The organism is Hyphomicrobiales bacterium (assembly GCA_030688605.1).
GTDB lineage: Bacteria > Pseudomonadota > Alphaproteobacteria > Rhizobiales > NORP267 > JAUYJB01.
Map to the genome: position 1 here is coordinate 56427 of JAUYJB010000122.1, position 55809 is coordinate 112235.

General features: G+C 65.0%; 56 protein-coding genes, 1 tRNA gene and 1 other RNA gene (2 of these 58 running past the window's edge). 42 read left to right on the top strand and 16 right to left on the bottom strand.

From position 1 onward, the window contains the following. The 4 genes from Q8P46_12930 to ssrA form a co-directional block, all read right to left on the bottom strand. Positions 1–130: the 5' portion of a ribbon-helix-helix domain-containing protein gene (locus tag Q8P46_12930; GenBank protein ID MDP2621053.1), read on the bottom strand. It extends 98 nt beyond the left edge of the window; only the first 130 of its 228 coding nucleotides appear in the window; its start codon is at positions 128–130; its stop codon lies off the left edge, out of view. Between the two features lie 15 nt (positions 131–145). Next, the gene (fumC, locus tag Q8P46_12935; GenBank protein ID MDP2621054.1) at positions 146–1537 is read right to left on the bottom strand and encodes a class II fumarate hydratase; all 1392 of its coding nucleotides are present in this window, start codon (positions 1535–1537) and stop codon (positions 146–148) included. A gap of 372 nt (positions 1538–1909) precedes the next feature. After that, on the bottom strand, positions 1910–2458 hold the full coding sequence (locus tag Q8P46_12940) for a ClpXP protease specificity-enhancing factor SspB (GenBank protein ID MDP2621055.1): 549 nt from the start codon (positions 2456–2458) through the stop codon (positions 1910–1912). Between the two features lie 58 nt (positions 2459–2516). Next, positions 2517–2899: a transfer-messenger RNA gene (ssrA, locus tag Q8P46_12945) on the bottom strand. 59 nt (positions 2900–2958) lie between these two features. Here ssrA and Q8P46_12950 point away from each other — a divergent pair. From Q8P46_12950 to Q8P46_12990, 9 genes are all read left to right on the top strand, one after another. Then, positions 2959–3786 (top strand): type II CAAX endopeptidase family protein, encoded by an 828-nt coding sequence (locus Q8P46_12950; GenBank protein MDP2621056.1) that lies wholly within the window; start codon positions 2959–2961, stop codon positions 3784–3786. A 142-nt stretch (positions 3787–3928) separates the two neighbouring features. Beyond that, complete coding sequence (locus Q8P46_12955) at positions 3929–4594, top strand: DUF3299 domain-containing protein (protein ID MDP2621057.1); 666 nt, start codon at positions 3929–3931, stop codon at positions 4592–4594. Between the two features lie 203 nt (positions 4595–4797). Continuing rightward, positions 4798–5382 (top strand): DUF2796 domain-containing protein, encoded by a 585-nt coding sequence (locus tag Q8P46_12960; GenBank protein MDP2621058.1) that lies wholly within the window; start codon positions 4798–4800, stop codon positions 5380–5382. A 58-nt stretch (positions 5383–5440) separates the two neighbouring features. Further along, a complete protein-coding gene (locus Q8P46_12965; GenBank protein ID MDP2621059.1) occupies positions 5441–6127 on the top strand; it encodes an ABC transporter ATP-binding protein in 687 nt (228 codons plus the stop codon). Between the two features lie 8 nt (positions 6128–6135). Next, on the top strand, positions 6136–7395 hold the full coding sequence (locus Q8P46_12970) for an ABC transporter permease (protein ID MDP2621060.1): 1260 nt from the start codon (positions 6136–6138) through the stop codon (positions 7393–7395). Positions 7396–7487: 92 nt separating this feature from the next. Further along, on the top strand, positions 7488–7832 hold the full coding sequence (locus Q8P46_12975; protein MDP2621061.1) for a metalloregulator ArsR/SmtB family transcription factor: 345 nt from the start codon (positions 7488–7490) through the stop codon (positions 7830–7832). Continuing rightward, positions 7829–8032 (top strand): DUF2892 domain-containing protein, encoded by a 204-nt coding sequence (locus Q8P46_12980; protein MDP2621062.1) that lies wholly within the window; start codon positions 7829–7831, stop codon positions 8030–8032. Before Q8P46_12975 ends, Q8P46_12980 begins: the two co-directional genes overlap by 4 nt. A gap of 59 nt (positions 8033–8091) precedes the next feature. After that, positions 8092–9093, top strand: coding sequence for an efflux RND transporter periplasmic adaptor subunit (locus tag Q8P46_12985; protein ID MDP2621063.1), 1002 nt, complete (start codon positions 8092–8094; stop codon positions 9091–9093). Then, positions 9090–12302 carry an efflux RND transporter permease subunit gene (locus tag Q8P46_12990; GenBank protein ID MDP2621064.1) on the top strand — a complete coding sequence of 1071 codons (3213 nt, stop codon included), beginning with the start codon at positions 9090–9092 and terminating at the stop codon, positions 12300–12302. Before Q8P46_12985 ends, Q8P46_12990 begins: the two co-directional genes overlap by 4 nt. Here the strand turns inward: Q8P46_12990 and Q8P46_12995 are convergent. Beyond that, positions 12283–13515: a benzoate/H(+) symporter BenE family transporter gene (locus Q8P46_12995; protein MDP2621065.1), complete on the bottom strand. Its 1233-nt coding sequence runs from the start codon at positions 13513–13515 to the stop codon at positions 12283–12285. The genes Q8P46_12990 and Q8P46_12995 overlap by 20 nt on opposite strands. Before the next feature lie 127 nt (positions 13516–13642). Between Q8P46_12995 and Q8P46_13000 the strand changes: the two genes are divergently transcribed. From Q8P46_13000 to Q8P46_13055, 12 genes are all read left to right on the top strand, one after another. Continuing rightward, positions 13643–14878 (top strand): acyl-CoA dehydrogenase family protein, encoded by a 1236-nt coding sequence (locus tag Q8P46_13000; protein MDP2621066.1) that lies wholly within the window; start codon positions 13643–13645, stop codon positions 14876–14878. Between the two features lie 63 nt (positions 14879–14941). Beyond that, the gene (locus Q8P46_13005; protein ID MDP2621067.1) at positions 14942–15985 is read left to right on the top strand and encodes an MBL fold metallo-hydrolase; all 1044 of its coding nucleotides are present in this window, start codon (positions 14942–14944) and stop codon (positions 15983–15985) included. A 57-nt stretch (positions 15986–16042) separates the two neighbouring features. Continuing rightward, positions 16043–16837 (top strand): thymidylate synthase, encoded by a 795-nt coding sequence (locus tag Q8P46_13010; protein ID MDP2621068.1) that lies wholly within the window; start codon positions 16043–16045, stop codon positions 16835–16837. A 115-nt stretch (positions 16838–16952) separates the two neighbouring features. Continuing rightward, positions 16953–17210, top strand: a complete 258-nt coding sequence (locus Q8P46_13015) for a hypothetical protein (GenBank protein ID MDP2621069.1) — start codon at positions 16953–16955, stop codon at positions 17208–17210. Further along, positions 17207–17725 (top strand): dihydrofolate reductase, encoded by a 519-nt coding sequence (locus Q8P46_13020; protein MDP2621070.1) that lies wholly within the window; start codon positions 17207–17209, stop codon positions 17723–17725. Before Q8P46_13015 ends, Q8P46_13020 begins: the two co-directional genes overlap by 4 nt. A gap of 128 nt (positions 17726–17853) precedes the next feature. Beyond that, positions 17854–18414 carry a GNAT family N-acetyltransferase gene (locus tag Q8P46_13025; GenBank protein ID MDP2621071.1) on the top strand — a complete coding sequence of 187 codons (561 nt, stop codon included), beginning with the start codon at positions 17854–17856 and terminating at the stop codon, positions 18412–18414. Further along, positions 18411–19874: a RimK family protein gene (locus tag Q8P46_13030; GenBank protein ID MDP2621072.1), complete on the top strand. Its 1464-nt coding sequence runs from the start codon at positions 18411–18413 to the stop codon at positions 19872–19874. The genes Q8P46_13025 and Q8P46_13030 overlap by 4 nt, the downstream gene beginning before the upstream one ends. A gap of 99 nt (positions 19875–19973) precedes the next feature. Continuing rightward, positions 19974–21083, top strand: coding sequence for an S-(hydroxymethyl)glutathione dehydrogenase/class III alcohol dehydrogenase (locus Q8P46_13035; GenBank protein ID MDP2621073.1), 1110 nt, complete (start codon positions 19974–19976; stop codon positions 21081–21083). Between the two features lie 224 nt (positions 21084–21307). Further along, complete coding sequence (hflK, locus tag Q8P46_13040; GenBank protein MDP2621074.1) at positions 21308–22378, top strand: FtsH protease activity modulator HflK; 1071 nt, start codon at positions 21308–21310, stop codon at positions 22376–22378. Continuing rightward, positions 22378–23313, top strand: a complete 936-nt coding sequence (locus tag Q8P46_13045; protein MDP2621075.1) for a protease modulator HflC — start codon at positions 22378–22380, stop codon at positions 23311–23313. Before hflK ends, Q8P46_13045 begins: the two co-directional genes overlap by 1 nt. Next, positions 23310–23495, top strand: a complete 186-nt coding sequence (locus Q8P46_13050) for a DUF2065 domain-containing protein (protein MDP2621076.1) — start codon at positions 23310–23312, stop codon at positions 23493–23495. Before Q8P46_13045 ends, Q8P46_13050 begins: the two co-directional genes overlap by 4 nt. A 261-nt stretch (positions 23496–23756) precedes the next feature. Beyond that, a complete protein-coding gene (locus Q8P46_13055) occupies positions 23757–25163 on the top strand; it encodes a Do family serine endopeptidase (protein ID MDP2621077.1) in 1407 nt (468 codons plus the stop codon). A 34-nt stretch (positions 25164–25197) separates the two neighbouring features. Here the strand turns inward: Q8P46_13055 and Q8P46_13060 are convergent, their stop codons facing one another. Continuing rightward, a complete protein-coding gene (locus tag Q8P46_13060; GenBank protein MDP2621078.1) occupies positions 25198–26433 on the bottom strand; it encodes a DUF1015 domain-containing protein in 1236 nt (411 codons plus the stop codon). On the opposite strand from Q8P46_13060, the gene miaA reads away from it, so the two are divergent. From miaA to Q8P46_13100, 8 genes are all read left to right on the top strand, one after another. Beyond that, positions 26427–27368: a tRNA (adenosine(37)-N6)-dimethylallyltransferase MiaA gene (gene miaA / locus Q8P46_13065; protein ID MDP2621079.1), complete on the top strand. Its 942-nt coding sequence runs from the start codon at positions 26427–26429 to the stop codon at positions 27366–27368. The genes Q8P46_13060 and miaA overlap by 7 nt on opposite strands. 33 nt (positions 27369–27401) lie before the next feature. Beyond that, positions 27402–27770, top strand: coding sequence for a metalloregulator ArsR/SmtB family transcription factor (locus Q8P46_13070; protein ID MDP2621080.1), 369 nt, complete (start codon positions 27402–27404; stop codon positions 27768–27770). A 7-nt stretch (positions 27771–27777) separates the two neighbouring features. Next, positions 27778–28857 (top strand): ACR3 family arsenite efflux transporter, encoded by a 1080-nt coding sequence (gene arsB, locus Q8P46_13075; protein MDP2621081.1) that lies wholly within the window; start codon positions 27778–27780, stop codon positions 28855–28857. Continuing rightward, a complete protein-coding gene (locus tag Q8P46_13080) occupies positions 28854–29297 on the top strand; it encodes an arsenate reductase ArsC (GenBank protein ID MDP2621082.1) in 444 nt (147 codons plus the stop codon). The genes arsB and Q8P46_13080 overlap by 4 nt, the downstream gene beginning before the upstream one ends. Positions 29298–29419: 122 nt before the next feature. Continuing rightward, a complete protein-coding gene (locus Q8P46_13085) occupies positions 29420–30562 on the top strand; it encodes a PQQ-dependent sugar dehydrogenase (GenBank protein ID MDP2621083.1) in 1143 nt (380 codons plus the stop codon). Between the two features lie 296 nt (positions 30563–30858). Continuing rightward, complete coding sequence (locus Q8P46_13090) at positions 30859–32634, top strand: acetolactate synthase 3 large subunit (protein MDP2621084.1); 1776 nt, start codon at positions 30859–30861, stop codon at positions 32632–32634. Then, complete coding sequence (ilvN, locus tag Q8P46_13095) at positions 32631–33203, top strand: acetolactate synthase small subunit (GenBank protein ID MDP2621085.1); 573 nt, start codon at positions 32631–32633, stop codon at positions 33201–33203. Before Q8P46_13090 ends, ilvN begins: the two co-directional genes overlap by 4 nt. 109 nt (positions 33204–33312) lie before the next feature. Next, the gene (locus Q8P46_13100) at positions 33313–34065 is read left to right on the top strand and encodes a pyridoxine 5'-phosphate synthase (protein MDP2621086.1); all 753 of its coding nucleotides are present in this window, start codon (positions 33313–33315) and stop codon (positions 34063–34065) included. Here Q8P46_13100 and Q8P46_13105 read toward each other — a convergent pair. Next, positions 34062–34436, bottom strand: a complete 375-nt coding sequence (locus Q8P46_13105; protein MDP2621087.1) for a hypothetical protein — start codon at positions 34434–34436, stop codon at positions 34062–34064. The genes Q8P46_13100 and Q8P46_13105 overlap by 4 nt on opposite strands. Before the next feature lie 183 nt (positions 34437–34619). Here Q8P46_13105 and ilvC point away from each other — a divergent pair, with 183 nt between their 5' ends. Continuing rightward, positions 34620–35639, top strand: a complete 1020-nt coding sequence (gene ilvC, locus Q8P46_13110; GenBank protein ID MDP2621088.1) for a ketol-acid reductoisomerase — start codon at positions 34620–34622, stop codon at positions 35637–35639. Positions 35640–35727: 88 nt separating this feature from the next. Here the strand turns inward: ilvC and Q8P46_13115 are convergent, their stop codons facing one another. Beyond that, complete coding sequence (locus Q8P46_13115; GenBank protein ID MDP2621089.1) at positions 35728–36012, bottom strand: PilZ domain-containing protein; 285 nt, start codon at positions 36010–36012, stop codon at positions 35728–35730. A 166-nt stretch (positions 36013–36178) separates the two neighbouring features. Here Q8P46_13115 and Q8P46_13120 point away from each other — a divergent pair, with 166 nt between their 5' ends. Continuing rightward, positions 36179–37099 carry a PhzF family phenazine biosynthesis protein gene (locus tag Q8P46_13120; GenBank protein ID MDP2621090.1) on the top strand — a complete coding sequence of 307 codons (921 nt, stop codon included), beginning with the start codon at positions 36179–36181 and terminating at the stop codon, positions 37097–37099. A gap of 38 nt (positions 37100–37137) precedes the next feature. On the opposite strand, the gene Q8P46_13125 is transcribed toward Q8P46_13120, so the two are convergent. Further along, positions 37138–37383 (bottom strand): hypothetical protein, encoded by a 246-nt coding sequence (locus Q8P46_13125; GenBank protein MDP2621091.1) that lies wholly within the window; start codon positions 37381–37383, stop codon positions 37138–37140. A 234-nt stretch (positions 37384–37617) separates the two neighbouring features. Then, positions 37618–37863, bottom strand: coding sequence for a hypothetical protein (locus tag Q8P46_13130; GenBank protein MDP2621092.1), 246 nt, complete (start codon positions 37861–37863; stop codon positions 37618–37620). Positions 37864–38364: 501 nt separating this feature from the next. Here Q8P46_13130 and Q8P46_13135 point away from each other — a divergent pair. Continuing rightward, positions 38365–39954, top strand: a complete 1590-nt coding sequence (locus Q8P46_13135) for a 2-isopropylmalate synthase (protein MDP2621093.1) — start codon at positions 38365–38367, stop codon at positions 39952–39954. Positions 39955–40017: 63 nt separating this feature from the next. Here the strand turns inward: Q8P46_13135 and Q8P46_13140 are convergent, their stop codons facing one another. After that, positions 40018–40470, bottom strand: a complete 453-nt coding sequence (locus Q8P46_13140) for a GIY-YIG nuclease family protein (protein ID MDP2621094.1) — start codon at positions 40468–40470, stop codon at positions 40018–40020. A gap of 179 nt (positions 40471–40649) precedes the next feature. On the opposite strand from Q8P46_13140, the gene Q8P46_13145 reads away from it, so the two are divergent. From Q8P46_13145 to Q8P46_13155, 3 genes are all read left to right on the top strand, one after another. Further along, a tRNA-Lys gene (locus tag Q8P46_13145) sits at positions 40650–40725 on the top strand. 162 nt (positions 40726–40887) lie between these two features. After that, the gene (locus tag Q8P46_13150; GenBank protein MDP2621095.1) at positions 40888–41049 is read left to right on the top strand and encodes a hypothetical protein; all 162 of its coding nucleotides are present in this window, start codon (positions 40888–40890) and stop codon (positions 41047–41049) included. After that, positions 41046–41690: a hypothetical protein gene (locus tag Q8P46_13155; GenBank protein MDP2621096.1), complete on the top strand. Its 645-nt coding sequence runs from the start codon at positions 41046–41048 to the stop codon at positions 41688–41690. The genes Q8P46_13150 and Q8P46_13155 overlap by 4 nt, the downstream gene beginning before the upstream one ends. Before the next feature lie 43 nt (positions 41691–41733). On the opposite strand, the gene clpS is transcribed toward Q8P46_13155, so the two are convergent. Continuing rightward, entirely contained in the window at positions 41734–42039 is a 306-nt protein-coding gene (gene clpS, locus Q8P46_13160) for an ATP-dependent Clp protease adapter ClpS (GenBank protein ID MDP2621097.1), read from the bottom strand. 123 nt (positions 42040–42162) lie between these two features. After that, positions 42163–43422: a hypothetical protein gene (locus tag Q8P46_13165; GenBank protein MDP2621098.1), complete on the bottom strand. Its 1260-nt coding sequence runs from the start codon at positions 43420–43422 to the stop codon at positions 42163–42165. A gap of 173 nt (positions 43423–43595) precedes the next feature. Here Q8P46_13165 and Q8P46_13170 point away from each other — a divergent pair, with 173 nt between their 5' ends. The 6 genes from Q8P46_13170 (at position 43596) to glgC (ending at position 51689) form a co-directional block, all read left to right on the top strand. Next, positions 43596–44519, top strand: coding sequence for a MurR/RpiR family transcriptional regulator (locus Q8P46_13170; GenBank protein MDP2621099.1), 924 nt, complete (start codon positions 43596–43598; stop codon positions 44517–44519). Between the two features lie 25 nt (positions 44520–44544). Beyond that, complete coding sequence (locus Q8P46_13175) at positions 44545–45546, top strand: TAXI family TRAP transporter solute-binding subunit (GenBank protein ID MDP2621100.1); 1002 nt, start codon at positions 44545–44547, stop codon at positions 45544–45546. Between the two features lie 73 nt (positions 45547–45619). Continuing rightward, positions 45620–47980: a TRAP transporter fused permease subunit gene (locus Q8P46_13180; GenBank protein ID MDP2621101.1), complete on the top strand. Its 2361-nt coding sequence runs from the start codon at positions 45620–45622 to the stop codon at positions 47978–47980. Then, positions 47977–49323 carry an aspartate aminotransferase family protein gene (locus Q8P46_13185; protein MDP2621102.1) on the top strand — a complete coding sequence of 449 codons (1347 nt, stop codon included), beginning with the start codon at positions 47977–47979 and terminating at the stop codon, positions 49321–49323. The genes Q8P46_13180 and Q8P46_13185 overlap by 4 nt, the downstream gene beginning before the upstream one ends. Continuing rightward, positions 49320–50147 carry a 3-keto-5-aminohexanoate cleavage protein gene (locus Q8P46_13190; GenBank protein ID MDP2621103.1) on the top strand — a complete coding sequence of 276 codons (828 nt, stop codon included), beginning with the start codon at positions 49320–49322 and terminating at the stop codon, positions 50145–50147. Before Q8P46_13185 ends, Q8P46_13190 begins: the two co-directional genes overlap by 4 nt. Before the next feature lie 258 nt (positions 50148–50405). Further along, on the top strand, positions 50406–51689 hold the full coding sequence (gene glgC, locus Q8P46_13195; protein MDP2621104.1) for a glucose-1-phosphate adenylyltransferase: 1284 nt from the start codon (positions 50406–50408) through the stop codon (positions 51687–51689). 41 nt (positions 51690–51730) lie between these two features. Here glgC and Q8P46_13200 read toward each other — a convergent pair whose 3' ends face one another. Beyond that, on the bottom strand, positions 51731–53158 hold the full coding sequence (locus Q8P46_13200; protein MDP2621105.1) for a glycosyltransferase: 1428 nt from the start codon (positions 53156–53158) through the stop codon (positions 51731–51733). 44 nt (positions 53159–53202) lie between these two features. Then, positions 53203–53859 carry a hypothetical protein gene (locus Q8P46_13205; GenBank protein ID MDP2621106.1) on the bottom strand — a complete coding sequence of 219 codons (657 nt, stop codon included), beginning with the start codon at positions 53857–53859 and terminating at the stop codon, positions 53203–53205. 344 nt (positions 53860–54203) lie between these two features. On the opposite strand from Q8P46_13205, the gene Q8P46_13210 reads away from it, so the two are divergent. Next, positions 54204–55130: a DUF4922 domain-containing protein gene (locus Q8P46_13210; protein ID MDP2621107.1), complete on the top strand. Its 927-nt coding sequence runs from the start codon at positions 54204–54206 to the stop codon at positions 55128–55130. Positions 55131–55168: 38 nt separating this feature from the next. On the opposite strand, the gene Q8P46_13215 is transcribed toward Q8P46_13210, so the two are convergent. Next, positions 55169–55809, bottom strand: the 3' portion of a protein-coding gene (locus Q8P46_13215) for a 6-phosphofructokinase (protein MDP2621108.1). Its footprint extends 517 nt past the window's final position; only the last 641 of its 1158 coding nucleotides appear in the window; its start codon lies off the right edge, out of view; its stop codon occupies positions 55169–55171.

Sequence of the window (55809 nt, forward strand, 5' to 3'; positions counted from 1 at the left end):
CGATCTCGGCAATCAATCGATTGACGGACATGCCGCGCGCGGCGGCAATCTCCTTAAGCGCGCGCCAGAACTCTTTCTCCAACGAAACGCTGGTACGGTGGCCGTTGAGGGTGACGGAGTGTTTTTTCACTGTTATTTCAATGCATTATCGCGGCGCGATCATCTTTTCCGGACGTACGGTGGCGTCGTACTCGGCTTCCGTCACATAGCCCAGCCGCAATGCCTCCTGCTTGAGCGTGGTGCGGTTCTTGTGCGCCGCCTTGGCGATCTCGGTCGCCCGGTCATAGCCGATTTTCGGCGCCAGCGCCGTGACCAGCATCAGCGAACGGGCCATCAGCTCGGCGATCCGCGCCTCGTTCGCCTTCAGGCCCCTGACGCAATTGTCGGTGAAGCTGACGGCGGCGTCGGCCAGCAGCCGGATCGACTGCAGCACGTTGAAGACGATGACCGGCTTGAACACGTTGAGCTCGAAATGGCCCTGGCTGCCGGCGACCGTCACCGTGGTGTGGTTGCCCATCACCTGGCAGCAGACCATGGTCATGGCCTCGCACTGGGTCGGGTTGACCTTGCCCGGCATGATCGAGGAGCCGGGCTCGTTCTCCGGCAGCGCCAGCTCGCCGAGGCCGGAGCGCGGGCCGGAGCCCAACAGGCGGATGTCGTTGGCGATCTTGAACAGACCCGCTGCGATGGTGTTGAGCGCCCCCGACAGCTCCACCATCGTGTCGTGTGTGGCCAAGGCCTCGAATTTGTTTTCCGCTGTCACGAAAGGAAGTTTGGTTATTTTCTTGACGTGACTTGCGAACTTCTTGGCGAAGGGTTTCGGGCTGTTGAGGCCAGTGCCGACTGCGGTCCCGCCCTGGGCCAGCGCATAGAGCCGCGGCAGGCAGGCGTCGAGGCGGTCGATGGCGAGCGCCACTTGGCGGGCATAGCCGGAGAACTCCTGGCCGAGGGTAAGCGGCGTTGCGTCCTGCAGATGGGTGCGGCCGATCTTGATGATCCGGTTCCAGGCCTTGGCCTTGCCGTCGAGCGCTTTGTGGAGGTGCTTCAAGGCCGGGACCAGCCGGTGGCGCAGCTCCTCCGCGGCGGCGACGTGCATGGCGGTGGGGAAGGTGTCATTCGAGGATTGCGACCGGTTGACGTGGTCGTTGGGATGCACCGGATCCTTACTGCCGAGCTTGCCGCCAAGCATCTCGATGGCGCGGTTGGCGATGACCTCGTTGGCGTTCATGTTCGACTGGGTGCCGGACCCGGTCTGCCAGACGACAAGCGGGAAGTGGTCGTCGAGCTTGCCCAAGATCACCTCCTCGGCGGCAGCCGCGATCGCCTTTCCGAGGCGCGCGTCGAGGATGCCGAGCTCCATGTTGGTGAGGGCCGCGGCCTGCTTGACGATGCCGAGCGCGCGGAACACCGGGGCGGGAAGCCGCTCGCCGCCGATCTTGAAATTGCTTAGGGAGCGCTGCGTCTGGGCGCCCCAATAGCGGTCGGCGGGAACCTGGAGGGGCCCGAAGGAATCGGTCTCGGTGCGGGTCTTGGTCATGGCAGGCATCCTCCCTGCTGATAGGGGTCGAGATCAAGGTGTCTCCGGCAGGCAGCTCAAAGACGGCGATTACGGCGCCGGAACCACCTCTCCCCGCCGGGGAGAGGTCGGTTCGCGTCGGCGGACCGGGCGAGGGGGAGTTAGGAGTTTCAATAAGTTACGCATGTCCGCCTCACCCTGTCCCTCTCCCCGCAGGGGAGAGGAGACGCATGCATCGCCGTCCTTCGCGCTTTTCCTGCGGCCTCCTGGAGCAATCGGCGGTCAAATGGTTCACGTGACCAAATGACGCTCTAGCATGGGGCAGGGGGCGACGCCACACGAGGGTAGGCCCGGCGGGCGCGTGAAATTGCCGCCGGGAACCGCTCCGTGCCCTCAGCTCTTCTTGCGGAAGGCGTCGAGCTGCACGACCTCGGCGCTCTCGTGGGCGACCTCGGTCTTGGGTTGCGTCTTGGGCCGCGGCCTGACCTTCTCGGCGCTGTCGGCGGGCGGGGCGGGAACGGCCGGAGCCGCGCTTGCCGGGCGCTCGCCGCCGGTCTTTCCCGCCGTGGCGGCGGGCGCCGCCGGCTCCAGCGGCTCGAATTGCAGGCCGAACTGGACGCTCGGGTCGAAGAAGCCCTTGATCGCCGCGTAAGGGACGGTCAGATGTTCCGGCGTGTCGTTGAAGGACAGCGAGACCTCGAACGCGGCTTTGCCGGCCTTCAGGTTCCAGAACTGGTGCTGCAGGACGATGGTCATTTCGCTGGGGTGGCGCGCCTTCAGCCGCTCGGAGAGCTCGACGCCGGGAGCCGCGGTGTTGATGGTGACGTAGAAATGATGCTCGCCGGGAAGGCCGGTCTCGGCGACCTCGCCGAGCACCTCGCGCACGACCCCGCGCAATGCCTTCTGGGCTCGCAAATCGTAACGGAACAGGTCCTCAGCCATCCCCTTACCCGTCAGGTTCCGTGGCGGCCTCGACACCCGCCCCCAGGGGCGGACATAAAGTGGAGGGCTTCTGTTGCCAGGTGCCCTCCGAACCCCGCCTAGACCGTGCTAACGGCTAGGACTTCGATTTCGGTGCTAGAGCTGCATTAAGCAGCCAGAGCAACCGGAGCATAGTTGTCGTTGGCAACTATAGTTTCGGCCCGATAACGGCGGAACCATGCCGGGCGAAAGCGCATCCTTTAGACCCTCGTCGATCCTATTTCGCCCCCATCAGATGGCCCCTGACCGCCGGTCGCGGCCTGCGTTTCTCAGGGCCCATGTGGTGGAGGCGCCGGGTACCGCCCCCGGGTCCGATGGGCTTATTGCGATGACCGTTTATCGCCATAGCCGGCCGTAGCCGACAGACCCAATATAGGCGCGGATTATGAATAAAAAAAGATAGGATTGATCGCGATTCGCATGGGCGGAGGTATCGCGGATCGCATAACGGGGTGCGGAGGATGAGCCAAACGCAGGGCACGGCCGAGGCAGCCAAGACGCAGCAAAGCCCCCCGGCGGAGGGCGATGGGAGGGGTGCCGCCGGCTGGCCGGTCCTGGCGTTGATCGTCGCGGCCGCCCTGATCTATGGCCTGTCGGCGGCGATCGGCGGCGCCGTGGTCAGCGCCGGGTTCTGGGCCCTGCAATCGTTTGGCCTTGTTCCCTCGGGCCTGTCGCTGACCGAGCTCCTGCTGTCGCCCGAGGCCGCCGAGGGGCCGGCGGCCGCCTATCATTTCGCCGTCGTCGGCGGCATCTTCATCTTCAACGCGGTGGCCATGGTGGCGCTGATTCTGGCCATAGCCCGGCGCTCGCTCGCCGGCGGGCGGGCCGCGGCGGCGCCGCTGCGGCGGGTTGCGCCATGGGCGATCGTCGGCGGCATCATCGTCGTGCCGATCGTGACGCTCGCCGCCTTCGTCGTCGCCTACCGGCTCGCCGGCATTCCGATTCCGGCGGAGACCGGCTTCGATCCCGCCGACTGGCGCATGTGGGCCTATCCGCTCGGGCTCGTGATCGCCGCTCCCATCGCCGAGGAGATCGCCTTTCGCGGCTGGCTGTTCTCAGGCATCCATCGCCGCACCGGTTCGGCCCAGGCGGCGGTGTGGACGACGGCCGTGCTTTGGGCGCTGCTGCACGTCTCCCAGGGGTGGGTCAAGGCGGCGGCGCTGCTGCCGACCGGCCTCCTGCTCGGCGCCATGCGGCTCAAGACCGGCTCGCTGCGGCCAACGCTTGCCGGCCACATGGCGATGAACGCGGCCGGGCTCGTTTATATGACCTGGCTGGCAGGGGGGTAGAGCGAGCCTGCCGGCTCATGTCGGGAGGCAGGCTTCCGGAACGCGTCCGGGGCGCGAAGATTTGATTGGCCGGGCAGGCGGATTTTCCCTACATTCTTCCGCTGCTCGATCAGATCCCGGAAGCTGGAGCGGAATTCCCGAAATGATCCGTTTGATTGCAATCGCCTTTGTCTCGATGGCCCTTATGGCGCCGTCGTTGGCGGCGGCCGAAACGGCGCACGAACTCACATGGGAAATCCTGGTCCCTCCTGCTCCGCCTTTGCACGACCCGTTCAAGCACCTGACCAGGGACCAGAAGCTCGACCTGCACGCCATTATCGGCATCAAGATAGAGAAGATGCAGGGGCTTATAGACGACGACAGCGCGCTGTTGAAAATCGCGCAGGAACGCATCGACAAGCTGACGAAGCAGGGGCTCGATGTGGACGCCTTGATCGGCGAATACATCAAGCTCGAGAAGGAAGTCGCCGAGCGCGGCGAGGCGGTCGTCGGGGCTCTCGACGGTCAGCTCGTGCGCATGCCGGGCTATGTGCTGCCGCTCGAATTCTCCGGCACGGAGGTGAGCGAGTTCTTCCTCGTCCCCTATGTCGGCGCCTGCATTCACGTGCCGCCGCCGCCGCCGAACCAGATGGTGTTCGTGCGCCTGCACGACAGCACCATCAGCGGCGACCTCTACGAGCCGATCTGGATCACCGGACGGATGAAGGTCGAGAAGACGAATACCCTGCTGAACTATTTCGACGGCCAATCCAAGGTCGACGCGGGCTATACGATCGACGGCCTGAAGGTCGAAATCTACGAACCGTAACGCTGCTCCAGGGTCGACGCGGACCGCGCGCCGGAGAGCCGAAAAGCCTGGATCCGCCAGCCGTAACGCCGCAGAATTTCTCGCCGCGGTTGAATTTGCGGCCGTCGCGGCTTTTCTCCCGGCGCCGCTGAGGGTATGTTATATTGTTACATCACGGGCGCAGGGCGCTTGCGCGGGCTTGCCGGTGTCGGGGAGGTCGGAAGATGGGAAACGACGAGCAAGGGCGGAGCAGGATCGAGCCGGCCGGGCGGCGGGTCCTGTCGTGGACTTGCGCGGCAATTCTGGCGGTTTTTTCCGCCGGCGCCGCGGCCGCGGAGCGGGAGCATGGGCCGCACGTCCACGGCGTCGGCCTGCTCAACCTGGCGGTGGAGGGGAACATGGTGGAAATCGAGCTGATTTCGCCCGGCGCCGACATTGTCGGCTTCGAGCACGGGGCCGAGACGCAGGCCGACCGGGAGGCGGTCGAAAACGCTGTAACGCGCCTGAAGGCGGGCGCGCAACTGTTTGTTTTTCCTAGAGAAGCCCAATGCCGGCTGGAGGAGGCCGAGGTGGAATCGGAGTTGATGGGCGACGAACGGCATGAGGGCGAAGGCGAAGCGCACGAAGAACACGCGGAATTTCATGCCCGATACCGGTTTTTCTGCGCCGAACCGGGCGCGCTGACCCATGTCGATGTCGGGTTTTTCCGGCAGTTTCCCGCCGCGCGGGAGCTCGAGGTCCAATTCATCGCCGCGCGCGGGCAGGGCGGGCAGGAGCTGACGCCGGCCGCGGCGCGGCTGAACCTCTGACCCTTGGGGCAAAGGCCGGCTCAGTAGTGGTGGCCCGATGGGCGATGCGATGGTTCACATGTCCGAGGTCCGGTTCCGCTGGCGCCGGCAGGACCCGTTGATCCTCGACATTCCAAGCCTGAGCGTGGCGAAAGGCGAAAAGCTCTTCATCAAGGGGCCGAGCGGCAGCGGAAAAACCACGCTTCTCAACCTGTTGGGCGGGGTCGCCGTGCCCGAACAGGGCGGCGTTAAGATCAAGGACACCGATATGGCGGCGCTCGACGGCGCCCGCCGGGACGCCTTCCGCGCCGACCATATCGGCATCATCTTCCAGATGTTCAATCTGGTCCCCTATCTCTCCCTGATCGACAATGTGGTGCTGCCGTGCCGGTTCTCGTCGTCCCGCCGCAAGCGCGCCCTGGAACGGGCGGCAAGCCTCGAAGAGGAGGCAAGGCGGCTGCTTGCGGCGATGGCGCTGGACGCCGACGCCAACGCCTCGCGGCAGGTGGCCGAGCTCAGCACCGGCCAGCAGCAGCGGGTCGCCGCGGCGCGCTGCCTGATCGGCGCACCGGAGCTGGTGATCGCCGATGAGCCGACCTCGTCGCTCGACGCGGACGTGCGCGGCTCGTTCCTCGACCTCCTGTTCGGCGAGATCGGCGCGGCCGGATCGACGCTCGTCTTCGTCAGCCACGATTCGAGCCTTGCCGGCGCCTTCGACCGGACGCTGGCGCTCGCCGACATCAACCGCGCTGGCAGCGGGGAGTGAGAACCGCCATGCCCATTCTGTCGCTTGCCTTCAAGAGCCTTCTGAACCGCCGGGTCACCGCGTCGCTCACCGTCTTCACCATCGCCGTCAGCGTGACGCTCCTCATCGGCGTCGAGAAGATCCGCACCGAGGCGAAGTCGAGCTTCGCCAACACGATCTCCGGCACCGACCTCATCGTCGGCGCGCGCTCGGGCGCCATCCAGCTTCTGCTCTATTCGGTGTTCCGCATCGGCAACGCCACCAACAACATCTCCTGGGAAAGCTATCGCGACATCGCCGAAAACCCGCAGGTCGCCTGGACGATCCCCCTGTCGCTCGGCGATTCCCATCGCGGCTTTCGGGTGCTGGGCACAACCCGCGATTATTTCGAGCATTTCCGCTTTTCCCGCCAAAGGCAGCTGAGCTTTGCCGCCGGTGGCCCCCTCGACGACGTGTTCGATGCCGTCCTTGGGGCCACGGTCGCCGAAACGCTCGGCTACAGGCTTGGCGACCCGATCGTCGTTCAGCACGGATTGGGGAGCGAAGGCTTCGCCAGCCACAAGGACAAGCCGTTCCGGGTCGCGGGCGTCCTCGCCAAGACGGGAACCCCCGTCGACCGGACCGTGCATGTGAGCCTCGAGGGCATCGAGGCGATGCATGTCGACTGGCGCGGCGGCGCGCCGGTTCCAGGCCTCGGTATCGGCGCCGAAGAGGTGCGGACCATGGACCTGCGGCCGACGGTGATCACCGCCTTCCTGGTCGGGCTGAAATCCAGGCTCGCCACCTTCTCCATGCAGCGGCGGATCAACGAATATCGCTCAGAACCGCTGCTCGCCATCCTTCCCGGGGTGGCGCTGCAGGAGCTTTGGGGGCTGGTGGGAACGGCGGAGCAGGCGCTTTCGGCGATCTCGGTCCTGGTGGTGATCACCGGGCTCCTCGGCATGGCGACGATGCTGCTCTCGACCCTCAACGAGCGCCGCCGCGAGATGGCGATCCTGCGCTCGGTTGGCGCGCGGCCGTTGCAGGTCTTCGGCCTGTTCGCACTCGAGGCGACCATTCTGACGGCGCTCGGCACTCTGCTCGGGCTTGCTCTCGTCTATCTGTCGCTCGCCGTCGCGCAGCCGATCGTCGATGCGCGTTTCGGCCTCTACCTTCCCATCACCTGGCCGACGGCGTGGAACATGGCCGTCATCGGCCTCGTGGTCCTGGCGGGCTTCATCGTTGGCGCGGTGCCGGCCTTCCGGGCCTACCGCCGGTCGCTCGCCGACGGCATGATCGTGCGCACCTAGCGCGCTGCCGCGGCGGCGGCGCGAAGGCGCTTGACACTACATTAGCGTGAACTATATTAGCAATATCTAATGTTAAAGCGAGACTGAATGAAATGAACACTCTGGCCGGTGACGGATTGATGACCTCGCTCGAGGACAAGGCGGGCCGCGTCGCGAGGATCCTCAAGCTGGTGGCCAACGAGAAGCGCATTCTCATGCTGTGCCGGCTCGCGGCGGAAGGCGAAATGGCGGTCTCCGCCCTCGGCGGGGCCGTTTCGCTGAGCCAGTCCGCCTTGTCGCAGCATCTCGCGCGGTTGCGCGAGGAAGGTCTGGTCACGTTCCGGCGTCAGAGCCAGACGCTTTACTATTCCATCAAGGACGGGCAGACCCGACAGCTCCTGCTGGCGCTGAAGGACATCTATTGCCCCGAAATGTCATCGAAAGGAGACATTCAATGAGCGTTGATCGTGCCGTAATGGCGTTTGCCGGCTGCGTCGTTCTGGTGTCGCTGGCGTTGGGCTGGTGGGTATCGCCCTATTGGTTCCTGCTGACGGCCTTTGCCGGGCTCAACATGCTCCAGGCCTCGTTCACCGGTTTCTGCCCGGCGGCGATCGTGTTCAAGAAGCTGGGCTTCCGCCCCGGCGTCGCCTTCGAGTGAGGTCCGCGCGGCCGTGAGGCCGCGCCATTTTCGAATGTATTAAACCGGGGGGACTTCCCGTGCCGAAACCGCTGGCCGCCATCCTGTCTGCCTGTTTCCTGCTGCTGAGCGCCGTTGCCGCTCACGCCGCCGAGTTCAAGGTCGCGCCGGTCACGGTTGCGGTCATGAAGTCGGTGTTCGGCCAGGTGAAGAGCCGCGACATCCTGCCGGCGCGGGCGCGCATCGGCGGCAGCATCGTCGAAATCGCCGTGGAGGAGGGCGACGAGGTCAAGGCCGGCGACGTCATCGCCACCGTCGTCGACGCGAAGCTCGCGCTTCAACTCGACGCGCTAGACGCACGCATAAAGGCGGTCTCGGCCCAGCTCGAGAACGCCAGGACGAACCTGTCGCGGGCCCAGGAGCTGTTTTCCCGCGGCACCATCCCCGAGAGCCGGCTCGACGAGCTGCAAACCCAGACCGACGTGCTCGGCAGCGATCTGAACGCCGTTAGGGCCGAGCGGTCGGTCATCGTCCAACAGTCGGCGGAAGGCGCGGTCGCGGCCCCGGCAAGCGGCAGGATCCTGCGCGTCCCAGTCAGTCAAGGCTCGGTCATCCTGCCCGGCGAGACCGTCGCCAGTATCGCCGGCGGTGGCTATTTTCTGCGCCTTTCGCTGCCCGAACGCCATGCCGGCGGCGTCGCCGAGGGCGACGAGGTGATCGTCGGCCAGCGCGGCCTCGTCCCCGACGAGACCGCGGCGGCGAGCCTCAAGGGCCGGATCGCCAAGGTCTATCCGGAGATCGTGGACGGGCGGGTGCTGGCCGATGTGGAAGTCGAGGGGCTCGGCGACTTTTTCGTAGGCGAACGCACGTTGGTGTCGATCCCCATCGGAACGCGGCAGATCATCGCCGTGCCGCCCGAAGCGATCGTCACCCGCCACGGTCTCGACTACGTCAGGATCGTCGTCGGCGAGGCGCCGGTCGAGGTCGCCGTCATTCCCGGCGAGACCTTCGCGACGGATGCAGGACCCCGCACCGAGGTCCTGACCGGCCTAAAGGCCGGAGACAGGGTCGTCCTGCCATGAAGCTCGGCATCGCCGGCTGGCTGACGCGGGCCTTCATCGCTTCGCCGTTGACGCCGCTGTTCCTGCTCGCCGCCTTCTCGCTCGGCCTGGTGGCGCTCGTCACCCTGCCGCGCGAGGAGGAGCCGCAGATCTCCGTGCCCATGGTCGACATCCATGTCCGCGCCGACGGCCTCAAGGCGGAAGACGCGGTCAAGCTCGTCACCGAGCCGCTGGAGACCATCGTCAAGAGCATCGACGGCGTCGAGCATGTCTATTCCCAGACCCAGGACGACGGCACGGTCGTCACCGCACGTTTTCTGGTCGGCACCAGCGCCGACACCGCCATCCTGCGGGTACACGAGAAGATTCGCGCCAATTACGACCGCATCCCCTTCGGTATTCCCGAGCCGCTGATCGTCGGGCGCGGCATCGACGATGTCGCCATCGTCTCGGTGACGCTGGCTCCGAAACCGGAGGTGGCGTCGCGCTGGACCGCCAACGACCTGACCCGGCTGGCGCGCGAGCTGGTGGTCGAGATCGCCAAGCTCGACGATGTCGGCCTGACCTATATCGTCGGCGATCAGCCGGAGGAAATCCGCGTCGAGCCGGACCCGGAGCGGCTGGCGCTGTTCGGCATCACCCTGCAGCAGCTTGCCGCCAAGATCGGCGGCGCCAACAAATCGTTCCGCGCCGGCCAGGTGCGCGAGGAGGGCGCCCAGGTCGGCCTCGTCGCCGGCCAGACCCTGCGCACCGACACCGAGATCGGCAACCTGCTGCTGACCGCCCGCGACGGCCGCCCGGTCTATGTGCGCGACGTGGCGCGCATCGTCTTCGGCACGGCGCCGAACGAGACCATCGTCACCGACATGCGCAAGACCGACGAGGGGCTTACGCGGACGCCCGCCGTCTCGGTCGCCATCGCCAAGCGGGCGGGCACCAACGCGGTGGTCATCGCCGAAAAGATCATCCACCGGCTGGAGGAGGTGCGCGGCCAGTTCTTCCACGATGACGTGGCCCTGAGCGTATCCCGCGACTATGGCGAGTCGGCCAACGAGAAGGCGAACGAGCTCCTGTTCCATCTCGGCCTTGCGACCATCTCCATCGTCTTCCTGGTCGCCTTCGCCATCGGCTTTCGCGAGGCGCTGGTCGTCGCCATCGTCATTCCGACGACGATCCTCTTGACCCTCTTCGCCGCCTCGACCATGGGCTATACGCTGAACCGCGTCAGCCTGTTCGCGCTGATCTTCTCCATCGGCATCCTGGTCGACGACGCCATCGTCGTCATCGACAACATCGCCCGCCACTGGGCGATGCGTGACGGACGGCCGCGCGCGAAAGCCGCGATCGATGCCGTCGCCGAGGTCGGCAACCCGACCATCGTCGCAACCCTCACCGTGGTCGCGGCGCTGTTGCCGATGCTGTTCGTCTCCGGCCTGATGGGGCCCTATATGAGCCCGATCCCGGCTAACGCTTCAGCGGCCATGATCTTCTCGTTCTTCGTCGCCGTCATGCTGACGCCGTGGCTGATGATGAAGTTCGGCAGGAAGCCGGCCGGCGACGGGGAGGGTGAAGCCCACGAGACGGTCGGGCCGCTCGGCCGTTTCTACCGGGTCGTCGCCCGGCCGATCCTGCTCTCCCGCGCCCGTGCCTGGACGTTCCTGATCCTGGTCGGCCTGGCCACGCTCGGCTCGCTGACGCTGCTCTATACCAGGCACGTCACCGTCAAGCTGTTGCCGTTCGACAACAAGACCGAGCTGCAGGTCGTCGTCGACCTGCCGGAAGGCGCCTCGGTCGAGGAAACCGACCGGGTGCTGCGCCAGGCGGCCGAGCGCGCCGCCGAGATCGAGGAGACGATCTCCTTCCAGACCTATGCGGGGACCGCCGCGCCGTTCAATTTCAACGGCCTGGTGCGCCACTATTACCTGAGAAGCGAGCCGCAGATGGGCGACGTGGTCGTCAATCTTAAGCCCAAGGGCGAGCGCGACCGCCCCAGCCACGAGATCGCGCTCGACCTGCGCGAGCGCCTCGCCGGCCTTAACGCGCCCGCCGGCACGGCGATCAAGGTGGTCGAGCCGCCGCCCGGCCCGCCGGTCCTCTCGACGCTGCTCGCCGAAATCTACGGGCCGGACGCCGAGACCCGCCGCGCCGTCGCCGCCAAGGTGCAGGAAGCCTTCGCCTCGGTGCCGTTCATCGTCGACATCGACAATTCCTACGGCGTCCGCCCCGAGCGGGTTCGGGTCGCCATCGACCAGGACAATCTGGAGTTCCACAAGGTCGAGCAGGCCGACGTCTACGACACCATCGACGCCTATTTCGGCGGCCGCACCGTCGGCTATTCCCACCGCGGCGGCGGCCGCCAGCCGCTCCCGATCCGCGTCGCCCTGCCCAAGGGCGAGCGGGTCGTCGACGAGCGGGCGCTGGCGACGCCGGTGCCGGCGAACGCGCTGCCGGGCGACCGCGGCATCGTCGAGTTGGGCGACGTGGTCAGCGTCGCCCGCGAGCCCGCCTCCTATCCGATCTTCCGCCATAACAGCCGCGCCGCCGAGATGGTGACGGCCGAGCTTGCCGGCGAATTCGAGGCGCCGGTCTACGGCATGATCGCCGTTTCGAGAGCGCTCGGTGAAATCGGCTGGGGCAATCTGCCGAAGCCTGTAATAAAGCTGCACGGCCAGCCGGAGGACGAATCCGAGCCGGTGCTGCTGTGGGACGGCGAATGGGAGGTGACCTGGGTGACTTTCCGCGACATGGGCGCGGCGTTCATGGTCGCGCTTTTGGGGATTTATATCCTCGTCGTCGCCCAGTTCGGCTCGTTCCGTCTGCCGCTCGTCATTCTGACGCCGATCCCGCTCACCTTCATCGGCATCATGATCGGCCACTGGCTGTTCGACGCGCCGTTCACGGCGACCTCGATGATCGGCTTCATCGCGCTTGCCGGCATCATCGTCAGGAATTCGATCCTGCTCGCCGACTTCATCCGCCACGCACAGGACGAGGATCGGCCGCTGATCGAGGTGCTGCTGGAAGCCGGCGCCGTCCGCTTCAAGCCGATCCTGCTGACCGCGCTTGCCGCCATGATCGGCGCCGCGGTCATTCTCGCCGATCCGATCTTCCAGGGGCTCGCGATCTCGCTTCTGTTCGGGCTTGCGTCTTCGACCGCGCTCACCGTTCTCGTCATCCCGGCGATCTATGTCGCGCTGCGCGGGGGACGCTCTACGCCCGCTCAGCCGTGAGGTTGCGGAAATCGTCCCGTTCCAGCGCCCAGGAGACGGCAAAGCCGACGACGAGGCCCCAGAACGGAGCGCCAATGGAGAGAATCGGCACGTCGGCCACCGTGACCAGGAAGGTGACGACGGCGCCGAGGGTGAAGGAGCCCGAGAAGGAGGTGACGAAGGCGCGCTCGAGGATGCGGACGAGCGCCAGGCCGGCGAGCGCGGCGATGAAGGCCGCGGGCGTTGCCAGCATGAAACGGGTGAAGACCGGCGAGAACAGGCCGAACACCAAGGCGAACAGCGCGACGAGGACGCCGGCCGCATAGTGCCTGTCCTTCTCGCCCGCGCTCGAGATGATGGCGTTGACCGGGCCGGTGAGGCAAGTCGAGACCGTGCCGACGAGAGCCGCGATCATCGAGCCGAGCCCGCAGGCCGCGGTCACCGCGTTGACCGGCGGCTTGTGGCCTGCCGCCTCGAGCACCGCGTAGCCTTGCGCGTTCTGGGCCGCCAGCACCGTGATCGCCAGCGGGATCACCAGCTCGACCATGGCGTTCCACGAAAATTCCGGCACATAGAGGTTGGGCCTGGCGAAGCTGAACGCCGCGGCGCTTCCCAGATCGAAGGTGCCGAACAGGAAGATCGCGGCGATGCCGACGATCAGCGCGCCGATCAGCGGCGGCAGGACGCGGCCGAACCTGGGGACCGCCCACAGAAGCAAGAACGCCGCGGTCATCGGCGCGGCGATGAGGAAGCCGTCGCGGATGGCGAAGATCAGATTGAGGCCGAACTGGAGAAAGACGCCGGCCACCATCGCCATCACGATCGGCATCGGCAGCAGGCTCATGCATTTGCGCATCCAGCCGGTGAGGCCGAGGACCAGCATAAGAAGGCCGGTCGCGTAATAGGCGCCGATGGTTTCGGCAAAGCTCAGATGTTCCAGCCCCTGGCCGACCAGGACCGTGCCCGGAATGGTCCAGAAGAACACCAGGGGCTGCCGGTAATAGAGGCAGAAGGCGATGGAAATCAGGCCGTTGATGAAAAAACTGCCGAAGATCCAGGAGGCGAGGTCGGCTTCCGCAAGCCCGCCCTTCTCGCCCGCGGTCAGGATGATGGCGATGGGCGCGGAGGCCGCGAAGATGAAGGCGATGACGGCATTGACGAGATAGATGCCGCCGAAGCCGCTCAGCAATTGGGACAGGTCGAATTTCGGGGAATCGGGCCGTTCGAGGGTCATGGGCCCGCCTTATAGAGGGAAATTCGCAACCGGGAAATTCGTATCGGCCCGGAATCTGTTGAAAAACATCGCCCGTTCGGCGAATGCTCTAGGTTCCGATGAAACGATCAGCGGGGAGGGCTGCGACATGGACTCAACGCACGGTTTGACCGAAGAACAGGTCTTGATGCGCGAAACCTGCCGGGCCTTCGTCGATGCCGAGGTCATTCCCTTCATCCGCGACCATTGGCAGCGCGAATGGCAGATGGAGCCGGAAGACCGGCTGCCGTCGCGGATCCTCGAAAAAGCAAGCGAGATCGGCATCTGCACTCTCGGTGTGCCGGAGGAATTCGGCGGCGTCGAGCTCGACCGCGACAGCGAGGTGCGGACCTTCTCGATCATCGCCGAGGAGATCGCGCGCGGCGATTCAGGGCTTGCCGACAAGCTGGTGCAGAACTGGAAGGTGTCGGTGCTGTTGCGCAACCTGGCGCCGCGGCATTTGCAGGAGCGCTGGTTCACAAAGCTCGTCGAGACGCCGTCCTTCCTGATGGCGCATTGCCTGTCGGAGCCGCGCGGCGCGTCTGACCGCTGGCTGCCCTACAACGTGCCGGAGGCGGCGATGCACACCCGGGCCGTGAAGCGCGGCGACAAGTGGGTCATCAATGGGCGCAAGCATTACATCAGCAACGGTTATGACGCCGGCCTCTACGTGGTCTATGCCAACACCGACCCGAAGGTCGGCATGCTGCAGGGCACGTCGAGCTTCCTGGTGCCGCGCGAAACCGAAGGCTTGGACATCGTCCGCTGCAACGAGACCATCGGCTGCCGCTTTATGAACAATGGCGAGATCACGTTCGACGACTGTGCGGTGCCCGAGGACCATCTCCTGGTCGAGGGCGACGCGCTGGGCAAGGCGGGGATCTATTTCCGGCCCGGCAAGATCATGCAGGCGTCGAAGAATCTCGGCGTCGGCGTCGCCGCCTTCGAGGCGACCGAAAGATACGTGCAGGACTATGTCCAGGGCGGCCGCATCCTGATCAAGCATCAGGCGGTCGCCCAGCGCCTCGCCGACATGGCGATCAGGCTCGAGGCGGTGAGGGCGCTGCTGCGCCGGGCGGCCGCCGCCGTCGATCGCGGCGATCCGCAGGCCGACATCTTGTGCAACATGGTCAAGGTGTTCGCGTCGGAAGAGGTTCTGAAGGTCTGCCAGCACGCCATGGAGTTGCATGGCGGCGCGGGCGCCATGCTCGGCGTCGGCATCGAGAAGCTGTTCCGCGACGCTTCGATCTTCCTGCACATGGACGCGACCACCGACATCTCGCGCTTCAAGGTCATCAAGGCCATGTATCCCGATACCGCCGGCAAATATGCCGGGCCGGAATAGAGGCGGCATGTCCGTCATCCGTGGTATGTTGAAACGGTTCCAGACAGCCGATGGCATAGACAGATGATCTTCCAGCAGCTGTTCGATCAGACATCGTCCACATTCACCTATCTGCTGGCCCGGCGCTCCGGCGGCGAGGCGCTCATCGTCGATCCGGTCTTCGAGCATGTGGACAGCTATGTCTCGCTGTGCCGGCGACTTGACCTGAAGCTGGTCAAGGCGATCGACACCCACATTCACGCCGACCACATCACCGGTCTCGGCGCGCTGCGCGACATCACCAGATGCGTCACCGTCATGGGCGAGAGGAGCGGCGCCGACGTCGTCTCCATCAGGGTCAAGGAGGACGAGACCATCGACGTGGACGGGGTCGAGCTGCGGACCCTGTTCACGCCGGGGCACACGGACGATTCCTACAGCTTCCTGATGGACGACCGGGTGTTCACCGGCGATGCGCTGCTCATCGGCGGCACCGGGCGAACCGACTTTCAAAACGGGGACCCTTACGCGGCGTACGACTCCTTGTTCAACAAACTTCTGAAACTGCCCGCGGAGAGCCTGGTGTTTCCCGCCCACGACTATAACGGCAATACGGTCTCGACCATCGGCTACGAGCAGGTGCACAATCCGCGCCTGCAGGTCGGCTCGGCGGAGGAGTATGCCGAGATCATGAACAATCTGAAACTCGCCAACCCCAAGCTCATGGATGTGGCGGTGCCGGCGAACCGCGCCCTCGGCAAGTCCCTCGAACGGTTCGTCCGGCCCGGGGAATCGGTCGAAGCCGCGGATCTTCTCCAGGAACAAGGGGAGAAAAAGCTCGTCCTCATCGACCTCAGGGAAAAGCGCGAACGCGAGCGCGACGGATGGATACCGTCATCGGTGCACGTTCCATACGGCGCCATCGCCGAGCAGTTGCGGCCAGGCGGCGCGCTTGAACGGATCGCCAGGGACCATCCGGGGCAGGTCGTTCTCTACTGCGCCTATGGCGAACGCTCGGCGATGGCGCTCGACACGATGCGGAGTGCCGGCTTTTCGGGCCTGCGGCACCTGGCCGGCGGCATCGCCGGTTGGCTGAAGTCGGGCGGCGAAGTCGAAGTCGATCGCTGAGATGGTGCTGATTCGGGTCGCTGGACCTTGCCCCCGGAATCGGGCCACATTTGCCGAATGCGCCCATATCTCGACCTTTTGGCCCGCGTGCTCGACGAGGGCGTGCGCAAGGAGGACCGCACCGGGACCGGCACGCTGAGCGTGTTCGGCCACCAGACGCGGTTCGATCTCGGCGCCGGTTTCCCGCTCGTCACCACCAAGAAACTGCACGTCAAATCAATCATATACGAGCTTCTGTGGTTTCTCGCCGGCGATACCAACGTCAAATATCTCAATGAGCACGGGGTGAGAATCTGGGACGAATGGGCCGACGAAAAGGGCGATCTCGGCCCCGTCTACGGCCATCAGTGGCGCTCCTGGCCGGCGGCGGGCGGGCGGACCATCGACCAGATCGCAAACGTCATGGCCGAGATCAGGGCAAACCCGAATTCGCGGCGGCTCATGGTCACCGCCTGGAACCCGGCCGACGTGCCGAAGATGGCGCTGCCGCCCTGCCACTGCCTGTTTCAGTTCTATGTCGCGGAGGGGAAGCTTTCCTGCCAGCTCTATCAGCGCTCAGCCGACCTGTTTCTCGGCGTGCCCTTCAACATCGCCTCCTATGCGCTGCTGACCCTGATGGTGGCGCAGGTCTCCGGGCTCGAACCCGGCGAATTCGTCCACACCTTCGGCGACGCGCATCTTTATCTCAACCATCTCGACCAGGCCCGCGAACAGCTTTCTCGCGCACCCCGCGCCCTGCCGCGCATGCGCCTCAATCCGAACGTCGCCTCCATCTTTAGCTTTAAATATGAGGACTTTACGCTGGAACTCTATAATCCCCATCCGCATATCAAGGCAGAGGTGGCCGTGTAGAGCATGTTCCGCAAAAGTGGGAACCGGTTTTGCGAAAAGAACATGCCCAAGCAAATGGATAAGACCGAATTCCAAGTCAAACGAAGCGGAATTCGGTCGAGGCGTCGAGGGCGTCATGAAGACGGTATGGTGGCTTTCGGTGTTTGTCTGGCTGAACGGCCAATGGGTGCCGGGCGAGGAGGTCGAGACGGGCGGCTGGGCGCCGCGCGCCCATGAGAGCGAGGCGGTGTGCCTCGAGCGCAAGGCCTTTGCCGAACAGTCGCTCGAAGAGGCCCGCCAGCGGGGAAGGCGACTTGTGCCGTCGCACTGGGTGTGCAACGAAGGCGCGCCCCTGACCGAGATCGACCTGCCGCCGCCGCAGGGGGCGTCATGAAGCGACGCATCATCCTCGTCGTGGCGATGTCCGAAAACGGCGTCATCGGCGCCGGCGGCCAGCTGCCCTGGCGGCTGCCGACGGACATGAAGCGGTTCCGCCGGCTGACCTGGGGCAAACCGGTCATCATGGGCCGCAAGACCTTTCAGTCGATCGGCAAGCCGCTCGAAGGCCGCGACAATATCGTCATTTCCCGGCAGAGCGATTTCGCGCCCGAGGGCGTCCTCGTTGCCCGGAGCTTCGAGAAGGCGCTGACGCTCGGCGAACACTTCGCGGCGGCACGCGGCGGCAACGAAATCGCGATCATCGGCGGCGGCAGGGTCTATCGCGCCGCCCTGCCCATTGCCGACCGCATTGATATGACGATCGTGCACGCGACAATTGAAGGCGATACCACCTTTCCGGCTCTCGACATGCAAGAATGGCACGATGTTTCCCGCGAAAAATGCCCGCGCGGCGACAATGACAGCCACGAGACCAGCTTCCTGGTGTTCGAGCGAATCCGCGCGGCGTGAGGGGTGGAATATGAAAGCCTCTTGCAAAATTGCGAATCCTCACCGAAATCTTACGCGCACCGCCCCTTGCCGCGCCGCCGGCGGTTGCACTTTCCCCGGCGCGGCACTATGAGCGCCCCATCGTGCGCATGAGAATCGAGACCGCTGTCGCGGTCGCCAAGATAGAACCCGAAGGGCCGCCGTCGTCGCCGAGCACCGAGGTGCGGCTTGAGATTCGCCCCGCCCGTGCGGGCGACCTCGATGGTTTGCTGGCACTCGAAAATGCCGTGTTTGCGACCGACCGGCTGTCGCGGCGCAGCTACCGCCGCTTCCTCTCCGGACGCACCGCGATTCTGCTGGTCGCGACGGATGGCGGCGCGCTCAGCGGATACGCGCTGGTGCTGCTGCGGCGCGGCGCGGCGCCGGCGCGGCTTTATTCGATCGCCGTCGACCCGGGCGCGCAGGGCCGCGGCATCGCCGCGGCGCTGATGAGCGCCTGCGAACGGGCCGCCGCCAAACGCGGTGCCACGGCGATGCGGCTCGAGGTGCAGGTCGGTAATACGCGCGCATTGAAGCTCTACGAGAAGCTCGGCTACCGCGTCTTCGGGCGCTACCAGAGCTATTACAACGACGGCGGTGACGCCCTGCGGCTCGAAAAGGCCCTCGACGACGCGGCGGCGGCCGGCGTCAAAGGAAGGCGCAAGCGATGATGGGATGGCTCATTCTCGTCGATCAGGAGAAGGATTTCCCAAACTACGAAACCCCGCACAAGGTCATGACCACGCGGGATTATCTGACCCGGCCCAACCTGTTTCAGGGAACCCGCCCGAAAATCGTCAATCTGTCGCGCTCCTACGCCTATCAGGGGTCGGGCTACTATTGCTCGCTGCTCGCCGAGGCGCGCCGGCACAGGATCGTGCCCACGGTCGAGACCATGCTGGAGCTGTCGCGCCGGGAACTCTACGCCCAATCGCTGCCCGACCTGGAGGAAGAGCTCAACGCCGCGGTCAAGAGGGGCTGGCAGGCGGGCGCGGAGCCGAGGCGCGTTTTCATCTGCTTCGGGCGGGCGATCGAGCCGGCGCTGGCGCCGTTCGCGCGGCTGATCTTCGACTGGTACCGGACGCCGATTCTCGAGGTCTCGGTTGAGCCGGGCGAGTGGGTCAGGATCCGCCGCATCCGGGCCGTGCCCTGCACCGAACTTCGCGGCGAGGAGGTCGAGTTCATGCGCGAATCGCTTGCCCAGCACACCCGCGGCAATTGGCGCGACCCGCGCGAGCGGGTACCGGCCCGCTATTCCATCGCGGTGCTGCACGACCCGCAGGAACAATTGCCGCCGACGAACCTTGAGAGCCTCAAATACATGGCCCGGTTCGCCAGCAAGATGGGGGTCGAGTTCGAGCCGATCACCAAGAAGGATCTGTCGCGGCTTGCCGAGTTCGACGCCCTGTTCATCCGCGAGACGACCTCGATCGACAATCACACCTACCGTTTCGCCCGCCGCGCGGTGCAGGAAGGCATGCCGGTGATCGACGACCCGGTGTCGATGATGCGCTGCACCAACAAGGTCTATCTCACCGAGCTGCTGCGGGCCAACGGCCTGCCCGTCCCGCATACGCTGGTCGTCGACAGCGTCAAGGATATCGCCAAGATCGAGGAGGAGATCGGCTATCCGGTGGTGGTGAAGATTCCGGACGGCTCTTTCAGCCGCGGCGTCAAAAAGGTGGATGACCGCGAGGAACTGCAGGAGGTCTTGACCAAGATGCTGGCCGACTCCAACCTGATCCTGGTGCAGGAGTTCATGCCGACGAGCTTCGACTGGCGCATCGGCGTGCTCGACGGACAGCCGCTGTTCGCCTGCCATTATCGCATGGCCAAGAAACACTGGCAGATCGTCAAGCACAATGCGGACGGCGGAGCGGAGGAGGGCAGCTCGAAGACCTTTGCGCTCGAGGAGGTGCCGCCGGAGGTCATCGACGCGGCGACGCGGGCGGCCCGGCTGATCGGTCGCGGGCTCTATGGCGTCGACCTGAAGCAGAACGACAACGGCGTCTTCATCATCGAAATCAACGACAACCCCAATCTCGACCACAATGTCGAGGACGCCGCCGGCAAGACGGAGGTCTGGCGGCGCGTCGTGGAGTGGTTCATCGACCGCATCGAACGGCGCTGACCGCCATTGCGCGGCGCGGGGCATGCGCCGGGCGGCCGCGCTTGCGACTCTCGCTCCGGTCTTGCTACCAAGACGAAGGGATCGAGGGAGGCTCGGATCATGGATGTACGCGCTGCGGTGGCCGTGGCGGCGGGCAAGCCGCTGGACGTGACGACCGTGCAACTGGAGGGGCCCAAGCAAGGCGAGGTGCTGGTCGAGATCAAGGCGACCGGCGTCTGCCACACCGACGGCTTCACCCTGTCGGGGGCCGATCCGGAGGGCCGGTTCCCGGCCATTCTCGGCCATGAGGGCGCCGGAATCGTGGTCGATGTCGGAGCCGGCGTGAGCTCGGTCAAGACGGGCGACCACGTCATTCCGCTCTACACGCCGGAATGCCGCGAATGCGAATACTGCCTCAATCCCAAGACCAATCTGTGCCAGAAAATCCGCGAGACCCAGGGCGCCGGCGTGATGCCCGACGGCACCTCGCGCTTCTCGCGCGGCGGCGAGACGGTGCTGCACTATATGGGCACCTCGACATTTGCGAACTACACGGTGCTGCCGGAAATCGCGGTCGCCAAGATCAGGCCCGACGCGCCGTTCGACAAGGTCTGTTACATCGGCTGCGGGGTGACGACCGGCATCGGCGCGGTAATCAATACGGCCAAGGTCGAGCCCGGCTCCAACTGCGTCGTCTTCGGGCTCGGCGGCATCGGGCTCAACGTCATTCAGGGCCTCAGGATGGTCGGCGCCGACATGATTGTCGGCGTCGACGTCAACCCCGATAAGGGGGCGATCGCCGAGCGCTTCGGCATGACGGACTTCGTCAATCCGAAGGAGGTCGAGGGCGATCTGGTCGCGTATCTGGTCGCTCTGACCAGAGGCGGCGCCGACTATACGTTCGAATGCATCGGTAATGTCCAGGTCATGCGCCAGGCGCTGGAATGCTGCCACAAGGGCTGGGGCGAGAGCGTCATCATCGGCGTTGCCGGCGCCGGCCAGGAGATCGCCACCAGGCCGTTCCAGCTCGTCACCGGCAGGGTTTGGCGCGGGACCGCCTTTGGCGGTGCGCGCGGGCGCACGGACGTTCCGAAGATCGTCGAATGGTACATGGACGGGAAGATCGAGATCGATCCGATGATCACCCACACCATGCCGCTGGAGGAGATCAACACCGCCTTCGACCTGATGCATGCCGGCGAGTCGATCCGCAGCGTCGTCATCTATTGAGCTTGTATCGAGCAGGCCCGCGTTCTGCCGCCGGTTGAATAATCGGCGCACGGCACCAAATGACGGTACTATGCCCGCCTTAGGCTGGCGGGCACGCATTGCTTGGACTCGGCCAGTGGCCTATAACCCGATGCTGACCAGGCGGCCGGGGGAAACAGGGAGCGCGATGCGCAATAGGCCGCGCCCGGCCATGCGGCGAAACAATCACGGAGAATCGAGAACCGATGCCTTGGGGTGATCAGAATGGCGGTGGGGGCGGCCCTTGGGGATCCGGGCCGAATGGCGGGCGCCAGCGGCCGCCGGACCTGGAGGAACTTCTGCGCAAGGGGCAGGACAAGCTGAAGACGGTTTTTCCGCAAGGCTCCGGCAACCGCTTCCTGATCCCGATCGTCATCGTCGCCGTCGTCGCGCTGTGGCTCAGCCAGGCGGTCTACCAGGTGCAGCCGCAGGAAATCGGCGTCGAGCTGTTCTTCGGCAAGGCCAAGGCCGACTTCAGCGAGCCCGGGTTGCATTTCCACTGGTGGCCTGTCGAGCGCGTCGAGCTCGCACCGGCGCAGGAGGAGAACCAGGAAAATATCGGCGTCTTCGCCCAGGGCAGCAGCCGCCGCGTCGGCTCCGACGCCAGCCTGATGCTGTCCGGCGACCAGAACATCGTCGATATCGACTTCACGGTGCTGTGGCGCATCAAGGACCCCAGGGCCTATCTGTTCAACGTCGCCGACCAGCACACCATCGTGCGCTCGGTTGCGGAAAGCGCCATGCGCGAGTTTGTCGGCCGTACGCGGGCCGACGCGGTGCGCACGGAAAACCGTGCGCAGGTGCAGGAGGCGGTTCGGAACTCGATCCAGTCGACGCTCGACGATTACAGTTCGGGGGTCATCATCAGCGGCCTCAATCTGGAGCGCGCGGCGCCGCCGCCGGAAGTGCTCGACGCTTTCGAGGAGGTGCAACGCGCCGAGCAGGATCGCGAGCGCTTCAAGCAGGAGGCGGAAGCCTACGCCAACAAGCGGCTCGGCGACGCGCGCGGCGAGGCTTCGAAGATCCGCGAGGAAGCGAAGGGCTACAAGGAGCGGGTGGTCGCCGAGGCCGAGGGCGAGGCGCAACGCTTCGTCTCCGTCTACGAACAATATGCCAAGGCCAAGGACGTCACCCGGCAGCGACTGTTCCTGGAGACCCTGGAGCAGGTGCTCGGGCGCTCCAGCAAGGTCATCATCGAGGGCGGCACCGGCTCGGGCGTGATCCCCTATCTGCCGCTGCCGGAGGTCAACAGGCGCATCACCGAGGGAGCGCAGTGATGAAGGGCAGGCTTCCCATTATCGGCATCATCGTCCTGGTCGTGCTGGGCATCGCCTATTCGGCGACCTTCGTGGTCACCCAGCGCGAGCAGGCAATCGTGATGCGTTTCGGCGAGATCACCCGCGTCATCCGCGAGCCGGGGATCTATTTCAAGGTGCCGACCAACTTCGTCGATACCGTGCAGATCATCGACCGCCGGCTCCTCAAGCTCGAGCTCGAGGAGAAGGTCGTGCAGGTGCGCGACGGGCGCCAATACGAGGTCAATGCGTTCCTCACCTATCGGATCGTCGACCCGCAGCGCTTCCGCGAGACGGTGCAGGGCAATCTGACGCTGGCGGCGACGCGCTTGGGCACCCGGTTCGACGCGGCGCTTCGCCGGGTCTATGGCCTGCGCGGTTTCGATTCCGCTCTATCGGTCGAACGCGCGGCGATGATGAACGAGGCGCGCGACCTGATCCGGCCCGAAGCTGCGGACCTCGGGCTCGAAATCGTCGATGTGCGCATCCAGCGCACCGACCTGCTGGCGCAGGTCTCCAAGCAGACTTTCGAGCGGATGAATGCGGAGCGGCTGGCGGAAGCCGCGCAACTGCGAGCTCTCGGCACCCAGGAAGCAATCCGCATCCGCGCCGAGGCTGACCGCGAGGCGGTGGTGCTGGTGGCCGCGGCGCGCAAGGACTCGGAGATTCTGCGCGGCGAGGGCGAAGGCGAGCGCAACCGGGTGTTCGCCGAGGCGTTCTCCAGGGACCAGGAGTTCTTCGCCTTCTACAGGTCGTTGAAGGCCTATGAATTGGCGATCGGCGAAGGTGAGACGACCATGGTGCTTTCGCCGGACAGCGAGTTCTTCCGTTACTTCGCCGATCCTTCGGGCACGCTGGGGGGCCGGCCGCCGCCCGGTGCAGGGCCCGGGACGGGCGGCGCGCAACCGGGGCAATGAACGATTTTATCGCTGCGGTCGGACTGGTCCTGGTCATCGAGGGGCTGCTTTACGCGGTGTTTCCGGGCGTCGTGCGGCGGATGATGGAAATTGCCCGCGAGATGCCGGATTCAAACCTCCGAGCGGGCGGGCTGATAGCGCTCATCGTGGGCGTGCTTATCGTCTGGCTGGCGCGGGCGTGAAGAGGATCCAATCGACTCGCCATGGACTTGACCGACACGATGAGTTTACCTCGCCAGCGCCGCGATTCGCGGCCATATTGGTAGCAGCCGCCAACGCTGCGTGAGATGATCGGCGCGGCGGCGAAATCGCGGATATCGGAGGAACCGGTGGCAGCAAACATGTTTCGTTTTCGCGGAAACCCTGGAGGATGGGGATTGATCGCAACGCTCGCCGCCGTCGCGCTTCTTGCCGCGCCCGGCGATCCGGCGCGCGCCCAGGAGGTGCAAGCGCCGAGCGCGCCGGCCGTCGCCCCCGAATTCCGTCCTGGATCGGAGTTTCTGGCCGATCTCGCCGAAACCCTGCTCCAGTCCGTTGTCAACATCTCGACCTCGCAGAATATCGATTCGTCGCGCGGCATCCCGATGCCGGAGATTCCGGAAGGCTCGCCATTCAAGGACTTTTTTGACGATTTCTTCGACCGCCAGGGGCAGACCAACCGCCCGCGGAGGGTCCAGTCGCTCGGCTCCGGCTTCGTCATCGACGCCGAAGGCATCATCATCACCAACAATCACGTGATCGAGGGCGCCGACCAGATCGTCGCCAATTTCAGCGACGGCACCAAACTGCCGGCCGAGCTGGTGGGCCACGACCCGAAGACCGATGTCGCCGTGCTGCGCGTCAAGCCCCCGGCTCCGCTCAAGGCGGTCAGCTTCGGCGACTCCGATACCACGCGCGTCGGCAATTGGGTGATGGCGATCGGCAACCCGTTCGGGCTCGGCGGCACGGTGACCGTCGGCATCGTTTCGGCCCGCAACCGCGACATCGATGTCGGTCCCTACGACAATTTCATTCAGACCGATGCTTCCATCAATCTCGGAAATTCCGGCGGTCCTCTGTTCAATCTGAAGGGCGAGGTGATCGGCATCAACACGGCCATCTTCTCGCGCTCGGGCGGCTCGGTCGGCATCGCCTTTGCCGTGCCCTCGAACCTGGCCAAGCCCGTCGTCGCGCAGCTGGTCGCGTACGGCGAGACGCGGCGCGGATGGCTCGGCGTGCGCATCCAGGAGGTGACCGAGGAGATCGCGGAGTCGCTCGGCATGGACCGCGCCCGTGGCGCACTCATCGCTGGCATCAACGCCGACGGGCCGACGGCCGGCACCGGCATCGAGCCCGGCGACGTGGTCGTCAGCTTCGACGGCCGTCAGGTGGTGGAGATGCGCGACCTGCCGCGCATCGTCGCCGATACGGAGCCGGGCAAGGAAGTCGACGTCATGGTGCTGCGGGACGGCGAGGAAATGACGTTCAGGGTGGTCACCGGCCGCCTCGAGGAGAGCGAGCAGGCGGCGGTCACCGAGGATGAGGACAAGCCGGCCGAGAATGGGAAACCCGTCCAGGTGCTCGGCCTCGAGCTGGCGGCGATGAGCGAGGAATTGCGCAAGCAGTACAGTATCGACGACAAGGTCGAAGGCGTCGTCGTGACCGCGGTGGCGCCGGACAGCAACGCGGCCGAGCGCGGCCTGGTGCCGGGGGTGGTCATCGTCGAGGTCGCCCAGGAGCCGGTCAAGACGCTTGCCGACGTAGTCCGGCGCGTCGAGGAGGTGAAGAAGCAGGATCGCCGCTCCGTGCTGCTCCTGGTCTCCGACTCTTCCGGCGAGCTGCGCTACGTTGCGCTGCGCGTTGAAGGATAAGAGTTGGAGCGGTTCCCGATGACCTGGAGCCGCTTTAATCCAGCACCAGGGAAACAAGCCCGTCGGCGAGCTTGGGCTCGAACCAGGTCGATTTGGTCGGCATGACCTTGCCCGCGTCGGCGACCGCCATCAGATCCTCCATCGCGGGCGGAAAGAAGGCGAAGGCGACCGCTGCCTCGCCTGAATCGACCCGCGCCTGCAACTCATCGAGGCCCCTGATGCCGCCGACAAAATCGATGCGCGCATCGCAGCGCTGGTCAGTAATGCCCAAGACGGGCGCGATCAGATGCTCGGACAGAAGATTGACGTCGAGCCGGGCGAGCGGATTGTCGCGCGGGATCAGCGCTTCCGGGAGGGTGAGGCGGAACCAGCGGCCGTCGCAATACATGCCGAACTCGCCGCGGGCCGCAGGCGCGACCGGGCCATCGGCGGGCAAAACCGCAAATTTCCTGGCGATCTCGGCAAGGAGCGCGTCGGGGCTATGGCCGTTGAGGTCGGCGACGACGCGGTTGTAGGCCAGAATCCGGGTCTGGTGATGGGGAAAGATCACCGACAGAAACCGACAATAGGGCGCATCGTTGGCGTTGCCGCCGGCCGCCCGCTTATGGCAGACGCGCGCGGCGGCGGCCGAGCGGTGGTGGCCGTCGGCGATGTAGAGCGCGGGCAGCGCCTCGAAGGCGTCGGTGAGGGCAACGATCGTCGTCTTGTCGTCGACCACCCAGATGGCATGCTCGACGCCGCTTTCGGCCGCGACCCGGACGTCAGGGTCGCCTGCCGCCGCCTTGCCGATCAGGGCGTCGACGGCGGGCGTCGGCCCGTAGGCCATCATCACCGGGCCGGTCTGGGCGTTGACCGCCTCGATCTGGGCGACGCGGCCGTCCTCCTTGACGGGCTGGGTGTGCTCGTGCTTGCGGATGCGCCCGGAATCATAGTCGGCGACGGAAGCGGCGGCGACGAGCCCGGTCTGGACGTGATCGCCCCAGGTGAGGCGGTAGACATAGTAGCCGGGCCGCTCATCGCGGATGAGCACGCCCGATGCGATCATGTTTTGCATAGTCTCCGCCGCCTTGGCATAGACGGCGGCATCGTAGGGGTCGATATCGTCGGCAAGGTCGATCTCGGGCTTGGAGATATGAAGAAAGCTCCACGGCTTGCCCGCGGTCCGCGCGCGCGCCTCCCGGCGGTCGAGGACGTCATAGGGCGGGGCGGCGACCGCTTCGGCCCGGCCGGGCGCGGGGCGCAGGCCCCGAAAGGGTTGGATCAGTGTCAAAAGAGTTCTCCTTGAAGGCGGCGATCCTTATTGCAGGACCGACGGCGAGCGGCAAGTCCGCGCTGGCGCTCAGGCTTGCGGAAAGGCTTGGCGGCGTCATCATCAACGCCGATTCCATGCAGGTCTACCGCCAACTGCGGCTGCTCACGGCGCGCCCGACGCCGGAAGATGAAGCGCGCGCGCCACACCGGCTCTACGGCATCGTTTCGGCAGCGGAACGGTTTTCCGTCGGCCGCTGGCTGAAGGCCGTCGAGGCGGAGCTTGAGGCCGTGCGGCGGCGGCAGCAGGTGGCGATCGTCGTCGGCGGCACCGGGCTCTATTTCAAGGCGCTGACCGAGGGGCTCGCGGCTGTCCCCGACGTTCCGGAAGATGTGACGGAGAACTGGCGCGCCGAGGCGGAGCGCGTCGGCGCGGAGGTGCTGCACGCGCTGCTTGCCGCCCGCGATCCGGAGATCGCGGCACGGATCGCGCCCGGCGACGGCCAGCGCGTGATTCGCGCGCTCAGCGTGCTGGAAACGACGGGGCGCTCGCTCCTCGACTTTCACGGGGAAGCCGCCACGCCGCCGCTTGTCGATCCCGCCGCCTGCGAAGCGGTGTTTCTCGATCCCGACCGGGACTGGCTGCACGACCGCATCGACGCGCGCTTTGCCGCGATGCTGGACGAGGGCGGCCTCGAGGAGGCAAGGGCGCTGATGGAGATGCGGCTCGACCCCTCGCTGCCGGCGATGCGGGCGCACGGCGTGGCGCACCTCATCGCCTATCTTCAAGGCCGCTCGGACCTGGCGACGGCAGTCGCCCGCGCCAGGGGCGATACGCGCCGCTACGCCAAACGCCAGAAGACGTGGTTCCGCCACCAGATGCCGGGCTTCTCGGCGCTCGACCCCGACGATCTTGCCGCCTACCTCGCCGGCGCCGGCGAGCGCCCTGGCGCCTGAACCGGCCGCTTGACAGCGGAAGAATATGTCGATATGTCTGGAAATATGGACACATCGAAGGCAACAAAGGCGCTCGGCGCTCTGTCGCAGGAAACCAGGCTCGACGCCTTCAGGCTTCTGGTGGGTCGCGGCAGCGACGGTATGGCGGCGGGCGACATCGCGCGTAAGCTGAACGTGCCGCACAACACGATGTCGGCGCATCTGGCGATTCTCGCCAATGCGGGCCTTGTCGTCTCGCGGCGCCAGGGCCGCTCGGTCATCTACGGCATCGACCTTGAGGGCGTGCCGGCTCTCATGTCCTTCCTGATGGAGGATTGCTGCCAGGGCCGGCCGGAGGTCTGCGGACCGCTGATCGCCAGCGTGCTGCCGGGCTGCCGCATACCGAGCGGGGAAAGGCACTAGGGCCGCCATGAGCATCTTCGAGCGATACCTGACCCTGTGGGTGGCGCTGTGCATACTGGCCGGCGTCGCGCTCGGCCAGTTCTTCCCCGGCGTGTTTCAAGCGATCGGCGGCATGGAGATCGCCAAGGTCAATTTGCCGGTGGCGGTGTTGATCTGGCTGATGATCATACCGATGCTCGTCAAGGTCGATTTCGCCGCCCTTTCGAAAGTCGGGGAACATTGGCGCGGCATCGGCGTGACGCTGTTCATCAACTGGGCGGTCAAGCCGTTTTCCATGGCAGCCCTGGGGTGGCTGTTCCTGGGGGTTCTGTTCAGGCCGTATCTGCCGGCCGGTGAAATCAACGCCTATATCGCCGGGCTCATCATTCTCGCCGCCGCGCCGTGCACCGCGATGGTGTTCGTGTGGAGCAATCTCGCGGACGGCGAACCGCACTTCACCCTGACCCAGGTGGCGCTCAACGACACCATCATGATTTTCGCCTTCGCGCCGATCGTCGGCCTGCTGCTGGGGCTGTCGGCGATCACGGTACCCTGGGAAACGCTGATCCTTTCCGTCGGCCTATACATCGTCGTGCCCATCGTCGTCGCCCAGATTGTCCGTCGCCGGACGCTCGCCGCGGCGGGGCAAGAAGGGTTGCAGCGCCTGCTCGCCGGACTTCAGCCTGTCGCTCTTATCGCCCTGCTTTTCACCCTCGTTCTGCTGTTCGGCTTCCAGGGCGAGCAGATCATCGGGCAGCCGCTGGTGATAGCGCTCATCGCCGTGCCGATCCTGATCCAGGTGTATTTGAATTCAGGACTTGCCTATCTGCTCAACCGGGCAGTCGGCGAGGCGCATTGCGTCGCCGCTCCCTCGGCGCTCATCGGCGCTAGCAATTTCTTCGAGCTGGCGGTGGCCGTCGCCATCAGCCTGTTCGGCTTTTCCTCCGGCGCGGCGCTGGCCACCGTCGTCGGCGTGCTGATCGAGGTGCCGGTGATGTTGTCGGTCGTGAAGATCGTGAACGCCAGCAAGGGCTGGTACGAGCGTGGCGCCGCCGTGCAGCGCAACGGCAAGACGATGGACTACGCCAAACAAACCGCCAGAACATGACGCAGCACATCCTTTTCCTGTGTGTCGCGAACTCCGCGCGCAGCCAGATGGCCGAGGGGCTGGCGCGGCACATGTTCGGCGCCGGCGCCACGGTCCTGAGCGCGGGTTCCGAACCCTCGAGCGTCAATCCCTACGCCATCGAGGCCATGGCCGAACTCGGGATCGACATCTCGGGCCACCGCTCGAAGCCGGTCGACGAGATCGATGTCGGCGCGGTCGACCTGGTCATTACCCTGTGCGCCGAGGAGGTCTGCCCGGTGCTGCCGGGCCTAGCGCGGCGGCTGCATTGGCCGATTCCAGACCCCGCTTCGAAGGACACTTCGATCCCGTCCGATGTGATGCGGCAGCGGTTCCGCACCGCACGCGATCGGATCAAGGCGCGCCTGGACATCCTGAAGGGGCTGACCGACCAGGAACTGGCGGCCAAGCCGGCGGACTAGCTAGCTCTTGTCGGCAATTGCGGTCGTCGGGCCAGGTTGAGTCTTGCTCCACTGCTTGGCGGGAACCATTGAGAGGGCAGGCCGTTTACACAACAACAAAACTGGATAGGTGATCACGACCGATGCGTAATCTCACTTTCCTTTTCGCTGTCATCGTTGCCGTCATCTTCAGCATTGCCGGGCAGTCCCCCGCCGCGGCGCAGCCCTTTCGAATTGAGAGCAATGAAGGCGCGATCCTGCAGGCGACGAGAGTCGCCGAGTTCGACGAACCGTGGGCCATGACCTTCCTGCCCGACGGCACCATGCTGGTGACAACCAAGCCCGGTAAGCTTTTTCATGTGACCCAGGACGGTGACAAGACCGAGGTCGAGGGCATGTGGGAGGTTGCCTATGGCGGCCAGGGAGGGCTCGGCGATGTCGTCCTGCACCCTGATTTCGCCCAGAACAACCTTGTTTATATATCGAGCGCCGAAACGCTGGATAGTGGCTCCACGTCCGGGGCCATCGTGACTCGTGCAAAGCTCGACCGAACCGCGGGTATCCCGAAACTCACCGATATAGAGAAAATCTGGACGCAGGAGCCGAAGGTGTCTGGCAATGGGCATTACAGCCATCGGATCGCTTTCGGTCCCGACGGCATGCTCTACGTCACGTCCGGCGACCGTCAGAAACTGGATCCGGCTCAGGACTTTGAAATGGCGCTGGGCAAGATCATCCGGCTGAATGACGACGGTACAGTGCCGGAAGACAATCCCTGGCGGGACAAAGGCGATTTGGCCAAGACCTACTGGTCGATGGGCCACCGCAATTTGCTTGGTATCGACTTCGACAGTCAGGGCCGCCTGTGGACCCACGAAATGGGACCACGGCATGGGGATGAACTGAACCTCATTGCCAAGGGCGGCAACTTTGGCTGGCCGGTCGTGTCCAACGGCAACCATTATTCCGGCGTGCCGATCCCCGACCACGATACACGGCCGGAATTCAACGCCCCTAAGGCCTTCTGGGTCCCGGCAATTTCGCCTGCCGGATTCGTGATCTACGACGGTGACATGTTTCCCGACTGGCGCGGCGACGGCTTTATCGGCGGGCTGTCCTCGCAGGCGCTGGTACGCGTCGATATTGAGGGCGACAGCGCCAGAGAGGCCGAGCGCTTCGAATGGGGTCGGCGTATCCGCGAGGTGGAGCAAGGACCCGATGGCGCCCTATGGGTCTTGGAGGATGAGTCCGGCGGGCGCTTGTTGAAGTTGACGCCTCAAGGCTGAGAGAAAGGGCTCCGGACGGACCGGGCCCTGAAGCGGCGCGCATTTCAGGCTTGACCGGCGCTGGACCGCCCACTAACGTGCACCGCAGCATCAAGGAGAAAAGGCGCGGAATCCATGCGCGCAAGGCTCATCGTGGTAGGACGGCGCATCACCGGGACGGCTTGAACAGAGCCGTCGCGAACGGTGGTGCGCGCGCAGGGGCTTCTCGGGCCCCTTTTTTGTTGCCCGAATTTCCGCTGGAAATGGGCCGGAAACCGGTCGAAAGTGGGAATGCCAGCAAATCGACGGAGCGGACGATGAAACGGCAAATGACAGGCGCTCAGATGGTCATCCAGGCCCTCGCCGACCAGGGCGTGCGCCACGTCTTCGGCTATCCCGGCGGCGCCGTGTTGCCGATCTATGACGAGTTGTGCCAGCAGGACAAGTTCGAGCACATCCTGGTGCGCCACGAGCAGGGCGCGGGCCACGCGGCGGAGGGCTATGCCCGCTCGACCGGCAAGCCCGGCGTGGTGCTGGTCACCTCGGGTCCCGGCGCCACCAACATGGTGACGGCGCTGACCGACGCGCTGATGGATTCGGTGCCGATCGTCTGCATCACCGGCCAGGTGCCGACGCATTTGATCGGCAACGACGCCTTCCAGGAATGCGACACGGTCGGCATCACAAGGCCCTGCACCAAGCACAATTGGCTGGTCCGCGACGTCAATGATCTTGCCCGCGTCATCCACGAGGCGTTCTATATCGCCACCTCGGGACGGCCCGGGCCGGTTGTCGTCGACATCCCCAAGGACGTGCAGTTCGCGACCGGCACCTATCGCGGGCCGAGCGGCAACGGGCGCAGCAGCTATCGGGGCTACGCGCCGAAGATGAAAGGCGACATGAATGCGATCCGCGCCGCGGTCGACCTCATCGCCAGGGCCAAGAAGCCGGTCTTCTATACCGGCGGCGGGGTCATCAATTCAGGCACCGAGGCGTGCCGTCTGCTGCGCGAGTTCGTGCGGCTGACCGGCTATCCGATCACCTCGACGCTGATGGGGCTCGGCGCGTATCCTGCCTCCGACAAGCAGTGGCTCGGCATGCTCGGCATGCACGGCACCTACGAAGCCAATTGGGCGATGCATGATTGCGACGTGATGATCTGCATCGGCGCGCGCTTCGACGACCGCATCACCGGCCGGCTCGACGCCTTCTCGCCGGGCTCGACGAAGATCCATGTCGACATCGACCCCTCGTCGATCAACAAGAATGTCCGTGTCGATCTGCCGATCATCGGCGATGTCGGCCACGTGCTCGACGACATGCAGCGCGTCTGGCGCGACAGCCAGGCGGTGCCGGACAAGGCGGCGCTGAAGGCGTGGTGGAAACAGATCGACCATTGGCGCAAGCGCGACTGCCTGAGATACCGCCAGCCCAGGGACGTCATCATGCCGCAATTTGCGCTGCAGCGGCTCTACGAGGCGACCAAGGACCGCGACACCTACATCACCACCGAAGTCGGCCAGCACCAGATGTGGGCGGCGCAGTTCTACCATCTGGAGGAGCCCAACCGCTGGATGACCTCCGGCGGGCTCGGCACAATGGGCTACGGGCTGCCGGCGGCGGTCGGCGTCCAGGTGGCGCATCCGGACAGCCTGGTCATCGACATTGCCGGCGATGCCTCGGTGCTGATGACCATGCAGGAGATGTCGACGGCGGTTCAGTATAATCTGCCGATCAAGATCTTCATCCTCAACAACCAGTACATGGGCATGGTGCGCCAGTGGCAGCAGCTGCTGCACGGCAACCGCCTGTCGCAGAGCTATATGGAATCGCTGCCCGACTTCGCGAAGCTCGCCGAGGCATACGGCGCCGTCGGCTTCCGCGCCGAGAAACCGGACGAGCTCGACGACGCCATCGCCGAGATGATCGCGGTGGATGCGCCGGTACTGTTCGACTGCCGGGTCGCGAATCTGGCCAACTGCTTCCCGATGATCCCGTCGGGCGAGGCGCACAACCGGATGCTGCTCGGCGAGGAGGCCGACGGGGAAGCGGTCGAAACCGCGATCGGCGAAAAGGGAAAGGCGCTGGTATGACCCAGGAAGCACAGAAGCAAGACCGCCCGACGCAGCCGGCGTCCGCCTATTTCATGCAGCAGACAAGCGAGGTCGAAGAGCGCCACACGCTGTCGGTGCTGGTCGACAATGAGCCCGGGGTGCTGGCCCGGGTCATCGGCCTGTTCTCCGGCCGCGGCTACAACATCGAGTCGCTGACCGTGTCGGAGACCGAGCATGAGAGGCATCTGTCGCGGATTACCATCGTCACCACGGGCACGCCGATGGTGCTGGAGCAGATCCGCAACCAGCTCGACCGGCTGGTGCCGGTGCACAAGGTGACGGACCTGACCCGCGAGGGGTCGCCGCTCGAGCGCGAGCTGGCGCTGGTCAAGGTGCAGGGCACCGGCGAGGACCGGCTCGAGGCGCTGCGGCTCGCCGACGCCTTCAAGGCCGAAGTCGTCGACGCGACCCGGGAGCATTTCACCTTCGAGATGACCGGCCGCTCGGTCAAGATCGAGCAGTTCGTCTCGCTGATGCAGGGCCTCGGCCTGGTCGAGGTGGCCCGAACGGGCGTCGCCGCGGTGCGCCGCGGCCCGGAGCCGATGTAGTGCATATTCCGCAAAAGTGGGAACCGGTCTTGCGAAAAGAATATGCTCAAACAAATAGATAGGAGCGGCGCTCGATGCCGTTAGAATGGATCTCGCTTTAGGACCAGCCATGCCGACGCATCTTTCCGTCAATCTCAACGCGGTCGCCATGCTGCGCAACCGGCGCGACCTGCCGTGGCCGAGCGTCGTTGGGCTCGGGCGCGCGGCACTTGAAGCCGGCGCCCACGGGCTCACCGCGCATCCGCGGCCCGACGAGCGGCATATCCGCGCCAGCGACGTGGCGAAGCTCGCCAAGCTGATCGTCGCCGAGTTCCCAAAGCGCGAGCTGAACATCGAGGGCTATCCCGACAAACGCTTCCTCGACATCGTGGCGGAGGCCGAGCCCGATCAGGCCACCCTGGTGCCCGACGAGCCGGGCCAGGCGACCTCCGATCACGGCTGGGACGTGGCGGGAAACCGCGCGCTCATCGAAGACGCCATCGACCGGTTGAGGTCGCTCGGCGTGCGGGTCTCGCTGTTCATCGATGCCGAGCCCGAGGCGGCGCGGGCGGCCGCCGACATCGGCGCCGACCGGGTCGAGCTCTATACCGGGCCCTATGGCGCGGCCCACGACGATCCGGCGCGCGCGAAAGGCGAACTCGAACGGCTCGGCACGGCCGCCGAGGCCGCCCGCGCGGCGAAGCTCGGCGTCAATGCCGGCCACGACCTGACGCTCGCCAACCTGCCGCCGCTCGTCGCCCGCATCCCCTTCATCGCCGAGGTCTCGATCGGCCACGGGCTGACCGCCGACGCGCTGACCTACGGCATGGCGGAGGCCGTGCGCCGCTATCTCGCCGCCGCCGGCAATCCGGTCGCGGTCTAAGCCGCGTCCGCGCCGCGATAGAAAATAACGGCGAAAAGCAGTGTCGAAAGGAGGATCAGAAAGGAGCCGATGATCGCCACGGTGTCCTGTGCCGCGGGGCTGTGGGCGATATAGATGCCGATGACGAAGATCACGAGGCTGACATTGTGGGCCCAGAAATGCCAAGTCGAAAGCGGCGATTGGCGCAATGCCGGCCAGGCGCGGTGGATCAGGCCGAACAGCGTCATCAGCGCGAAGCCGGCGAGATTTGCGTGCGCGTGTACCGGCGTGTATTCGAAGGACTGGCCAATACCCATCCAGATGCCGAACGCCATGCCGGCGATGAGATAGATTAGCGCGATGCGAATGAACAATGTGTCGATGCGAGCCATTGGGTTCCCTCCCGAAACATCAGCCCCGCGCCAGGGCGCGGGGTGCGGCAATCTGGACCGATTCCAAATCGGAGGCAAGGATGGCCGCCAACCCCTTCACGGGGCCGCCGGACCGGCCTATAAGCCGTGCGAGCCATGTTTCTAGGCGCGTTTTCGCGTCACCAGCCGAGGGAATGAACAACGATGCGCGTTTATTACGATCGCGACGCCGACCTCAACCTGATCAAGGGCAAAAAGGTCGCCGTCGTCGGCTATGGCAGCCAGGGACACGCCCATGCCCTGAACCTGCGCGATTCCGGCGTCAAGGAGGTTACGGTCGCCCTGCGGCCCGGCTCTGGCTCCGCCAAGAAGGCGCAGGCCGAAGAGCTGATGGTCATGGACGTGGCGGCGGCCGCCAAATGGGCCGACGTGATGATGATGCTGACCCCCGACGAGCTGCAGCCGGAAATCTATAGCTCGCAAATCCGCGACAATCTCCGCGACGGCGCCGCGATCGCCTTCGCCCACGGGCTCAGCATCCATTTCGGCCTGATCGAACCGAAACCGAGCGTCGACGTGATCATGATCGCGCCGAAAGGGCCGGGCCACACGGTGCGTTCGGAATATCTGCGCGGCGCCGGCGTGCCGTGCCTGATGGCGATCGCCCAGGACGCCTCCGGCAATGCCCACGACCTCGCCATCGCCTATGGCTCGGCGATCGGCGGCGGGCGCTCCGGCATCATCGAGACGACGTTCCGGGAGGAATGCGAAACCGACCTTTTCGGCGAGCAGTGCGTGCTGTGCGGCGGTCTCGTCGAGCTGATCCGCACCGGCTACGAGACCCTGGTCGAGGCCGGCTATGCGCCGGAGATGGCCTATTTCGAGTGCCTGCACGAGGTCAAGCTGATCGTCGACCTGATCTATGAGGGCGGCATCGCCAACATGAACTACTCGATCTCCAATACCGCCGAATATGGCGAATATGTCTCGGGTCCCCGCGTCATCACCGCCGAGACCAAGGCGGAGATGAAGCGCATCCTCGACGACATCCAGACCGGCAAGTTCGTTTCCCAATGGATGAGCGAGTGCCGCGCCGGCCAGGCGCGCTTCAAGGCGACGCGGCGCCTCAACGACGCCCATCCGATCGAGGAGGTCGGCGCCAAGCTGCGCGGCATGATGCCGTGGATCAAGGCCGGCGCACTGGTCGACAAGGCGAAGAACTGATCCACGGCCTTTCGGCCTGAGGGCTTGCTGGCGCAAGCCGGGGGATCGAGGCCGGCGCCCTGGTCGACAAGGCGAAGAACTGAGCCGGCTAATGCCCCCGTTTTTGCTGCCTTATGGGCCGCGGCGGGGCGGTGAAGCGGACGCCGATGTCGGTCGAGTCCCGCCAGATGGTCTCGGCCGAATAGAGCCGCTTCTCCTGCTTGACCAGCACCTCGAACTGGTCGGGGACCAAATTCGTCGATTCGAGGACGACGCGGGCGCCGATCTTGGTCAGATTGCGCACGGTGCAATCGACCGACGAACGTCCCTTGTTGAAGAATATGATGGCGCCCTTGAGGACGCGCTGGCGCGGCTGCTGCCGTCTTTCCCGCATTGCCTCTGATCCTGTTATTTTCAGCGCCGATTATGGCGCCCACAGTCAAACAATTTGTTAACGTTTACACAGCACCACTGCCCCGGCGTCTTTACAGGGCCGGTCTTTCTCGGCCCTAATCCCGCCGGCCTGAGGGCGGCGACCTGGGTTCGGCGATTGAGGAGACATGCACCGCTTCTTTACGCTCGATGTGTTCACCGACACGCCGCTTGCCGGCAATCCGCTGGCCGTGGTGCTCGACGCCGACGATCTCGACAAGGCGGCGATGCAGGCGATCGCGCGAGAGTTCAACCTGTCGGAGACGGTGTTTTTGCTGAAAGCCGCGCAGGCGAACCACAATGCCCGCGCGCGGATCTTCACGCCGGTGCGCGAGCTGCCCTTCGCCGGCCACCCGACCGTCGGCGCCGCGGTGCTGCTCGCCAACCTCAAAATCAACGACGGCGGGGAAGGCGAACAGAGCGAGCACGACGCCATGGTCGTCATCGAGCAGGAGATCGGCCTGGTGCGCGCCGGCGTGCGGCTGAGGCCGGGGGCGGCGCCGTTTGCCGTGTTCGACGCGCCGAAGCTGCCGGAGGAGGCGGGCACGGTGCCGTCCGCGGAGGATCTTGCCCACGGCATCGGCCTGATGCCCTCCGATGTCGGCTTCGACAACCACAAGCCGATGCGGGCGAGCGCCGGGGTCGCCTACGTGTTCCTGCCGGTCAAGAACCGCGAGGCGCTGGCGCGCTGCCAGTCCAACCGCATCTTCTGGGATAGCATCTTCGGCGACGACGATCACGGCGCCGTCTATGTCTATTGCCGCGACACGGAAGACGAGGCCCATGCGTTCCGCGCCCGCATGTTCTCGCCCGGCCTGGGGCTCGACGAAGACCCGGCGACGGGCTCCGCGGCGGCCGCCTTCGCCTGCATCGTCGCCCGCTTCGAGCCGCTCGGCGACGGCACCCACACGCTGATCATCGAGCAGGGCTATGAGATGGGCCGGCCGAGCCAGATCATGCTCGAAGTCGAGCTCGCCGGCGGCAAGCTCATCAGTGCCCGCATCGGCGGCCATGCGGTGATCGTCCAGGAGGGAACGATTGAACTTTAGGAGGGCGGCCCGGCCGCGGCGGCCGGGCCGGATTGCCTCTAGTTGATCCCGAGGATCTGCTTTGCCTGCTCGAGTGTGGCGACTGCCGCCTCGTCGTTTCCGGCATTGTGCTGCTCTTCGCTCGCGGTGCGAAGCTCCATCACCTTGGCCTTGTCGGCGTCGGAGAGCTGAGCGCTCTGCAGCGCCACGTCGACCTTGGCGATGTCGTCGGAATAATTGTCCGCATAGACCGGGCCGGCAAGTAGCGCCAGGGCCGCGGCGGCGAAAAGTGTCTTACGGATCATTTGACGGTCCTCCTCGATTGATGTGGTCGTGGGGTGCGATCGGGATGTTGGCGCCTGAGCGCCGACGAAGGTTCGTTCCCGAACGGTCAGAGAGTGGATTTTGAATGCGGCGGATTGTCGTTCGAATTGGACAATTTAAAAGGAATTAATAGGGCGATTGCGTGATGTCCGCAGCGCACCCCCGGGTCTCGCCTCGGGGGGCGGCCCGGCCGGGGAGGCCGGGCCGGATTGCATCTAGTTGATGCCGAGGATCTGCATGGCCTCGGCGAGCGTGGCCACCGCCGCGTCATGGTCGCCGGCATTGTGCTGCTCCTCGCCAGTGGCGCGAAGCTCCGTCACCTTGGCCTTGTCGGCGTCGGAGAGCTGAGCGTTCGGCAGCGCCGCGTCGATCTTGGCCATGTCTTGCGGGCAATGGAAGGCGTAAGCCGGGCCGGTGAGAAACGCGAGGGCGGCGGCGGCGAACAGGGTCTTGCGGATCATCGATCAATCCTCTTCATTGAATGCGGTTGTGGGGTGCGATCGGGATGCTGGCGTCGGACCGCCAGAGAAGACTCATCCTCGAAGCGCCGCAGGTTCGATTGCGATTGCGGCTTATTGTTGTCTGAATTGGTCAAATTAAAAGGTGCCCCCGTGACCAATGTGTGCCGTCATCCGCACCGGGGTCAACACCCGCTTTACGTTCGCCGGGCAAAGCTGTAGATAGAAAACGGCCCAAGAACGGCAACGGCAGCCATGACCGTCGAGATGAGCAACAGAGCGAGCTTCACCGGCGCCCCGCGCTTGAACGCGGCGGCGGGCGCTTGCCTGGCGGCCGGCCGGCGGCATCTCCTCGCGACCAGCGCGCTCCTCCTTACCAGCCCCTAGGCGCTGGCAGCCTGGCGATTGGCCGGGCGGGTCCCTAGGGGAACGGCCTTCACCGCATGTTAAGGATACGATGCCGGGAATCGCTTGAGCGACCGGCGCGCGATAGGAAGAGCACCCATGACCAGACCGAAACCAGGCGGTAACGGCGCCGCGGACAAGAGCAAGGCGCACAAGGAGCGCGTTTTCATCTTCGACACGACGCTGCGCGACGGCGAGCAATGTCCCGGCGCGACCATGACGCTGAACGAGAAGCTGCAGGTCGCCGACCTGCTCGACGAAATGGGCGTCGACATCATCGAAGCCGGCTTTCCGATCGCCTCCAACGGCGATTTCGAGGCGGTGAGCCTGGTCGCCGAGCGGGTCGAGAACGCCACCGTCGCCGGCCTCGCCCGGGCGGGGAACAAGGACATCGACCGCTGCGCGGAGGCCGTCAAGAAGGCGCGCAAGCCGCGCATCCACACCTTCATCTCCACTTCCCCGGTGCACATGAAGTGGAAGCTTCAGATGGAGCCGGAACAGGTCTACGAGATGGTCATCGCCTCGGTCACGCGGGCGCGCAATCATGTCGAGGACGTGGAGTGGAGTTGCGAGGACGGCACCCGCACCGATTTCGACTTCATGTGCCGCTGCGTCGAGGCGGCGATCAAGGCGGGTGCTTCCACCATCAACATCCCGGACACGGTCGGCTATACGGCGCCGGAGGAGTTCGCGGCGCTGATCCGGCGCGTGCGCGAGAAGGTGCCGAACTCCGACAAGGCGATCTTCTCGGTGCATTGCCACGACGATCTCGGCATGGCGGTGGCGAATTCCTTGGCCGGCGTCTCCGCCGGCGCCCGGCAGATCGAGTGCACCGTCAACGGCATCGGCGAGCGAGCCGGCAACGCGGCGCTGGAGGAGGTCGTCATGGCAATGAAGACCCGCGGCGACATCTTCCCGTTTACGACCGGCATCGACGCGACCATGCTGACGCGGGCCTCCAAGCTCGTCGCCGCCGTCACCTCCTTCCCGGTCCAGTACAACAAGGCGATCGTCGGGCGGAACGCCTTCGCCCACGAGAGCGGCATCCACCAGGACGGCATGCTCAAGCACAACCAGACCTACGAGATCATGACGCCGGAATCGGTCGGCGTGTCGAAAACCTCGCTGGTCATGGGCAAGCATTCGGGCCGCAACGCCTTCAGGGACAAGCTGAAGCAGCTCGGCTACGTGCTCGCCGACAATCAGCTCGAGGACGCCTTCGTCCGCTTCAAGGAGTTGGCGGACAAGAAGAAGCACGTCTATGACGAGGATATCGAGGCGCTGGTCGACGAGAAGCTGGCGACCGCCGAGGACCGCATGAAGGTGCTCTCGCTCCTGGTCGTCGCCGGCACCATGGGGCCGCAATCGGCGACCCTGACGCTCGACGTCGATGGCGAGCACAAGACGGTTCAGGCCACCGGCAACGGGCCGGTCGACGCGACCTTCAACGCGATTCAAGCGCTGGTGCCGCACGAGGCGCGGCTGGAGCTCTATCAGGTGCACGCGGTGACCGAGGGCACCGATGCCCAGGCCGAGGTCTCGGTGCACCTCGGCGTCAACGACCGGACCTTCGCCGGCCGCGCCGCGCATCCCGATACCCTGGTCGCCTCGGCCAAGGCCTATCTGGTGGCGCTCAACAAGCTGATGGCCCGCCGCGACCGGCTGCACGCCCAGCACGCCGCGGAGTAGGGCGGGAATAGAGCTGCTTCTCGAAGCGATCCGGGAACGGGCCGTCCGGCGGGCCGGCCCTACCTATCCGTGGCGCCAGCGCAGAAGATGGCTTGGGCATTGGCGGCAATCGCTGGAGCCAAAGCGGGGAAGGGGCACGGTGAAGGCGCCGCAATCGAGAAGCGCGGACAGCAGCGCGCACTCGTCGGCCTCGGGATAGGCGAGGGCAAGCAGAGTCGCTGCGGCCGGCGTCAGCCGGTCGATATGCCAGTGGACCGGCTTGTCGGCCTTCAGATGCCGGGCGATGCGCGCGCGCATGCCGCCCGGGCCACGGGCGCTGCCGGCATAGGCGTACCAGCCAGGCGGCAGAATGCCGGCGGCAAGCCTCGGAATGTCCACGGCAAGCGGCCGGTCAAGACGCACCAAGAGCAGGTATGCGCCCCCCGCCGCCGGAACGGATTCGGCCGCGCCGAGCACCGCATAGGCCGCCGGCGCGGGAAGGGATGCGCGGAGATTGGGCGGCAGAGCCTGTCGCATGGGGGATAGCCTAGCGGTTCGGGGCGCATCTGTCGCGGAATGGGCCGAGACATGGCCTTTCCCATCCATAAGCCTGCGCCTATATGTGGAAAAGCGCGCTCCGGCCGACGCTCTGGACTTGCCAGGGGGCGTTTGCTAGACGGGGCGCAACCGCGGATGGGGTTAAGCCATAGGCGGACGGGCGCATAGCTCAGTTGGTAGAGCAGCTGACTCTTAATCAGCGGGTCGTAGGTTCGAGTCCTACTGCGCCCACCAATCTTTTCAAAGGGTTAGGTGGATTCTCGGAATCCCGGAATGGGCTCTGTAAGCGCAAGGCAAGCGCATCGCGCCAAATCCGAGACCGATACGCGCCGGCTTGCCGCATAATGCCGATACGGCTAGCTTTCACGAATTCTCGCGACGACGCCGGAGGAGGCCATGACCCACGGTCTGCCTGTCCGCAACGCTGTTCCGTTCACGCTGACGATCCTTCTATTGCCGCCGATCGCCGGCGGCGAAGAGGCCCGGCAGAGCGTCGCGAACGCTCCTTTGGACGGCATGGCCTCCGCCGAGGCACGCCCGGAAGATCGCGGATCATGAGTCTGCGACGCTGGCTGCTCCTTGGCGTTCTCTATGTTTGCCTGATCGTCGGAGGCTTGCTGGCGGGGCAATGGCTTGCCGACACGGCGGGGCTCGACGTCCGCCCCTCCAGCGAGCCGGATATTCATGCGATGGTGATGCTGACCACCGTCGTATACGTAGTAGCAGCGGCGATTCCCTTCGTCCCCGGCGCCGAGATCGGCTTCACCTTGATCGTCGTGCTCGGGGCGCCAATCATTCCCGTGGTCTACATCGCCATGGTCGTCGCGCTGCACATCGCATTCGTCGTCGGAAGATTCGTGCCGGCGCGCGCCATCGCCGCCGTTTTCCAATTTTTCGGGTTGCGTAAGGGGCGCGACCTGGTGCTGCAGATGGCGCCGCTTGGCGCGCGCGAGCGGCTCGCTCTGCTGACGGCCAGGGCGCCGACCCGGATCATTCCCTTCCTTCTCCGCCATCGCCATGTGGCGCTTGCCGTGGCGTTGAACATTCCCGGAAACACGCTTGCCGGAGGCGGCGGCGGGATCGCGATGGCCGCCGGCATGAGCGGTCTTTATTCTATTCCGGCCTTTGCGATAACGGTCGCGCTTGCGGTGGCGCCGATTCCGCTCCTGGTTCTGATCGCCGATCGTCTGTGGGGTTGAGGCGCCCGAACCTGTGGTGACGGCGAGGGCCGTCGATCTTGCTCTACTCTTCCGGCTCGGTCGTGAACAGCAGCGGATAGCCCGCGCGCCGACCGGCTTCGGTTCCCTGGGTTGCCTTCGTTTCGGCGATGTCCCTCGTATAGACGGCGACAACGCACACGCCGCGTTTATGGGCGGTGATCATGACCCGATAGGCCTGTTCCTCGCTCATGCCGAAAACCGCCTTCAGGACCGCGACGACGAATTCCCGGGGCGTATAGTCGTCATTGACGAGAATGACTTTGTGAAGTCGCGGCCGTTTCGTTTTCGGCTTAGGCTTGGTGCGTGGCCTGGTGGCGATATCGCGCATCGGAGGACCTTCTGCCGATGAAGGCGCAACGACGGAAGCACGGTTCGCCACCGTCGTACATCCGGCGCCGTGCGTGTAATAGGCGTCTTCGCCGGGCCACGGACACCCGGCGAAGGGGATTGCCTATTGCGTCGCCGCCGGGCGCTTCAGCGTCACCCGCATGATGCGGTTTGTGCTGCTCTGGTGGATCAGGAGGTTGCCGTCCCGTGTCGGCCGCATGTGCCTGATGATGCCGGCATAGACGCCGCCGGACGGGATCGGCCAGCTCTGGAACGTCTCGGTGGCGGGGTCGAAGCGGACCAGCGCATCCGGCCTCATGCCCGATTCGTTGTACCAGACGATGCCGTCGACGACCGCGATGGCGTAGGGATGGGACTTCGGCCCGCTCGGCGACGGCCATTCCTTGATCTCGCCGGTGCTGGGGTCGAACCGGCCGAGGCGCCCTTGCGAGGAATTGACGTACCAGATCATGCCATCCGCGGCGATGTCGAGACGGCGGACGGTGGTCTCCGGTATCGGCAGCTTGATCTCCGTCAGCTCCATCGTCGCCGGGTCGACCTTAACCAGGCAGTTCGAGCCGTTGCAGGCGACCCACGGCACCCCGTCGGCATCGATCTTGATGCCATAGGGCTTCGATCCCGGCGTCGGCATGGTCACGAGCTTGATGTCGCCGGTCTCCGGGTTCAGCCGGCCCAGCATATTGCTCTGCTGCAGGGTGAACCAAAGGATCCCCTCCTTATCGAAGATCGGCGTGTGCGGGTCGCGCGCGGCCGGGTCCGGCATCTTGTACACGCTGATTTTGCCGCTCATCGGGTCAAACTTGCCGACGGTGCCGTTCTTGTTCCCCGTAAACCAAACGTTGCCTGCGCGATCGAGGGTCACGCTGTGCGGCATCGAATTCGCCGGCAGCGGGTATTCGGTCATCGCCCCGGTCGCGGGATCGATCCTCCCGATCAGATTGCCCCATTGCCCGGCCCACCAGACGGACCCGTCGGCGGCCTCGATCGGATCGCGCGAGCGCTGGCCGAGCGTCGGCACCACCCATTCGGTGAACGCGATCTCGGCGCTGCCAGACATCAGCTTCGGCGCTCGTCTGGCATTCGGGGGAAAATTCGCCGCCAGGTATTGCGTGATCCGGTCCCGTTCCTCGGGGCTCCCGGACAGGTCGATCATCGTGCTGGTCAGCTCCTTCCAGCCCTCGCGGCTGTAGCCGGAGCTGCGCGTTATCTGATTGGTCCGATGGCACGCCGTGCAGACGTTCCCGACCAGCTCCTTGCCGGCGCCTTCGGGCAGGCCGGATGCCTGGTTCTGGGCCTGCGCGGCGAGCGGGACGAGCAGGCATGAAAATGCGCCCGCCAACGATGCAAGCGACAGTCTAAGCATGGCCGAACTCCCACCGTGTTTGAGCCTTTCCAACTTAGAATCGTTCTTCCCGGCGATGGCGAAAGTCAAGCGAAAGCCATGGTGATCGCCGGATCGTGACCGGGCCGGGGCGGCGCCGGTCTGAAAAGTGCACATTTGTTACACGCAGGGATTTATGTAACACTCATTCCGACATGGCGGACTCTCTTGCAGGCCTGAAGGCGATCATGCCGGATTTGACGGGCGCGCAGCGGCGCGCCGCGAAAATCATCTTGCAACGGCCCGAGGACATTGCCTGGAGATCGATGCGCCAGCTGGCAAGCGCGGCTGGCGTGTCGCCGCCGACCATGCTTCGGCTAGCCGAACGGCTGGGACACGACAATTGGGAGGCGTTCCGCAATGTCTGCCGCCGCGACGGGATGGATTTCAGCTTCGTGAGCCGGGCGCGCGCCTTTCACAGCAAGATGGACGACGTTGCTCAGCCGCCGAGCACACAGACTCTGGCGGCCGCCTATCAGGGCTTGGACGCGCTGGCCGAGACGTTCGACCAGGAGATGCTCGAGCGGGCGGCCGAGGAGGTGGTCGAGGCGGAACCGCTGGTAATCTTCGGTATGCGCTCCAGCCGCGCCGTCGCGCGGGTCTTGCACACGGCAATCCAGCTTTTCCGCTCCCGAGTCGTGCTCGCCGATATCGCGGGTGAAATTTTTGTCGACAGCCTGGCCGAGTTGAACCGGGGGAGTGCCGCGATCTGCATCGGTTCGCGCCCCTACGGCACCGGCACCGTGCAGGCACTGGACTTCGCCAAGGCGGCGGGCGCGACCACCGTTTGCCTGACGGATGATCATGGCTCGCCATTGGCGAAGCGCGCCGACATCGCGCTGGTGGCGCCGACCGGCGGGGTCTCGGTGCTGCCGTCGATCGTCCCGATGACGGTGCTCGCCGAGATGCTTGCGAATACCGCCCTCAGGCTTGCCGGCGAGGAAGGACTTAAGATGGTCGAGGAGCGCGAGCGGGTACTGTTCGCCAATAACGCTTACTGGAGCACCAGTAAGGGGCTGCATGAATTGCCGAGGCAGCCCGCGAGTCTTGCCGGAGAAACCGGCGGTAGAAAGGGATGACGTTCCCAACGCAAGGAGGAAGCACATGAAACATACTTTGAGAAACCTGGCCTTTTCGGCGGCCATTGCCACATTGACGGCGCTCCCGGCCATGTCGACGGGGGCGGCCGCACAAGCCAAGTTCCTGGCGATCGGCACGGGCGGCCCGACCGGCGTCTATTTTGTCACCGGCAACGCCATCTGCCGCATGGTGCATAAGGAAGCTGGCGAAGGCAGCGAGGGCGGACGCAAGCACGGCCTGCGCTGTTCGGCCCCGTCCACGGCAGGGTCCACCTACAATATCGGTCAGATTCAAGCTGGCGAGCTTGAATTCGGCGTCGCCCAGTCCGACTGGCAATTTCATGCCTATAACGGCTCATCGAGTTATGAGGGCAAGCCGTTCAAGGGTCTGCGCGCGGTCTTTTCCGTCCATCCGGAGCCGTTCCAGATTCTGGTCGCCAAGGATTCCGGCATCAACAGCTGGGATGACCTGAAGGGCAAGAGGGTCAATATCGGCAATCCCGGCTCCGGGCAGCGCGGTACCATGGAAGTGCTGCTGCAGATCCATGGCCTGACCACCGCCGACTTTGCCGCCGCCACCGAATTGACCTCGTCCGAACAGTCGAAGGCGCTGTGCGACGGCAATATCGACGCCTACGGCTACACGGTCGGCGTGCCGAATGCCGGCGTCGCGCAGGCCGCCGACGGTTGCGGCGCGCGGATCATCAATCTGAAGACGCCGCAGATCGACAAGCTCGTGGCGGACAATCCGTTTTACGCCTATGCCACCATCCCCGCCGGCACCTATTCGACGGTGACCGAGGATGTGACCACATTTGGGGTCAAGGCCACGTTCGTGACGAGCGAATCTGTTCCCGAAGACGTTGTCTACGGGGTCGTCCGCGCCGTGTTCGAGAATTTGGATGACTTCAAGAGCCTGCATCCGGCTTTCGCCAACCTGACTCCGGAGCAGATGATCACCGAGGGTCTGTCCGCGCCGCTGCACCCTGGCGCGGTGAAGTACTACAAGGAAAAGGGCTGGATGTAAGCCGCCCGGCGGGCGCGCTTCGGGCGCGCCCGCCATCCTTCACGGGCGAGGTCAGGACGCAGGTATTGTGGCGATGCCCGAGCCCAGCCTCAGTGATTTCGAGCCGGAGATTTCCAGTCACGTAGCGTTTCACGTTGCGCTGGTCGCGGGAGCGTGGTCGCTGTTCCAGATCTGGATCGCATCGCCGCTGCCCTTCATCCTGGAATTCGGGATCGTCCATGGCGTTCGGGCGAGGGCGATCCACCTCGGCTTCGCCTTTGCGATGGCTTTCTTCCTGTACCGGGCGACGAAAACGAGGCGTGGCGCGAAAGCAGGCTGGCCGGACTATGTTCTGCTCGCCTGCGGCGTCTTGCCCTGCCTGTACATTTTGGTCTTTTACGAAGGCATCGTCGAACGCGTAGGCGTGCTTCTGAACGTCACCGTCGGCGGCGTAGTGGTGCCGGTGGAGATGATCGTCGGCGGCATCGGCATGCTCGCGCTGCTGGAGGCGGCGCGCCGCGCGGTGGGGTTGCCGCTGGTCGTTATTTCCGTGCTGTTCCTCATATATTCCGTGTTCGGGCAAAGCATGCCGGAGCTGATTTCCCACCGCGGCATGTCGCTCGAGCGCCTCATCGGCTATCACTGGCTGGGAGGCGAGGCGATCTTCGGGTTGCCGCTCGATGTGGTCACCAGCTTCGTGTTCATGTTCGTGCTGTTCGGCGCTCTGCTCGACACCGCCGGCGCGGGAAGATATTTTCTCGATTTTGCCTTTGCCCTGGTGGGCAGATTTCGCGGCGGTCCGGCCAAGGCCGCGATCCTCGCCAGCGGCCTGACCGGGATGATCTCCGGGTCGTCGATCGCGAATGTCGTGACGACCGGGACCTTCACGATCCCGGTGATGCGCAAGGTCGGCCTGCCGGCGGTCAAGGCGGGCGCCATCGAAGTGGCGGCGTCGGTGAACGGCCAGCTCATGCCGCCGATCATGGGCGCGGCGGCCTTCATCATGGCCGAGCTCATCGGCATTTCCTATTTCGACGTCGTCTATCATGCGTTTTTGCCGGCGGTGATCACCTACCTCGCGCTGTTCTGGATCTCCCATCTGGAGGCGCTGAAGCTCGATCTGAGACCCATGGTCGCCGAAGACATCCCGCGGTTGCGCCAGACATTCCTGCGCGGCGTTCATTTTTTCATTCCCATCGTCGTGCTGGTCTGGCTTCTCATGGTGGAGCGGATGTCGGCGTCGGCCGCCGTGTTCTGGGCGACCGCCTCGCTGATGCTGATCATCGTCTTCCAGAACCTCAAGCGGGCCGTCGTCGGCGAGGCAACGGTGGCTGGCGCGCTGCATAGGACCGGCGCCGAACTCTGGCAGGGCCTGGTCGGCGGCGGGCGCAACATGGCGGCGGTCTCGGTGGCCGTCGCATGCGCGGGGATCATCGTCGGAGCGGTCGGGTCGACCGGCCTCAACAACGCCCTGATCGGAATCGTCGAGGCGATTTCCGGCGGCAATGTATACATGCTCCTGGGCCTTACCGCGGTGCTGTGCCTGCTGTTGGGCATGGGCCTGCCGACGACGGCCAACTATCTGGTCGTCGCTTCGCTGATGGCGCCGGTTCTGGTTGAGCTGGGGCAGGCGGCCGGACTGGTCCTGCCGCTGATCGTCGTCCATCTTTACGTCTTCTATTTCGGGCTCATGGCCGATGTGACGCCGCCGGTGGGGCTGGCGGCATATGCGGCCGCGGCAATTTCCCGCGCCGATCCCATTCGGACCGGCGTGCAGGCTTTCGTCTACGAAATCCGCACCGCCATTCTCCCGGTCGTGTTCGTGTTCAATAACCAGTTGTTGCTGATCGGCGTGGAGAGTTGGGCCCAGGGCATCTTCGTTTTCGCGACGTCGCTCTTGGCGATCATGTGTTTTGCCTCCGCCACCCAGGGCTTCCTGTTCCGGCGGCTGCATTTCGTCGAAATCGTCGCCTTGCTCGCACTGTGTCTGGCGCTGTTCCGGCCGGGCGCGCTGTTGGCGCTCGTTTATCCCGAGTGGCGGGCGGTGCCGATTGCCGAGGTCGACCGGACGCTCGCCGCGGCAACCGCGCCGGGTTCGATGCGGATCGCCGTCACGAGGTCGACCAACTATGGGGAACGCTACCGGCTGATGATCTTCACGCCAGAGGAGATTGAAGGGGCATCGTCCCTCACGTCGCTGGGCTTGACTCTGTCCATCGACGAGGCCGGATTTGGCGGCGAGGTCAGCGACGTCGGGTTCTTGTCGGTGGCGGAACAAAAGGGATTTCAACTCTCCGACCGGGTGACCGTGATCGAATTCGAGGTCCGCGACCGGCCATCGAAATATGTAGTCTCCGTGATAGCGCTGTTGCTGCTGGGCGGGTTGGTTGTCTTCAATATGCGAACTCGGACCGTCCGCCGGAGGCTCCCGGATCGAAAGGCAGGTGCCCCTTGACCCATGTCTTCCAACGACACACGAAGGCCAGCCCGCCGGTGGTTGTCGGCGGAAAGGGCTGCTACCTCTTCGACAGCGCCGGCAAACGCTATCTGGACGGCTCGGGCGGTGCCGCCGTCTCGTGCCTCGGTCATGGCGACAAAGAGGTGACCGAGGCCATCAAGGCGCAATTGGACAAGATCGCCTTCGCACATACCATGTTCTTTACGTCCGAGCCGGCCGAGGCGCTGGCCGAGCAGTTGGCCGAGCACGCGCCGGAGGGGCTCGACTGGGTTTATTTCGTCTCCGGCGGCTCGGAGGCGGCGGAGGCGGCGATCAAGCTGGCACGGCAGTATTTCGTCGAAATCGGCGAGCCCAAACGCTGCCGTATCGTCTCGCGCCGGCAGAGCTATCACGGCAATACCCTCGGCGCGCTTGCCGCCGGCGGCAACATGCGGCGGCGGGCGCCCTTCGCGCCGCTCTTGATCGAGACCTCGCACATCGCCCCCTGCTTCGCCTACCGAGAGCAGCGCGAAGGCGAAAGCGAGGAGCAGTATGGCCTACGCGCCGCCGACGAGCTGGAACAGGAGATCGTCCGGCTGGGCCCGGAAACGGTGATGGCCTTCATCGCCGAGCCGGTGGTCGGTGCGACTGCCGGCGCGGTGCCCGCGGTGCCGGGCTATTTCCGGCGCATCCGCGAGATCTGCGACCGCTACGGGGTGCTCCTGATTCTCGACGAAGTGATGTGCGGCATGGGCCGCACCGGCACGCTCTTCGCCTCGGAGCAGGACGGCGTCGTTCCAGATATCACCTGTATCGCCAAGGGGTTGGGGGCCGGATACCAGCCCATCGGGGCGATGCTCTGCCAAGCCGGGATTTACGATGCCATCGCCGCCGGCTCCGGCTTCTTTCAGCACGGGCATACCTACATCGGCCATTCGGCGGCCTGCGCCGGGGCGTTGGCGGTGCTCGAGGCAATTCTCGGGCGCGAATTGCCGGCCCGGGTGCGGGCCCAAGGGGCGGTGCTGATGGAGCTTCTGGAAATGCGGCTTGGCGCCCACCCCCATGTCGGCGACATCCGCGGCCGCGGCCTTTTGCGCGGCATCGAGCTGGTCGCGGAGCGCGGCGACAAGCGGCCCTTCGCGCCGGAACTGGGACTTGCCGCGAGGGTCAAGAAGGCCGCTTTTCAGGCCGGCCTCATCTGCTATCCGATGGGCGGCACCATCGATGGAAAATATGGCGATCACATCCTTCTGGCGCCGCCCTATATCATTACCGACGACGAAATCGAATCCCTGGTCGAGCTTTTGGCCGGAGCGATCGACACCGCGGTCGCCGAGGTTCGGGAAGTCAGCCGCGCATGAACGCACCGCTCATTATCACGGCGGCACCCAACGGAGCACGGCTGAACAAGCAGGATCACCCCAATCTGCCGGTCACGGTAGCGGAAACGGCGGCGGAAGCCGCCCGCTGCCAGGCGGCGGGCGCGGCGGTGCTGCACGCTCATGTCCGGGACGCGGACGGCGCCCATGTGCTGGATCCGGGGCTCTATCGCGAGCTGATCGAAGCGGTGCGTGACGTCTGTGGCGACATGCTGGTGCAGATCACGAGCGAGGCCGTCGGCCGCTACAGCCCGGCGGAGCAAGCCGCCGCCATCATTGCCGGCCGCCCCGAGGCGGCAAGCGTGGCGCTCAGGGAAATGTGGCCGGGCGAGGGGCGCGAAGAGGAAAAGCAGGCGCGCGATTTCTATACCCGCGCCAAGGCGGAAGGCATCCATATCCAGCATATTCTGTATGACCCCCCGGACCTTGCCCGCTTCGCCGACGCCTGCAGCCGCAAGATCATTCCCGAGGACCGAGGCGACGCGCTGTTCGTGCTTGGTCGCTACACGGCATCCCAGCAGGCGGAGCCTGGGGAACTGGATGGCTTTGTCGGTGCCGATACGAGCGCCATTGCCAGCTGGACGGTATGTGCATTCGGGCGCAAAGGGTATGACTGCCTTGTCCGTGCGATCCCTCTCGGCGGCCATGTCCGGGTCGGGTTCGAGAACAATCTGCACATGCGCAATGGTTCGCTGGCGCCGGATAGCGCCGCGCTGGTGAGGGAGATCGCGCATGCGGCGTCAGTGGCCGGCCGCAGACTTGCCAGTCCGAAAGCCGCGCGGGACATCTTGCGGGTCGGCAATTAAGGCTTTCACCGGTCGAGTGATACCCTATGACGGCTGAGCGCTCCCAAGCCCGTCCCATCCGGCCGCCGCGTTCGACCGGACACGGACGTCGCGGCAATCGGGACCGGAACGGTCAGGACCGAAGAAAGTTTCATGTTAGGATCACAAATCCACAAGATATTAAGACTGGATCGGCATTGAACGGGTGTTGGGAAGCATTCGACCGGATGATAGGATTGCCGTCAAAACACGGCGTCAACCAAGGGAGCCGCAAGAACAATGACAATAACCGCTGCCCGTTTCGTCTCTCGCCTGACCCACGATACGCTGGCCCTGATACTGGCCGGCGGCCGGGGCAGCCGCCTCGGTGTCCTGACGGAGTGGCGCACCAAGCCGGCCGTGCCCTTCGGCGGAAAGTTCCGGATTATCGATTTCACGCTTTCCAACTGCCTCAATTCGGGCATTCGCAAGATTGCCGTACTGACCCAATACAAATCGCATTCTCTCCTGCAGCACATTCTCAACGGCTGGAGCCGCTTCAACACCGAGCTCGGCGAGTTCATCGACCTGGTTCCCGCCCAGCAGTGGCTCGATGAGGAAACCTGGTATCAGGGCACGGCGGACGCCGTGTTCCAGACCCTCGACATCATTGGGAGCCACAATCCGGGGCACGTTCTGATTTTGGCGGGCGATCACATCTATTGCATGGATTATGGCGAGATGATCGCAACCCATGTGGCGGCCCGGGCGGATATGACGATCTCCTGTACCCCGCTGCCGAGGACGGCAGCCTCCGAGTTCGGCGTCCTGACGGTCGACGAATCGCGCAAGGTCACCGCATTTCAGGAGAAGCCCGAGCAACCCACGCCGATGCCGGACGATCCGGACCTGGCGCTGGTGAGCATGGGGATTTACGTCTTCTCGTTCGATTATCTGTGCCAACAGCTGCGACGTGACGCGGCCGACAAAAACTCGAGCCACGATTTCGGCAAGGACGTGATCCCCCACGCCCTGGGCCAGGGCCATCACGTGCATGCCTACAGGTTCAGCAACGCCCGCTCCACCGGCAGCTCCTATTGGCGCGATGTCGGAACGCTCGACGCCTATTATCAGGCCAATATCGAGCTACTGTCACCCGAAGCACCATTGGACATCTATCATCCGGCGTGGCAGATCCTGACCTATCAGCCGCAATTGCCGCCGGCGCAGCTTGTCGGCGACGGCAAGCGCTGCAAGGCAAGAAACTCGATGCTCAGTGGCGGCTGCGTCATCAAGGAATCGGAACTCGACAGCGCGCTTCTATTCTCCGACGTGAAGGTGGGTGAGGGCTGCAACCTTGAAGGCGTGCTCGCTTTGCCCGGTTGCGAAATCGGTGCGGGCTCGCGCTTGAAAAACGTGATCCTCGACAATCAGTGCCAGGTTCCGGAGGGCACGGAAATCGGCCTCAATCCAGAGGTGGACAGGCAGCGCTTTCACGTCACCGAAGGCGGCATCGTCGTTGTCAATCGCGTGATGCTCGGACAGGGATCGCATTATATGCCGGCCATTCACGCGCAGGCTTAGAGCATTCGCCCGGCAACCGGCCTCACAGGGCCGCAGAAAGCCTAGCCGGGGCTCCTTTCCCGGGACAGATAGTCCTCGATCAGCCCGCTTGCGTCGAGTTCCGGGACCGGAGCGTCGGGATCGCCGCCTTGCCCGGCGGCCGCGGCAATGACCTCAAGATAGGCCTCGGCCGTCTTCCGCCACGTATATTTCGCCAGCACCCGCCGGCGCCCCCGGGTTGCGAGGTCGTGGTGGTTCTCCAGGGCCTCGACGAGGCCGCGCGCGATGTCATCGGCGTCAAACGGGTCCACGAGCACGCCGGAGCCGTCCTCGAAAATCTCCGACGGGCCGCCGTTGCGCGTCGCCACGCAGACCAGCCCGCAGGCCGCCGCTTCGATCGGCGCCAGGCCGAACGGCTCATAAAAGGCGGTCAGGGCGAAGACCGAGCCGGTTCGGGACAGGTAGCGGTAGGCGGCAGCAAGCTCGTTCTGGGAGCCGAGGTTCGCGAAATGCACCTGGCGCCTCAGCCCCGCCGCTTCGATGCGCGCGAGGATCGGGCCCAGCACATCCTGCTCGCTCTGCGACAGGCGTCTGATCTCGGAGAAGGGGTTGTCGATGCCGCGCAGGCATATCATCAGATCGCAACGCCGGCGCAGCGCCGCGGAGGCGGCGAAGGCCTCGACCACGCCGATGATGTTCTTTTTCTCGTCGAGGCGGCTGGAGACGATGACGCAGGGTCGCGGCGTCTTGCCGAGACGCCGCCGCAGCACGCCGTGCACCGGGGCGTCCTCGGGCGTGTCGTCCGCAGTGAAGATGCGGGTGTTCACGCCGGGCGGAATGACCGCAAACTTGCCCGCTTCGCTCGCGTCGACGGCGCCCGCATACAGCCGATGGGCGTATTGCTCCTCGCGTTCCTGACGGGTGGAGGTGACGATGCGGCTTGTCCGGCGCATGCTCTCCCGTTCCGCAGCGATGCGCCGGGAAAAGCGAAAGCGGTTTTCCATCTCCAGATAATTGGCGGTGGTGGTGCCGAGCTTGTCCAGCTTCTGCGCCCCGAGCGAGTGTCCGGTGAAGGTGAACTCTATTCGCCTCTCATGCCGGAATAGCGCCGCCGCATAGCCGCCGTCGGCATAGTGGCCGGTGGCAAAGTCGGGCGGCGCATCGCCGTAAAAGGCGATAATGTTCCGCACCCATTCGCCGAGATGATCCCAGAGCTCTTCCTTGGCGAGAAACCCAGGCCCGCCGCAGGGAATCCGAACGATTCGCAGCCGCGTCTCGAAGCCGGGATAGGAGTCGAACTCATCTGCGAACTCGGGCCATGACTTGTCCTCCATCCGGCGGGTCAGAATATCGACCTTGTGGCCCATAGTCGCCATCGCCTGGGCGACTTCCTTCACATAGACCAGCTGGCCGCCGAAATCGGGATGCTCTGCCCAGTGCGAGTCGGTGGGGTCGAAATTCCCCTGGGGATTCAGGAAGATAATGTGCACCGCAGCCCCTTCATGGCATTGGTCCCATATGGCCAGATCATGCGCTAGGAACGTTTGACCTCCGTGACGCGGTAATCGTTGCCGATGACGATGTCGGCGCGCGCCTTGTGCGCGGATATGATGCCGTGCTCGATCCGCAGCACCTTGTCGAGAAAGGGATCGAGCTCGGCGGCGTCGCGCTTGCGTTTTTCGCGATGGGCGCGCGTGTCCTGGTAACTGCGGTCGATGAATATCCGGGTGCCGGCATTGTCCAGAAGCGTCGTGTAGGTCCCCTCGGCGATCGCGACCGCTGCGGCCTTCAGCGCAAGGGTCTCCCTGTCGATGTGGTCGTCCTCATAGATGACGAGGGGCTTTTCAATGCTGTTCGCCCCTGAGAGAAATTGCCGCAAATGCTCATCGAGGAGGTCGAGCTTGACCTCCTGCGGCCCAACCCAGCCGATGTTCTTCCGCCGGGTCCGGTCGTTGGATTTCGGCGGATAGACGAAATAGTCGTCCTGCTGCAGGATCACCGCGGCGATCTGCCGGGCGGCGAGAAGCTCTGCGATCGCGGTCGCCGTTTCGGATTTGCCGCTTCCCGATTCTCCGGCGACCGTTAACGCATATTTCCCTTGCGAGGCTTGAATCTTGGGCGCAATCATCGGTATGATCGCCGCAGCGGCGGCGCGATGGTGTGGTTCGATGATGATCGTGTCGCCGCGCATAGTATCCTTCCGTGCAATGTGGGCAGGCTTTGGCCGGGCGAGGCCAGCTTGCACGCTAAGTTCTTAACTTTTCCCGCAGGTTCACTGGTTATAATGCGCCGATTTAATGCCAGCAATGCGTCATGCCGCGATCTTTGTGGCTTAGCGCTTCGGTAATGGGGACAGCAACGTTCTGATTGGAGAGAGGTGGGTGCCTCCGACCGGATCTAGAACGGATAGTCAAGTACAGTATGAAGCCGTGTAGCTTTGAATGCGCTTGGTCAGATCTGAACAGCCGGTTGCGAGAAATCGAAAGTGCCAACGGGAGTCTGCCGGCTGCCCTGACCGAGCTGCGGCGTCAACAGTTGGAATCCGGTTTCATCAAGGATGGCCTGGACGGTGTTCAGCGCTACACCTTCACCCATCCGCGCGATGCGGAAAAGCTCTTTCGTGCCCAGTATAACCCGAAGCGGGCATTGCGCTTCAACGGCGCCGGCCGCTCGGTCGCGCCCGACGGCGTCGTGGCGACGAATGGCGGCTGTTTTCTGTGCCGCGACAATATCCGCTGGCAGCAGCGCGGCGCCCAGCTCGGCTATGAAATTCCCCTCTCTCTCGGCCCCTATTTTGCCTGGATGAACCCGTTTCCGCTGTTGCCGATGCACGTCGTCGTGGCCAGCGCCGAGCACAAATCTCAGGAGTGGATTCTGCGCGGCACCGCGCTGAACGGGGCCTCCCGCCTGTTGGGCGACTTGCTGGAACTCGCCGACCGAATGCCGGGCTATTTCGGCTATTTCAACGGCCTCAATGCCGGCGCTTCGATCCCCGACCACCTGCATTTCCACTTCTGTCGGCGTCCGTACGATACGCCGGAATTTCCGCTTGAGCACGCCGCGCGCAGCACCACGCTCAGCGACGGACATGCCGGCCTGATCAAGGACTACCCGCTGGTCGGCGCCTTGTGGCGGGGAGGGCGCCAGGATGTGTTCGAATGGGCCTGGAGCTGGATCGAGCGATGGGCAAAGCAGAACAAGCGCCGTTTAGGGGGCGTGACGGCCAATCTCATCGCGACCAAAGACGAGACGGGGGGCACGCTGAACCTCTATTTCATGCCGCGCGCGCGTGGCGATTCGATGATCGATCACGGGTCGGAGCATATCGGCGGGCTTGAGGTGCTTGGCGAGTTCGTGTTCTCGAATCCGGAGGAAAAGTTTCTCCTCGACAGTGGCGCCATCAGCTATTTCAGCCTCGAGGAGCGGCTGGCGCAGCTTTACACGCCTCTCTACCTGACTTGACGCGCCGCGCCGCGGCCGCCTCCGGCCTCCGGCCGGCTTCATCGCAAGAGCATGGGCATGCCGTGCAGGCGGGCGATCTGCGGCCGGTAGGCGTCCGCGTCGTACATCGTCTCGACGTCCACTCTGCGGTTTCCCCTGATGCTCATGTCGGCGGGCACGGTCGCGTACTTGCCGTCTTGAACGGCCATCATCAGGCCGGTCGTGCCGCCCTGGATGCATTGCACCGCCATGGTCGCGAAATTCTTCGGCACCATGAGATCGACCGCGTCGGGGGCGCCGGCGCGCAGCAGATAGGCCAGGCTCTGATACATGATGCCGACGCCGGCATGCTTCTGGATGTAGTCGCCGAGGACCATGCCGATCCCGCCGAGCTTGCGGTGGCCGTAGGCGTCGGCTTCGCCGGTTTCGACGATGTCGCCTCCCTCGACCGACGCGCCTTCGGATATGACGGCAACCGAGTAGTTGGAAACGTTGCGCCGCCGGTCCTCGCAAAGCAGCCTTGTCACCTTCTCAAGGTCCAACGGCACCTCGCAGATCAAGGTGCGGTCGACATCGGCGAGATAGCCGGCCATCAGCGCGGTCTGGCCGCTATTGCGGCCGAATAGCTCGACGATCAGGATGCGCTCGTGGCTGCCAACCGGCGTGCGCAGGCGCTGTATCAGCTCCACCGAGCGTGTCA

Coding starts and splice junctions, on each gene's coding strand:
- fumC (MDP2621054.1), bottom strand. CDS start 1,537: ATGACCAAGACCCGCACCGAGACCGATTCCTTCGGGCCCCTCCAGGTT.
- Q8P46_12940 (MDP2621055.1), bottom strand. CDS start 2,458: ATGGCTGAGGACCTGTTCCGTTACGATTTGCGAGCCCAGAAGGCATTG.
- Q8P46_12950 (MDP2621056.1), top strand. CDS start 2,959: ATGAGCCAAACGCAGGGCACGGCCGAGGCAGCCAAGACGCAGCAAAGC.
- Q8P46_12955 (MDP2621057.1), top strand. CDS start 3,929: ATGATCCGTTTGATTGCAATCGCCTTTGTCTCGATGGCCCTTATGGCG.
- Q8P46_12960 (MDP2621058.1), top strand. CDS start 4,798: ATGGGAAACGACGAGCAAGGGCGGAGCAGGATCGAGCCGGCCGGGCGG.
- Q8P46_12965 (MDP2621059.1), top strand. CDS start 5,441: ATGTCCGAGGTCCGGTTCCGCTGGCGCCGGCAGGACCCGTTGATCCTC.
- Q8P46_12970 (MDP2621060.1), top strand. CDS start 6,136: ATGCCCATTCTGTCGCTTGCCTTCAAGAGCCTTCTGAACCGCCGGGTC.
- Q8P46_12975 (MDP2621061.1), top strand. CDS start 7,488: ATGAACACTCTGGCCGGTGACGGATTGATGACCTCGCTCGAGGACAAG.
- Q8P46_12980 (MDP2621062.1), top strand. CDS start 7,829: ATGAGCGTTGATCGTGCCGTAATGGCGTTTGCCGGCTGCGTCGTTCTG.
- Q8P46_12990 (MDP2621064.1), top strand. CDS start 9,090: ATGAAGCTCGGCATCGCCGGCTGGCTGACGCGGGCCTTCATCGCTTCG.
- Q8P46_12995 (MDP2621065.1), bottom strand. CDS start 13,515: ATGACCCTCGAACGGCCCGATTCCCCGAAATTCGACCTGTCCCAATTG.
- Q8P46_13000 (MDP2621066.1), top strand. CDS start 13,643: ATGGACTCAACGCACGGTTTGACCGAAGAACAGGTCTTGATGCGCGAA.
- Q8P46_13005 (MDP2621067.1), top strand. CDS start 14,942: ATGATCTTCCAGCAGCTGTTCGATCAGACATCGTCCACATTCACCTAT.
- Q8P46_13010 (MDP2621068.1), top strand. CDS start 16,043: ATGCGCCCATATCTCGACCTTTTGGCCCGCGTGCTCGACGAGGGCGTG.
- Q8P46_13015 (MDP2621069.1), top strand. CDS start 16,953: ATGAAGACGGTATGGTGGCTTTCGGTGTTTGTCTGGCTGAACGGCCAA.
- Q8P46_13020 (MDP2621070.1), top strand. CDS start 17,207: ATGAAGCGACGCATCATCCTCGTCGTGGCGATGTCCGAAAACGGCGTC.
- Q8P46_13025 (MDP2621071.1), top strand. CDS start 17,854: ATGAGAATCGAGACCGCTGTCGCGGTCGCCAAGATAGAACCCGAAGGG.
- Q8P46_13030 (MDP2621072.1), top strand. CDS start 18,411: ATGATGGGATGGCTCATTCTCGTCGATCAGGAGAAGGATTTCCCAAAC.
- Q8P46_13035 (MDP2621073.1), top strand. CDS start 19,974: ATGGATGTACGCGCTGCGGTGGCCGTGGCGGCGGGCAAGCCGCTGGAC.
- hflK (MDP2621074.1), top strand. CDS start 21,308: ATGCCTTGGGGTGATCAGAATGGCGGTGGGGGCGGCCCTTGGGGATCC.
- Q8P46_13045 (MDP2621075.1), top strand. CDS start 22,378: ATGAAGGGCAGGCTTCCCATTATCGGCATCATCGTCCTGGTCGTGCTG.
- Q8P46_13050 (MDP2621076.1), top strand. CDS start 23,310: ATGAACGATTTTATCGCTGCGGTCGGACTGGTCCTGGTCATCGAGGGG.
- Q8P46_13070 (MDP2621080.1), top strand. CDS start 27,402: ATGTCTGGAAATATGGACACATCGAAGGCAACAAAGGCGCTCGGCGCT.
- arsB (MDP2621081.1), top strand. CDS start 27,778: ATGAGCATCTTCGAGCGATACCTGACCCTGTGGGTGGCGCTGTGCATA.
- Q8P46_13080 (MDP2621082.1), top strand. CDS start 28,854: ATGACGCAGCACATCCTTTTCCTGTGTGTCGCGAACTCCGCGCGCAGC.
- Q8P46_13085 (MDP2621083.1), top strand. CDS start 29,420: ATGCGTAATCTCACTTTCCTTTTCGCTGTCATCGTTGCCGTCATCTTC.
- Q8P46_13090 (MDP2621084.1), top strand. CDS start 30,859: ATGAAACGGCAAATGACAGGCGCTCAGATGGTCATCCAGGCCCTCGCC.
- ilvN (MDP2621085.1), top strand. CDS start 32,631: ATGACCCAGGAAGCACAGAAGCAAGACCGCCCGACGCAGCCGGCGTCC.
- Q8P46_13100 (MDP2621086.1), top strand. CDS start 33,313: ATGCCGACGCATCTTTCCGTCAATCTCAACGCGGTCGCCATGCTGCGC.
- Q8P46_13105 (MDP2621087.1), bottom strand. CDS start 34,436: ATGGCTCGCATCGACACATTGTTCATTCGCATCGCGCTAATCTATCTC.
- ilvC (MDP2621088.1), top strand. CDS start 34,620: ATGCGCGTTTATTACGATCGCGACGCCGACCTCAACCTGATCAAGGGC.
- Q8P46_13115 (MDP2621089.1), bottom strand. CDS start 36,012: ATGCGGGAAAGACGGCAGCAGCCGCGCCAGCGCGTCCTCAAGGGCGCC.
- Q8P46_13120 (MDP2621090.1), top strand. CDS start 36,179: ATGCACCGCTTCTTTACGCTCGATGTGTTCACCGACACGCCGCTTGCC.
- Q8P46_13125 (MDP2621091.1), bottom strand. CDS start 37,383: ATGATCCGTAAGACACTTTTCGCCGCCGCGGCCCTGGCGCTACTTGCC.
- Q8P46_13130 (MDP2621092.1), bottom strand. CDS start 37,863: ATGATCCGCAAGACCCTGTTCGCCGCCGCCGCCCTCGCGTTTCTCACC.
- Q8P46_13135 (MDP2621093.1), top strand. CDS start 38,365: ATGACCAGACCGAAACCAGGCGGTAACGGCGCCGCGGACAAGAGCAAG.
- Q8P46_13140 (MDP2621094.1), bottom strand. CDS start 40,470: ATGCGACAGGCTCTGCCGCCCAATCTCCGCGCATCCCTTCCCGCGCCG.
- Q8P46_13150 (MDP2621095.1), top strand. CDS start 40,888: ATGACCCACGGTCTGCCTGTCCGCAACGCTGTTCCGTTCACGCTGACG.
- Q8P46_13155 (MDP2621096.1), top strand. CDS start 41,046: ATGAGTCTGCGACGCTGGCTGCTCCTTGGCGTTCTCTATGTTTGCCTG.
- clpS (MDP2621097.1), bottom strand. CDS start 42,039: ATGCGCGATATCGCCACCAGGCCACGCACCAAGCCTAAGCCGAAAACG.
- Q8P46_13165 (MDP2621098.1), bottom strand. CDS start 43,422: ATGCTTAGACTGTCGCTTGCATCGTTGGCGGGCGCATTTTCATGCCTG.
- Q8P46_13170 (MDP2621099.1), top strand. CDS start 43,596: ATGGCGGACTCTCTTGCAGGCCTGAAGGCGATCATGCCGGATTTGACG.
- Q8P46_13175 (MDP2621100.1), top strand. CDS start 44,545: ATGAAACATACTTTGAGAAACCTGGCCTTTTCGGCGGCCATTGCCACA.
- Q8P46_13180 (MDP2621101.1), top strand. CDS start 45,620: ATGCCCGAGCCCAGCCTCAGTGATTTCGAGCCGGAGATTTCCAGTCAC.
- Q8P46_13190 (MDP2621103.1), top strand. CDS start 49,320: ATGAACGCACCGCTCATTATCACGGCGGCACCCAACGGAGCACGGCTG.
- glgC (MDP2621104.1), top strand. CDS start 50,406: ATGACAATAACCGCTGCCCGTTTCGTCTCTCGCCTGACCCACGATACG.
- Q8P46_13205 (MDP2621106.1), bottom strand. CDS start 53,859: ATGCGCGGCGACACGATCATCATCGAACCACACCATCGCGCCGCCGCT.